The 57,671-nt window shown below is 44.3% G+C and carries 45 protein-coding genes (2 of these 45 only partly in view); 18 read left to right on the top strand and 27 right to left on the bottom strand.

Translation table 11 applies throughout. The features are described from left to right. From HYN43_RS22510 to HYN43_RS22495, 4 genes are all read right to left on the bottom strand, one after another. A protein-coding gene (locus tag HYN43_RS22510) for a SusC/RagA family TonB-linked outer membrane protein (protein WP_119406179.1) crosses the window boundary here: on the bottom strand, window positions 1-323 show its start. Its footprint begins 3,214 nt before the window's first position; the window shows 323 of its 3,537 coding nt (coding positions 1-323); it begins with the start codon at window positions 321-323; the stop codon falls past the left edge of the window. Between the two features lie 117 nt (window positions 324-440). Then, window positions 441-1,397, bottom strand: a complete 957-nt coding sequence (locus tag HYN43_RS22505; protein WP_119406178.1) for a FecR family protein — start codon at window positions 1,395-1,397, stop codon at window positions 441-443. Window positions 1,398-1,469: 72 nt separating this feature from the next. Then, entirely contained in the window at window positions 1,470-2,078 is a 609-nt protein-coding gene (locus HYN43_RS22500) for an RNA polymerase sigma factor (protein WP_119406177.1), read from the bottom strand. A 68-nt stretch (window positions 2,079-2,146) separates the two neighbouring features. After that, a complete protein-coding gene (locus HYN43_RS22495; RefSeq protein ID WP_119406176.1) occupies window positions 2,147-2,404 on the bottom strand; it encodes a hypothetical protein in 258 nt (85 codons plus the stop codon). Window positions 2,405-2,569: 165 nt separating this feature from the next. Here HYN43_RS22495 and HYN43_RS22490 point away from each other — a divergent pair, with 165 nt between their 5' ends. Then, window positions 2,570-3,874, top strand: coding sequence for a leucine-rich repeat-containing protein kinase family protein (locus tag HYN43_RS22490; RefSeq protein WP_119409076.1), 1,305 nt, complete (start codon window positions 2,570-2,572; stop codon window positions 3,872-3,874). Between the two features lie 508 nt (window positions 3,875-4,382). Here the strand turns inward: HYN43_RS22490 and HYN43_RS22485 are convergent. Continuing rightward, window positions 4,383-5,090, bottom strand: coding sequence for a hypothetical protein (locus tag HYN43_RS22485; protein ID WP_119406175.1), 708 nt, complete (start codon window positions 5,088-5,090; stop codon window positions 4,383-4,385). A gap of 1,085 nt (window positions 5,091-6,175) precedes the next feature. Here HYN43_RS22485 and HYN43_RS22480 point away from each other — a divergent pair. Further along, window positions 6,176-6,868, top strand: a complete 693-nt coding sequence (locus HYN43_RS22480; RefSeq protein WP_119406174.1) for a ferritin-like domain-containing protein — start codon at window positions 6,176-6,178, stop codon at window positions 6,866-6,868. A 12-nt stretch (window positions 6,869-6,880) separates the two neighbouring features. After that, window positions 6,881-7,726: a ferritin-like domain-containing protein gene (locus HYN43_RS22475; protein WP_119406173.1), complete on the top strand. Its 846-nt coding sequence runs from the start codon at window positions 6,881-6,883 to the stop codon at window positions 7,724-7,726. Between the two features lie 69 nt (window positions 7,727-7,795). Here the strand turns inward: HYN43_RS22475 and HYN43_RS22470 are convergent, their stop codons facing one another. Both HYN43_RS22470 and HYN43_RS22465 read right to left on the bottom strand, forming a co-directional pair. Next, window positions 7,796-8,242, bottom strand: coding sequence for a thioredoxin family protein (locus HYN43_RS22470; RefSeq protein WP_119406172.1), 447 nt, complete (start codon window positions 8,240-8,242; stop codon window positions 7,796-7,798). A gap of 85 nt (window positions 8,243-8,327) precedes the next feature. Next, window positions 8,328-9,974 carry a DUF6600 domain-containing protein gene (locus HYN43_RS22465; RefSeq protein WP_119406171.1) on the bottom strand — a complete coding sequence of 549 codons (1,647 nt, stop codon included), beginning with the start codon at window positions 9,972-9,974 and terminating at the stop codon, window positions 8,328-8,330. 205 nt (window positions 9,975-10,179) lie between these two features. On the opposite strand from HYN43_RS22465, the gene HYN43_RS22460 reads away from it, so the two are divergent. Next, on the top strand, window positions 10,180-11,142 hold the full coding sequence (locus HYN43_RS22460) for an isopenicillin N synthase family dioxygenase (protein WP_119406170.1): 963 nt from the start codon (window positions 10,180-10,182) through the stop codon (window positions 11,140-11,142). 78 nt (window positions 11,143-11,220) lie between these two features. Here the strand turns inward: HYN43_RS22460 and HYN43_RS22455 are convergent, their stop codons facing one another. Then, window positions 11,221-12,459 (bottom strand): MFS transporter, encoded by a 1,239-nt coding sequence (locus HYN43_RS22455; protein WP_119406169.1) that lies wholly within the window; start codon window positions 12,457-12,459, stop codon window positions 11,221-11,223. A gap of 144 nt (window positions 12,460-12,603) precedes the next feature. On the opposite strand from HYN43_RS22455, the gene HYN43_RS22450 reads away from it, so the two are divergent. Further along, window positions 12,604-13,494, top strand: coding sequence for a LysR substrate-binding domain-containing protein (locus HYN43_RS22450; RefSeq protein WP_119409075.1), 891 nt, complete (start codon window positions 12,604-12,606; stop codon window positions 13,492-13,494). A 228-nt stretch (window positions 13,495-13,722) separates the two neighbouring features. Here HYN43_RS22450 and HYN43_RS22445 read toward each other — a convergent pair whose 3' ends face one another. Next, window positions 13,723-14,205 (bottom strand): hypothetical protein, encoded by a 483-nt coding sequence (locus HYN43_RS22445; protein ID WP_119406168.1) that lies wholly within the window; start codon window positions 14,203-14,205, stop codon window positions 13,723-13,725. Then, entirely contained in the window at window positions 14,202-15,539 is a 1,338-nt protein-coding gene (gene tilS / locus HYN43_RS22440) for a tRNA lysidine(34) synthetase TilS (RefSeq protein ID WP_119406167.1), read from the bottom strand. Before tilS ends, HYN43_RS22445 begins: the two co-directional genes overlap by 4 nt. Window positions 15,540-15,589: 50 nt before the next feature. On the opposite strand from tilS, the gene HYN43_RS22435 reads away from it, so the two are divergent. The 6 genes from HYN43_RS22435 (at window position 15,590) to HYN43_RS22410 (ending at window position 23,462) form a co-directional block, all read left to right on the top strand. Then, a complete protein-coding gene (locus HYN43_RS22435) occupies window positions 15,590-18,169 on the top strand; it encodes an OstA-like protein (RefSeq protein WP_162996586.1) in 2,580 nt (859 codons plus the stop codon). A gap of 271 nt (window positions 18,170-18,440) precedes the next feature. After that, window positions 18,441-18,686 (top strand): hypothetical protein, encoded by a 246-nt coding sequence (locus HYN43_RS22430; RefSeq protein WP_119406165.1) that lies wholly within the window; start codon window positions 18,441-18,443, stop codon window positions 18,684-18,686. 368 nt (window positions 18,687-19,054) lie between these two features. Next, a complete protein-coding gene (locus tag HYN43_RS22425) occupies window positions 19,055-20,140 on the top strand; it encodes a Gfo/Idh/MocA family protein (protein ID WP_119406164.1) in 1,086 nt (361 codons plus the stop codon). 2 nt (window positions 20,141-20,142) lie between these two features. Next, window positions 20,143-20,871, top strand: a complete 729-nt coding sequence (locus HYN43_RS22420) for a glucosamine-6-phosphate deaminase (protein ID WP_119406163.1) — start codon at window positions 20,143-20,145, stop codon at window positions 20,869-20,871. A gap of 85 nt (window positions 20,872-20,956) precedes the next feature. After that, window positions 20,957-22,672 carry a GMC oxidoreductase gene (locus HYN43_RS22415; protein WP_119409074.1) on the top strand — a complete coding sequence of 572 codons (1,716 nt, stop codon included), beginning with the start codon at window positions 20,957-20,959 and terminating at the stop codon, window positions 22,670-22,672. 28 nt (window positions 22,673-22,700) lie between these two features. Then, window positions 22,701-23,462, top strand: coding sequence for a 3-keto-disaccharide hydrolase (locus tag HYN43_RS22410; protein ID WP_119406162.1), 762 nt, complete (start codon window positions 22,701-22,703; stop codon window positions 23,460-23,462). 181 nt (window positions 23,463-23,643) lie between these two features. Here HYN43_RS22410 and HYN43_RS22405 read toward each other — a convergent pair whose 3' ends face one another. The 15 genes from HYN43_RS22405 to HYN43_RS22335 all read right to left on the bottom strand — a co-directional run bounded on the left by HYN43_RS22405 (window position 23,644) and on the right by HYN43_RS22335 (window position 40,646). After that, window positions 23,644-24,108, bottom strand: a complete 465-nt coding sequence (locus HYN43_RS22405) for a phosphatidylglycerophosphatase A family protein (RefSeq protein ID WP_119406161.1) — start codon at window positions 24,106-24,108, stop codon at window positions 23,644-23,646. A gap of 209 nt (window positions 24,109-24,317) precedes the next feature. Further along, on the bottom strand, window positions 24,318-25,139 hold the full coding sequence (locus HYN43_RS22400) for a TerC family protein (RefSeq protein WP_119406160.1): 822 nt from the start codon (window positions 25,137-25,139) through the stop codon (window positions 24,318-24,320). Between the two features lie 9 nt (window positions 25,140-25,148). Continuing rightward, window positions 25,149-26,111, bottom strand: coding sequence for a hypothetical protein (locus HYN43_RS22395; protein WP_119406159.1), 963 nt, complete (start codon window positions 26,109-26,111; stop codon window positions 25,149-25,151). Window positions 26,112-26,325: 214 nt separating this feature from the next. Continuing rightward, window positions 26,326-27,498, bottom strand: a complete 1,173-nt coding sequence (locus HYN43_RS22390; RefSeq protein WP_119406158.1) for a toxic anion resistance protein — start codon at window positions 27,496-27,498, stop codon at window positions 26,326-26,328. Window positions 27,499-27,561: 63 nt separating this feature from the next. Continuing rightward, window positions 27,562-28,176, bottom strand: coding sequence for a TerD family protein (locus HYN43_RS22385; protein WP_119406157.1), 615 nt, complete (start codon window positions 28,174-28,176; stop codon window positions 27,562-27,564). A gap of 5 nt (window positions 28,177-28,181) precedes the next feature. Continuing rightward, window positions 28,182-28,736 carry a TerD family protein gene (locus HYN43_RS22380; RefSeq protein ID WP_119406156.1) on the bottom strand — a complete coding sequence of 185 codons (555 nt, stop codon included), beginning with the start codon at window positions 28,734-28,736 and terminating at the stop codon, window positions 28,182-28,184. Next, window positions 28,726-29,571 carry a phosphoribosyltransferase family protein gene (locus HYN43_RS22375; protein WP_119406155.1) on the bottom strand — a complete coding sequence of 282 codons (846 nt, stop codon included), beginning with the start codon at window positions 29,569-29,571 and terminating at the stop codon, window positions 28,726-28,728. Before HYN43_RS22375 ends, HYN43_RS22380 begins: the two co-directional genes overlap by 11 nt. Further along, complete coding sequence (locus HYN43_RS22370) at window positions 29,568-30,263, bottom strand: HAD family hydrolase (RefSeq protein ID WP_119406154.1); 696 nt, start codon at window positions 30,261-30,263, stop codon at window positions 29,568-29,570. The genes HYN43_RS22375 and HYN43_RS22370 overlap by 4 nt, the downstream gene beginning before the upstream one ends. Window positions 30,264-30,439: 176 nt before the next feature. After that, on the bottom strand, window positions 30,440-31,111 hold the full coding sequence (locus HYN43_RS22365) for a TerD family protein (protein WP_119406153.1): 672 nt from the start codon (window positions 31,109-31,111) through the stop codon (window positions 30,440-30,442). 4 nt (window positions 31,112-31,115) lie between these two features. Then, a complete protein-coding gene (locus tag HYN43_RS22360; RefSeq protein ID WP_119406152.1) occupies window positions 31,116-31,691 on the bottom strand; it encodes a TerD family protein in 576 nt (191 codons plus the stop codon). Window positions 31,692-32,647: 956 nt separating this feature from the next. Then, window positions 32,648-34,348: a CocE/NonD family hydrolase gene (locus tag HYN43_RS22355; protein ID WP_119406151.1), complete on the bottom strand. Its 1,701-nt coding sequence runs from the start codon at window positions 34,346-34,348 to the stop codon at window positions 32,648-32,650. Between the two features lie 28 nt (window positions 34,349-34,376). Continuing rightward, window positions 34,377-35,078, bottom strand: a complete 702-nt coding sequence (locus tag HYN43_RS22350) for a LytR/AlgR family response regulator transcription factor (protein WP_119406150.1) — start codon at window positions 35,076-35,078, stop codon at window positions 34,377-34,379. After that, on the bottom strand, window positions 35,075-36,130 hold the full coding sequence (locus HYN43_RS22345) for a sensor histidine kinase (RefSeq protein WP_162996585.1): 1,056 nt from the start codon (window positions 36,128-36,130) through the stop codon (window positions 35,075-35,077). The genes HYN43_RS22350 and HYN43_RS22345 overlap by 4 nt, the downstream gene beginning before the upstream one ends. Before the next feature lie 398 nt (window positions 36,131-36,528). Continuing rightward, the gene (locus HYN43_RS22340) at window positions 36,529-40,086 is read right to left on the bottom strand and encodes a sensor histidine kinase (protein ID WP_119406148.1); all 3,558 of its coding nucleotides are present in this window, start codon (window positions 40,084-40,086) and stop codon (window positions 36,529-36,531) included. 77 nt (window positions 40,087-40,163) lie between these two features. Continuing rightward, a complete protein-coding gene (locus HYN43_RS22335) occupies window positions 40,164-40,646 on the bottom strand; it encodes a DUF1801 domain-containing protein (protein WP_119406147.1) in 483 nt (160 codons plus the stop codon). A gap of 83 nt (window positions 40,647-40,729) precedes the next feature. On the opposite strand from HYN43_RS22335, the gene HYN43_RS22330 reads away from it, so the two are divergent. Together HYN43_RS22330 and HYN43_RS22325 are read left to right on the top strand one after the other, a co-directional pair. After that, a complete protein-coding gene (locus tag HYN43_RS22330; protein WP_119406146.1) occupies window positions 40,730-43,696 on the top strand; it encodes a hypothetical protein in 2,967 nt (988 codons plus the stop codon). Continuing rightward, window positions 43,693-46,566 (top strand): carboxypeptidase-like regulatory domain-containing protein, encoded by a 2,874-nt coding sequence (locus tag HYN43_RS22325; RefSeq protein ID WP_119406145.1) that lies wholly within the window; start codon window positions 43,693-43,695, stop codon window positions 46,564-46,566. Before HYN43_RS22330 ends, HYN43_RS22325 begins: the two co-directional genes overlap by 4 nt. A gap of 428 nt (window positions 46,567-46,994) precedes the next feature. Here the strand turns inward: HYN43_RS22325 and HYN43_RS22320 are convergent, their stop codons facing one another. Further along, window positions 46,995-49,271: an efflux RND transporter permease subunit gene (locus HYN43_RS22320; RefSeq protein WP_245446985.1), complete on the bottom strand. Its 2,277-nt coding sequence runs from the start codon at window positions 49,269-49,271 to the stop codon at window positions 46,995-46,997. A 294-nt stretch (window positions 49,272-49,565) separates the two neighbouring features. Between HYN43_RS22320 and HYN43_RS22315 the strand changes: the two genes are divergently transcribed. Continuing rightward, a complete protein-coding gene (locus tag HYN43_RS22315; protein ID WP_119406143.1) occupies window positions 49,566-49,934 on the top strand; it encodes a diacylglycerol kinase in 369 nt (122 codons plus the stop codon). After that, the gene (gene recO, locus HYN43_RS22310) at window positions 49,924-50,649 is read left to right on the top strand and encodes a DNA repair protein RecO (protein WP_119406142.1); all 726 of its coding nucleotides are present in this window, start codon (window positions 49,924-49,926) and stop codon (window positions 50,647-50,649) included. Before HYN43_RS22315 ends, recO begins: the two co-directional genes overlap by 11 nt. Before the next feature lie 196 nt (window positions 50,650-50,845). Here the strand turns inward: recO and HYN43_RS22305 are convergent, their stop codons facing one another. Next, on the bottom strand, window positions 50,846-51,526 hold the full coding sequence (locus HYN43_RS22305; protein WP_119409073.1) for a metal-dependent hydrolase: 681 nt from the start codon (window positions 51,524-51,526) through the stop codon (window positions 50,846-50,848). Window positions 51,527-51,816: 290 nt separating this feature from the next. Here HYN43_RS22305 and HYN43_RS22300 point away from each other — a divergent pair, with 290 nt between their 5' ends. From HYN43_RS22300 to HYN43_RS22290, 3 genes are all read left to right on the top strand, one after another. Continuing rightward, window positions 51,817-54,201, top strand: coding sequence for a glycoside hydrolase family 3 C-terminal domain-containing protein (locus HYN43_RS22300; protein ID WP_119406141.1), 2,385 nt, complete (start codon window positions 51,817-51,819; stop codon window positions 54,199-54,201). Window positions 54,202-54,271: 70 nt separating this feature from the next. After that, window positions 54,272-56,611 (top strand): glycoside hydrolase family 3 protein, encoded by a 2,340-nt coding sequence (locus HYN43_RS22295; protein ID WP_205589805.1) that lies wholly within the window; start codon window positions 54,272-54,274, stop codon window positions 56,609-56,611. 470 nt (window positions 56,612-57,081) lie between these two features. Next, window positions 57,082-57,671, top strand: the 5' end (the start) of a protein-coding gene (locus HYN43_RS22290) for a carboxylesterase/lipase family protein (protein WP_119406140.1). The gene runs 949 nt beyond the window's last position; only the first 590 of its 1,539 coding nucleotides appear in the window; the start codon lies at window positions 57,082-57,084; its stop codon lies beyond the right edge, outside the window.

Below are 57,671 nucleotides of genomic sequence, written 5' to 3'. Positions count from 1 at the left end.
TCTTTAAAACCGATTGATGATTTACCTAAAAGCACTTTTAAGATATCGGCCAAACGCTCGTGGTAAAAGCTTTGGTTTTTAACCCCGATATTGGCCTGGGCAATGGTTTTAGGGTCGTAAGCAAATTCGATATTACCGGCTGCTTCAATCTTTTTTATTGAAGTTAACAGGGTTTCGTTTGAAAGGGATACGCTGAGGCGTCTTTCAAAAATCTGTCCGGTGCTTGGAGCGGCAATCAGTACACCGGCGCCCGCAATAATGATGGTGTAAATCAGAAAAGTGATACGCATAGCTTTACTTAAGCAACGTAAGTTTTTTTTCATACTTTTGAGTTCTTAGTGAATTGTAAACAGAGAAACTAAGGGCATAAGCATATAGGGCTCAATCTATTGTGCTTTGCAATCTAATGGCCGGGTCTGCTGCAGACCGGGCTTTTTTATTTAATAAATACTTACTTCATTGTTTTGCCTCCTGCAACTGTTTTTATGGATTGAACATATTAGCCTCAAGGTTTCATCAACCGTATGCTGCCTGCTGATGATGATATTGTATTTGTAGGTATCTGTCTGCTTGTTTTTGCTGCTTACTTTAACCCCGTAAATGTTATTCACGGTCATGGCCAGTTCACGGAAGGATGCATTGCTTAGTGCCGAGCGACCTTCTATCCAGCCCCTGCTTTTTTCGCCGTTATAGGCGCTTAACAGGTATGTATGATCGGTTACCGAATAAATCGCCCTTTGATTAGGTGTTAATACAGCTGTTTTACCTTGTTTATCGCGTACTTCCACATGGCCCGTGCGCAGGGTTACGGCAACATAGCTTAGCTGCCGGTAAGCTTTAACATTAAATGATGTACCCAGCACCCTGGTGGTTACGCTGCTGGTATGCACTAAAAACGGATGTGTGGCATCGTGCTTCACTTCAAAAAAAGCCTCGCCCTCGTCCAGGTAAACACTGCGGGTGATGGCTTTATTAAAACCTTCGGCTATCCTGATGCGCGACATGGCATTGAGCCAAACGGTTGTTCCGTCGGGCAGTTCCAGTTTTTTAACCTCGCCAATTTTGGTGCTGTAAGTGGCAAATACCGGGGCTTGTTGTTGTTGCTGCGTGCTGATAGCCCTGCGCATAAGCAGGCCTGCACCAACCAACATAATTACGGCTGCCGCGGCGGCATACCTGAAAATGTTCAGGCGCTTTATTTTTGCAGATTTAGGGGTGATTTGCTTTTTTACAAACCCATAGATCTCGCTTTTTAACTGCTGCTCTTTTTCGGCAGAAAGCAATACGTTGGCATTGTGGTATGATTGATACCATTCGTCAACAAATTTCCGTTCCTCTTCGGTAACGTTGTTTTTAAGGTAGCGGTCAATTAATTTTTTAAGCTCCTGCGGCTCCATTCAGTTTTGTGCTGTTTATTGGGATGTTGCACAAAACCGCTTTTACTACTTCTATTTTAAATCAACTTTACGTTAACTTTTTGTAAACAGGATAACGAGGCAAATAAAGCAGTTGAGATACCTGTCGGGGTATTCCATTTTAAGGCGGCGCTTCAGGCGTTTAAGCGCTTCGGTAATATTGTTGGATACGGTTTGCTCGGCCAGGTTAAGATTTTCGGCAATTTCGCGTACCGAATAACTGTCGCTGCGCAGCAAAAAAGCACGTTTCATATTTGCGGGCATCTCCTCCACCTCTTCGCTCACAATTTTTTCCAGGTCGAAGTAGGATGAGAGGTTATCTTCGCTATGAATCAGATTGCCCATGCGCTCCAACGCGTTCTCCATTGCGCTTTGCCTGATGTTTTCTGAGCGGAAATGGTGAAGCACTTTACGTTTAACCGCCCCGTGTAAAAACTGTTCGAGACTGGTATTTACCTGGAGTTGGTTACGTTTTTGCCAAACATCAATCAGTAAGGTTTGCACAATATCCTTCGCGGCTTCCTCATCATCCAGCCTTGTTTTTGCAGCAATAAAAAGCGATTTCCAATAGCGGTTGAACAATACATCGAAAGCGTTTAAATCGTCTTCCTTCAGCATTTCCAACAGCTCGGCATCGGCGGCAGGGTTGTCAAATTGTTGCATCGGCCAAAAATAAACAACCTACGTAAAGTAAAAGTTAAATAAATTGGCAATTGAACCAATTAAAACGATTAACCTTGAACAACAAGCAGCGGCGCAATGAGGGCATCGCCGGTTTCATTAATCATCACCGAGCAATCCCGTACCGAAATATGGTGTTTAAACTGGCCAATAGGTTCAATCCAATCTTTTGAGGTAAATACCGGTGCTTCAATCTGAACAGATTCAACCAGGATCTCTTCACCATCAAGCACCAGGCGCCAGCATTGGTTCTGGCCATCGCTGTTGGTGTTGTAGCGGATATGTGCTAACTGCACTTTTTTAAGCATAGCTGTAAGAGGTTTGGGCGATAAACGCAAGAGAAGATAAGGGTAGTATCGGCATAAAGAAACCTATCGTATTTGTTACCTGTATCTTTAAATTCGAAGCGTATTCTAAGCCCATTTGAGCACCGTTAAATGTTTGGCTTTTTTTGTTACTTTGTTTACATCCCCATGCAAACACTACAGCAATTACAAAACGGAGAATTAAAAGGTGCAACAACCCTTAAACTCGCTGAACAACTCTTGCATTTTCCCGAAGAAATTTTTGAACTGGCTGATACTTTAGAATACCTCGACCTGTCATTCAACAGCCTAAGTTCATTACCTCCGGATTTTGGCCGTCTGCAAAAGCTAAAAATCTTTTTCTGCTCCGAAAATCAATTCACCGTTTTGCCCGAAGTTTTAGCCGATTGCCCGCTGTTGGATATCGTTGGCTTCAAATCAAACCTGATAGAAACCGTACCCGCTAAAGCTATCAACCCTAATTTACGCTGGCTCATCCTCACCAATAACAAGGTGAATGAATTACCCGCCGAAATAGGTAATTGCCACCGAATGCAGAAACTGATGCTTGCCGGTAACCGCTTAAAAACATTACCGCCATCATTGAGCAACTGCCAAAACCTGGAGTTATTACGGATAGCGGCCAACCAATTGGACGAACTGCCTCAATGGCTACTCTCGATGCCCAAACTGTCGTGGCTGGCTTTTTCGGGTAATAATTTTAACCATAAGCATGCGGTTAAATCAATTGAGAAAATTGATTGGAGCGAGTTTGAAATGAAGCACCTGCTTGGCGAAGGCGCATCCGGCATTATATCGCAGGCTGCCTGGAATAACCACGGTGTTGTAAAAGATGTAGCGGTGAAAATTTTTAAAGGCGCCGTTACCAGCGACGGCCTGCCGCAGGATGAGATGGATGCCTGTATTGTTGCCGGCAACCACGAAGGTCTGGTAAAATTAATAGGCGAGATAGCCAACCATCCCGACAATAAAAAAGGTTTGGTGATGGAGCTGATCCCTAAAAGTTTTTTCAATTTGGGTTTACCCCCAAGTTTAGCCAGCTGCACCCGCGATGTTTTTAAGCCGGAAATGAGGCTGTCGGTTAATCAGGTGTTAAAAATAGTTTCAACTATAGCCTCCGTTGCCGAACATTTGCATAGCAATGGCATTATGCATAGCGATCTGTATGCGCACAACACACTGATTGACGGTGAAGGAAATACCCTGTTTGGTGATTTTGGAGCAGCAAGCTTTTATGATAAAACCGAAAAAGCAGTTGCCGAAAAACTTGAACGTATAGAAGTGCGGGCCTTTGGTTGTTTTCTTGACGACCTTATAGGCCTTTGTTTAGAAAAAGATCATCCCGAAATACACGTGCTCTCAACAATGAGAGACAGCTGCATCACCTATACTATTGGGCAGCGCCCAAAATTTGGAGACTTAACTATTTGGTTGGCAAAACTGATAAAATAGCCTAAGATTAGGCTTCGTTATTAAAAACGTTTTACCAATTTTTTCAAAGAGGGGCGTTTTTGCGCCAAAAGAGCAAAGGAAAAGCCGGAAGCTTTTTTAATTTTTTAGAAATTTTTGAACGAAAAATGATAATTTTTGCCAATCTGTCGATTCATTCCATCCATTCGTCGCTTTTTTTTTGATTTTAATAATCCATGTATTAGCTTTGCAGCTATTTCAATACAAGGTTACCACCTTGATTTGTGATAAGGTTTAGGTTTAAAGCCTCCAAGCAGCGAGTGCAAGGAGGCTTTTATTTTTTTAGCCTTATTACTAACGTATCTCCTTAATTTTTAGTGTTTAAACGGGTAATTTAATTTGGAGATTAGAGGTTGGAGAATGGAGATTAGTTGGTGAGAGGAAAAATATCTATGTCCGCTTTTTTTTCTGAACCGAAATTTTCCGAATTGAAGAATTGCCTCAGTTAGTTCAGTCCGCGCCTGTATTAGATTTGGAAGTTCAATCGATATTAAGATTCTTTAGCTGCTTGTTTTTTTAACCTAAAATGTCCTTTGGCATCAACAGTCCAAAAATCGTCGTCAATTTCCTTGTCAAAGTTTCCCTCCTCATCAACCTGTACTTCGTAATAATAATTGAGCTTTAATGTCAAATCTTTGTATATGGTTGTATTTAGCGCACCTCCAAAATGGCTATTCCCCGCCGGATCATCGGCTTTAATATGCATTGCATCTATTACATGTAACTTATAAGTTAACGTTACAAGCGTTTCTTCTGTTATCACAACAAAAAAGTTTGGCTTCATAGCAATTAAAAGCCAGTTCGATTTATAGGTTGAGTCCGTCAAATCAAAAGTTGAAGGAATATCATCACCATCAATTATACTTCCGCCAATTTGCCTTTCTCTTAAATTTAACTTAAGCCCCATCAACTTTTTATCCTTAAAAATCGAAAGATCAATCGGACCTGGATCAGACGATGGATTTTTAGTATCGAAAGGGAATTTAGGAATCGGCAGGTTTCGTAAAAGCTTAACCAGTTTGGCGCTATCAGTTAAATCGCTTCCTTTTTTTGGCTGTTTAGCTGTGGGGGAGGATGTTGAAATGCGGGGAACTTTGTTATTGATTGTTGAGCCATTGGTGCAGCTGCCATTTAAGATAAGAGAGACAACTAAAACGATAATGCTTTTTAAAAATGGCTTCAGTTGGTTTGGGGGCATATTTTTCAAATGATATTGCTTTTAAATTATAATTATCCCTACTAAAAAAGTTGTTTTCTTAGGTAGATATAGGCAGTATAGTTACGAAATATTTGCAATGAGGTTTTGTTTTGCATTGAAAAATGTGATTCAATACCTGTCATGTTTATTGTTAGTTAATTAATGTGCTGTTGTTAACCTGCGTGAAAAATATGTACCAATTGTGGAAGACATTTCCACAATCTGGACTCACTATAGTTAAAAAAAAACACGCTTTTGTTGGTTTGAAGGGCATCTTTCTCAAATGGCACTGCATTTGAATTATAGTTAATACCCTTACTAAAAAGGGTTGTTTTCATAGGTAGATGTAGGGCCGGTTCAACTGCGAGAGTTGACCGGCCTTTTTATTTATCTGTGTTATGTTTCTTAATGATTAAGATCTTTTGTCTGTTTTTTAATCAATGGGAAAATATTTCCCATGCCATGGTGTCATTTCTACGCATTGGCGTGTGTGTTGAGATTAAAAACCTGCCAATTAGGCAATTAAGCGCCGTTTTTAATAATGGCATGTAGTTTGAATATGGTTTAATACCCTTCTCAAAGGGTTGTTTTTCATAGGTAGATGTAGGGCCGGAATAACTGCGAGAGTTGTCCGGCCTTTTTTATTAAACTGATTTAAAAAATATTGATTAACTGAAACCTAATAAATTTAAATCCCCATAAGTAAATATTGCCCCGCTTGGGGAATTGTTTCCAAAGGAAAATATTTTACTATTATTTAAAACGGCTTAATCGCTGCTTTTAGGGCATTTTTGGCAATTGGCATAGGGTTTGGCTTAGTAATCATGTCCTTACTAAAAAGGACTGTTTTTCATAGGTAGATGTAGGGCCGAAACACTGCGAGAGTTTTTCGGCCTTTTTTATTATACCTTCCCAGGTTTTCTGTATCGTTTCTCTTCGTTTTTAGCTGTTGAATTAACCTATAATTAAACACTCTAATTCGGAGTAGATTAATTGTCAACTAATTGCAATCTGCAAGGTTTCTATAGGCGTATATCATCTACAAAGCAAAACGAAATTATCAATCAAAAAAATCGAAATTTACTATGAAAACATCTGAACAAGACAGCATAGGTGGAGCTAACATGGCCCGGAGGTCATTTTTACGCTATGCGGGCTTAGGGGTAGCCTCGGCGGGGCTTTTGGCCACAGCAGCATGCCACAAAGATCATAAGGTTGTTATTGGTGGTGGAATTGACATTGGCGCCAAAGGCGATCTTGCAATTTTAAACTACGCTTACGCTTTAGAGCAGCTTGAGGCCGCATTTTATATCCAGGTGGTTGCATCGCCCTATGCGGGAATGACCAGCGACGAAAAGGCGCTTTTCACCAGCATCCGCGATCACGAGGTGGTTCACCGCGAATTTTTCAAAAAAGCCCTTGGCGGTAATGCTATCCCGGCCTTAACGGTTGATTTCAGCACTATTGATTTTACAAAAAAAGCTGCTGTTTTGGGTGCTGCAAAAGCATTTGAAGATACCGGTGTTAAAGCTTATGATGGTGCCGGTTACCTTATTCAGGATGCGGGTTACTTAACCATTGCAGGCAAAATTGTATCGGTTGAGGCAAGGCACGCCGCCCTAATCAGCAATATGCTGGTTGCCGGTTCATTTGCCGCCGATGACCAGGTTGACAGCAACGGCTTAAACAAATCGGCCACTATTGCCGAAGTATTGCCAATTGCCAATACCTACCTTAAAACCAAAGTGAGTGCATCTAATTACAGTTACGTAGCTTAAACCCACACTGCCATGAATTTATTTAATATAGTAGAAGAATTAGAAAAAATTGATCCGGAACTGAATGACAGGCTTAACCCGCGCCGTGCAGCCATCAAAAATATAACCAGCTTTGGCTCAAAAGTAGCCCTGGCTGCAGTACCCTTTGCCTTGGGTACAATGCTTAAAAAAGCTTATGGTGCAGAAGCCTCAACATCGGTTGTTGATGTGTTGAACTATGCCTTAACCCTCGAATATCTGGAATCATCGTTTTATAACCAGGGTGCAGCATCGGCCGGGCTAATTCCGGCTTCCGCCTCGGCTTATATCAATACCGTAAAGGATGATGAAAACCAACACGTGGCTTTCCTGAAAACAGCAATCACCGCATCAGGAGGTACACCGGTTGCCTCGCCAAAATTTGATTTTACTGCCGGTGGTGGTACAGGCAATGGTCCGTTTAAAGGTCTGTTTAGCAACTATAGCTTGTTTTTAAAAGTAGCGCTGGCATTTGAGGATACAGGCGTGCGCGCTTACAAAGGCCAGGCTCCAAATCTGTTAGGTAATAAAGATATCCTTACAGCTGCTTTATCTATCCACGCGGTTGAAGCCCGCCACGCATCGGCTATCCGCCAGTTGCTGGGTGTTTCACCATGGATTACCAGTACAGCCACTGTAGGTAATGATACCGGCGTGCCGCAGGTAAACGGTAACTATGCAGGCGAAGAAACTATTGTTCAGGGAGGCGTTGATCTGACTACGCTGCCAAGTGCAACCGGTTCAACCACTTCAGTAGCCGTAGCCACAGCAGCCTTTGACGAGCCTTTATCTAAAGATCAGGTATTAGCTTTATTAGTTGGTACTTTTATATACAGCTAAGAGTTTGTTTATAAAATGAAAAACCGGCTATCGATAAGGGAGCCGGTTTTTTTTTTGCGCATATCAAAACTACTTGTTTAATGCATATTGCCCAAACTTAATTAAGTCATTAGGCCTGATATAACCTACGGTGCCTGATATAGCCTTGCCTTTACTGTCAAAAATAATCATGGTAGGGTAGGCCTGTAAACCCCATGCTGCGGCAAGCGCGGGGCCCTGGCCTTTTTCCATATCAATGGCCACATTTACAAAATTATCGTTATAAAAATCGGCAACCTTATTGTTTTTAAAGGTGGTTGCCTTAAGCATTTTGCAGGGGCCGCACCAGCTGGCATAGGCATCAACAAAAATGTATTTTTTTTGCTTTGCCGCCTGTTTTAAAGCTTCGGTCCACGAGTTTTCGATAAAATTGATTTGGGTTGATGATTTGCTTAACGTTTCCTGGGCTTTTGCTGTGGGGCTACTTACCAGTGTTATCAGAAACATTAGGGAAAGGATATACAGGATTTTTTTCATTCGTTTAATTAGGGCTAACATAAAAACAGCACGTATATAATGCTTTATACGTGCTGTTTATTATGTCGGTTATAAATTTATTTTGTTAGTTAGCAGGGCGACGCTGTTGTTCCTGCTGGCGTTGCTGCTGTTGCTGCTGACGTTGCTGCTGCATTTGTTGCTGGCGCTGTTGTTGTTCCTGTTGACGTTGCTGCTGCATTTGTTGCTGACGTTGCTGTTGTTCCTGTTGGCGTTGCTGCATTTGTTGTTCACGTTGTGCCTGCTGCTCTTGCTGCCGTTGCTGTTGCATTTGCTGCTGACGCTGTTGTTGTTCCTGTTGCCTTTGCTGCAATTGCTGCTGACGCTGGGCTTGTTGCTCCTGCTGGCGTTGTTGCGCTTGTTGCTGGCGTTGAGCCTGCTGTTCCTGTTGACGTTGCTGCTGTTGTTGCTGACGCTGAACTTGTTGCTCTTGCTCGCGCTGTTGCTGTTGTTGCTGGCGTTGAGCCTGCTGTTCCTGCTGGCGTTGTTGCAACTGCTGCTGACGCTGGGCTTGTTGCTCCTGCTGGCGTTGTTGCGCTTGTTGCTGACGCTGTTGTAGTTGTTGCTGGCGGTTAGCCTGCTCGTCGGCAGGTTTGCCTGCCTGCCTTTGCTGCTCGCGTTGTTGCTGGGCTTGCTGGCGCTGTTGCAATTGTTGCTGACGGCTGGCCTGTTGATCTTGCTGACGTTTTTGCTGCTCCTGCTGGCGCTGCTGCAACTGTTGCTGGCGGTTAGCCGGCTGCCCCTGCCCGCGATTATCGGCAGGGTTTGGCCTTGCCGCAGGTCTGTCGTGGTTAACCTGTACCAGTTTATTATCAGGTTTTTCGTTGCGGGCAACTTCTCTTAATCGTGCGGCGTTATTGCGGTTAACAGCCTCATTGCCGCGGCCTCTGTTAGCTATACCTGCGTTAGGGTTTTGCTGCCTGTAGGCTGCCGCGTTCACTACCCTTGCCGGCCTGGCATCGGGCGCTTTACGCACTTCCGGGCGGTAAATGTTTACGGTATTATTAACCACCCGGCCGCCGCCATTAGGGCGATTAACATTGGTTATGTTATAAACACGCACATTCCTGTTGTTAGTTACCTGCCTTATTTCGGTTACCCTCGGGCCGGTAATATAAGTGCGGTTATTATTAACATAGGTGTTGTTGATAATGGTGGTGCGGTTAATAATGTTAACAACCCGCGGGCGTGGTGTATAGTAATTATAAATTTGCGGACTGTTAATATAAGCCTGCGGTGCGCAAACCCAATAATTATCAGGCACGCGGTAGCTGTTGCCTAATGAAATACTGATGCTGATGCCCGGCTGCAAAGGTGCCCAGCCATAATAGCCGCCGCCATGCCTCCAGCTTACCCAGGCCGGTGCCCATTCATTACCCGGAATCCATTCCCAACCATAGTAATCATCATAACGCCAGCGACCGTAGTGAAACGGTGCCCAGCCCCATTTATAATCAGATACCCAGGTGTTACCGTAATCGGTTACTACCCAGTGGCCACGGGTGGCATAAGGCCTGAAATTGTCTTCGGCATCAGGTACCCAAACGTTGCCGTACTGCGGGTCACTTACCCAGGTGCCGTAAGGGTCAAGTTCGTCGTAAAATTCCTGGTCGGATACGTATCCGCCTTCCTGCGCTTTACTTTTATCTGGTGCGGCAAGCATTATTAAAAATGCTATTAAGCTTATACCGCATATTTTATTTATAAATTTCATGGTACTAATGTTTATAAATGCCCCTGTCACGTTGCGTGTTTAATAGTATGACAGGCAGAAGTATAAAACGTTTAAATCAAAAATTGTTTTATACCGTTGATACAAAGTACATGAGCCCCAGCTATAGCTATAAAATATTATTGTTACCTTGTGTATCGCACTAAAAATTAGATAATTTTGCTACCTGTTTTATAAACTACAAACTATGAGTACTGTAAACATCCCTCGCCTCGATCTTAATACCTATATAAACGGCACTGCCGACGAACGCAAACAATTCTCTGACGATATTGGCAAAGCTTTTAACGAAACAGGTTTTGTTACCATAACCAATCACGGTTTAAGCAAGGAGTTGATAGATAAACTTTATGAAGATGTAAAAGCGCTTTTTGCCTTGCCCGAAGATGTAAAGCAAAAATACGAGATCCCCGGCCTGGCAGGCCAGCGCGGATACACCGGCAAAAGCAAGGAAACCGCCAAAGGTTTTAAAACTCCAGATTTGAAGGAGTTTTGGCAAATAGGCCAAACCGTTACCGACGATGATGCCCTCAAAACCCAATACCCCGAAAATGTTGAGGTAACTGAACTGCCCGACTTTAACCCCACCACCATCGAGGTTTATAAAAAATTGGAAGCCGCAGGTAAGCATTTGCTACGCGCCATTGCCGTTTACCTTGAACTACCTGAAAATTATTTTGATGATAAAGTGCATAACGGTAACTCCATCCTCCGTAACCTGCACTATTTTCCAATAACTAATCCCGATGCTGTACCTGATGACGCGGTACGTGCAGGTGCGCATGAAGATATCAACCTGATTACCTTGTTGATAGGTGCCAGTGCCGATGGCCTTGAACTGTTAACCCGCGATAATACCTGGTTCCCGGTAAAAGCCTTTGGCGAGGATTTGGTGGTTAACGTAGGCGATATGCTTCAGCGCTTAACCAATAATAAACTAAAATCAACCACGCACCGGGTGGTGAATCCTCCGCGCGAGCTGATGGGATTCTCCCGTTATTCGGTTCCGTTTTTCCTGCATCCAAAATCAGATATGGATCTGACCAGCCTGGAATCGTGTATTGATGAGCAACATCCTAAATTGTATACCGATATTACTGCGGGCGAGTATCTGGACGAACGCCTGAGGGAAATTGGTTTGAAGATGTAACGATAAAACACAGTTATTAAATAGAAAAGCCCTCTCAAAACGAAAGGGCTTTTTCTTTTTTTAGGCAGATTAAATATTTTACTTAGCCAAAGCTGTCTTTCCGTCAACGCTCTCGCCGGCTGCCTGTCGCCGTTTATACAAAACAAACAAAGCGGTAGCCAATACACCTATAATTCCCTCAATACAAACCGCCCTGCGCGGGCCGAGCTCGCCGGCCAGCCATCCGGCCATTAAGCTGCCCACAGGAATCATTCCCTGGTAAGCCATTACATAATAGCTGATAGCCCTTGCCCGCATAGCCGGGATAGCATGAGTTTGAATGTAAGTGTTGATAGCAGATGTTTGCGCCATCATGCCTACACCTGTAAATACCATAAATACCAGGGCGAAAGGAAGTTTACCAGCATAAGCTACCATCAACACACTGATCCCAAAAATGAGGCTTGCGGTACTCATAATCTTCACCAGGTTTTTATTGGTTTTAAGATTAGCCAGGTACACCGCACTAACCACCGAACCTAACCCGGCAGCGCTTTCAAACCAGCTGAAGGTTTTGGCATCGCCGTTAAAAATATCTTTGGCAAAAATAGGCATTAGGGTATTGAAAGGGATCACGAACAGGCTGCTTGCGGCGAGCATCAGGATCATGCTGCTTAAATCAGGGTCGCCGGATACGTATTTAAAACCTTCCTGCAACTCGGTCCAGATGCTTTTTTCTGAGCGTACCGGTACAATGGTGTTCAGCTTCATCATAAATAAACAGGTAAGTACCGGGATGTAGCTGATGAAGTTGCCGAAAAAGCAAACGTCTTCGCCAAATGCGCTCAGTACGATACCGGCTATGGCCGGGCCTGCAATACGGGCCAGGTTGGTCATGGTTGAGTTGAGGGCGATGGCATTGGGCAAATCGCTTTTATCATCAACCATATCAACCATTAACGATTGACGGCAGGTAATATCAAAGGCGTTCACAATGCCTTGCAGCAGGCTTAAACCAATAATGGCCGGGATATTATAGATTTTGAACAGGATCATAAAAGCCAGCGCGCCAGCCTGCAACATGGATGTTACCTGGGTAATAACCAGTATGCGGTAGCGGTTATGCCTATCTACAATACTACCGGCGTAAGGGGCTAATATTAACGATGGGATAAGGCTTACAAAACTAACCACACCCAATAAAAGGGCCGAACCTGTAAGGCGGTAAACCAGCCATGCCACTGCTGTTTTTTGCATCCATGTGCCTATAAGAGAAATTGACTGACCGTAAAAAAACAGCTTGAAATTACGGTACTTTAATGAGCGGAAAACATTCATCGTACTAAAACCTAACAAAAGCAAATTCAGGGGAGTACTTAATGCAAGAACTATTGATTTGTTTTATGCTGCAAATATCGCCCATAAACATATATTTGTAAAATAGATTATTTTAATGAAATTGATTGATAAAAACGATTGATTGTGGAGCTGCGTCAACTACAGTATTTTGTGAAGGCTGCCGAAACGATGAACTTTACCGAGGCCGCCGCCGCGGTGTTTATTACCCAAAGCACCTTATCGCAACAAATTAAACAGCTGGAAGAAGAGTTGGGCATGCTGCTGTTTGACAGGATAGGCAAACATGTACGTATTACCGAGGCCGGACATATATTTTTAACCCACGCCCGTAAAATATTGAATGATGTGCAACGGAGCAAACAAGCCATCAGCGAATTACAAAACGCAACGACCGGCGAACTTAATCTTGGGGTTTCCTACGCTTTTACTTCCTTGTTGTTGCCTGCTTTAGCACCGTTCAGCACTAAATATCCCGGTATCAAAATTTTTATCACTTATGGCAATCCGGAAGAACTGGAAAAGAAACTGCGCCTGGCTGAACTGGATATGATCCTGGCTTTTCATAACGAAAGTGATGATGAAGACCTGGAAATGCAGGAGCTATTCAGTTCGAGCGTAGTGATGGTGGTAGCGAAAATTAATCCGCTGGCCAAACTGGATAAAATAAGTTTGGAAGAGTTGGCTAAACAGGACCTGATATTGCCAGGCAAAGGTTTCAGCTCGCGCGAGTTTATCAACGAGCTTTTTAACCGTAAAAAGATTGTACCCAATATCAAGATTGAACTGAATGATGTGCATTCACTATTGGCTTTGGTTGAGAATGGCCATTGGGCAACTATTCTGAATGAAAAGGCACTTATTGGTTGGAATAAGGTGGTCGCTGTACCTATCGAATCGAAAGAGATCAAGCGGCAATCATATATTCTTTGGCAAAAAGGTGTTTATCGTAAAAGGGCGGCTATTTTGTTTATTGAGGAGTTGATGCGGGTGATGGAGATAACGGATGGGCAGTAAAGCCGATAATTAACCAAAATGTCATTTCGATAGAGCGGAGGGGGGATAAGCGCGTAAGAGCGAAAGAGAAATCCTGTACGCCATGCAAGGCGGAAATGCAAGTCCGCTTAATAGGGCGTACAAGATTTCTCCTCTCGCCACCGCTTGAGGCCCCCGCATGTTCGTCGAAACGACAGGCGTTATAACTAATAACCAAGGGTTCGTATCTTCACGAACGCCAAACCGCAACTACTTCTTCATCTCTTCCCTAATCGCTCTCAAAAACTCATTAGGATGTTTCGAGCCGATGATGTAAAGCAAGCCGTCCCTATCGGTAAGGTGAATAGCCTCATTGCCCGAAGTAAAAAAGCGGATGGTGCCTTTAGTGTGCAGGTTATAAACAGGGTTGTTGAAAAGATAGCGGCTGTAAGTTCCTTTTTCAGCTTTTACAATACCGTTCAAATCGATTTTTACCAGTTTGGTTGTCCATAAACCATCCAACATTACGCTTTTATTTTCTACCCTGGTACGGAAATGCAGCAGGAAACCCATGATGATGGAGATGATGATAATAGAAAACCCAACAACCACCAGCAAATCGCCATTGCGCTCGCGTTCATCAGTAAAAAAATAAGCTGCAAAACAAAACATGGCCAAAACCAGGCGAATGGTTAAGGGGATAAACTCCCTGCCAAGGTATTGCTTTTCGGTAAAAACGGATTTATCGCTCATGTTAGTTTAAACAGTTCGAAGATAGTAACTTTTTTAGTGTTATCATTTACTTTATACCTTTCGTCGGGCCGGTAACCGCCAATCCACATAATTTCGCCGTTGCCGTTCACCAAAACGGGAATTTTGTCTTTTTGGTGTAGGGGCACTTTCTGGTTGATGAAAAAATCACTCAGTTTTTTGCGGCCTTTCATCCCCAGCGGAAAAAAATGATCGCCTTCCTGCCAACTACGGATGGTTAAGGGGTAGACCAGCTTATCGGCATCAATTGAGGTTGCAAATGGGTTATCTTTAATGATAAGCGCGCTGTCATCATGCAATAAAGTTAATTTATAAGCTCCCCAATTTACATGGAGGGCATCATGGTTTATAACAACTTCGGTTAAAGAAACTGTGTTTTTAGGTTTGAGGATGATATCCTCCCTATCCAACAACAAGCTATGCGAGCCGGATTCAAACACCCGCCCCGGATGTTTATCAAGTGAGGCTATCAGGTCGTCGATAATCGTTTCGTTAAAACCATATTCATTTAGCAATTTAAAAAGCAACAGGCGTTTTGGATTCAGCGCTTTTACTTTGTCGATAGAACAATAAATAGCATTGTCCTTGTGCAGCAGCAGCGTTTCCCTTAACTCATCAAGCTTTAGCTCGAGTAACAATTCCAAATCGCGAAAATGCTGCAGGCTGTTTTCGAAAGTTTTTTCGAGCGAAGGATTCAACTCTTTCAACTTCGGCACCACCTCCAGCCTGATCTTATTACGGGCATATTTTGCCGAGGAGTTCGAGCTGTCTTCAACAAAACTTAAACCTTCGGCGGTAACAATGGTCTGTACCTCATCGCGCGTAAGGAACAGAAGCGGGCGTACAAGTTTGCCATTTTTAGGCAAAATGCCGTGGAGCCCAGCAATTCCGGTGCCGCGTGTAAGGTTTAACAATATTGTTTCGATAGTATCGTTCTGGTGGTGAGCAAGCGCAACGACCTCATAGCCTGATTGCTGGCAAACAGTATCAAACCATTGGTAACGCAGATCGCGGGCAGCCATCTGGATCGAGATTTTGTTTTGGGCAGCGTACTGTTCTGTATTGAAATTGATGGTGTGAAAAGGTACATCCAACCGGGCGGCCAGCGATTGCGAAAATTGCTGATCGCGTAAGGCTTCATCGCCCCGCAACTGAAAATTGCAATGAGCGATGGCGAAATTGTACCCGGCGGCTTTAAGTAAATGGGCCATTAAAACCGAATCGATGCCGCCACTTACCGCTGCCAGGATAGGAGTGGAGCGGGTAAATAAAGCGTTTTGTTCAATAAAATTAACAAACTGATTAACTGGCAGCATTCATCAAAATTATTAATTTAATAACCCCGACAAAAAACTAATTTTGCCACGTGAGGAAATACGTTTTATGCTTTTTGTTTTTGGTGCTGGCAACTGCGGCCATGGCCCAAAAAAAATCAATTGTAAACCTGATACAATCTGAAAAAAGTACCGCCACAAAAATAAACGGCAAGCAGTTGGTAAAGGTGTACAAAGGCACTTTTAAGCAGGATTATTCATTGCTGCGTTCGGATAGCGCCTATTTTTATCCTGATCTTAACTCGTTTGATGCTTTTGGCAACGTAAACATTAACCAGGGCGATACGCTGAACATATTTTCGGATAAGCTGAACTATAATGGTAATACCAAAATTGCCATCCTTACCGATAACGTAAAAATGGTTGACCGCGATGCCACCCTCACCACCAACTACCTTACCTATAATACAGCCAGCAGGGTAGGCACCTATACAGGCGGCGGCAAACTAATCAATAAAGACAACGTACTAACCAGTAAAAACGGCTATTACTTTGCCTACAGTCGCGATTCATACTTCAGATACGATGTAGTTTTAACAACTGTAGACGCGCTCATCAAAACAGATACCCTGCGTTACAACACCGGCTCAAGGATAGCTTATTTTTATGGCCCTACCAATATTTACGGCACCAAGGATAAAGATACCCTCTACACCGAAAACGGGTTATATAATACCGTTACCGAGCAGGCTTACTTCGGCAAAAAAAACTCGTACAGGCAGGGCACCAAATCATTAAAGGGCGACAGCTTGTTTTATGATAAACTGAAAGGTTATGGCAGGGCGGTAAAAAATATCACGTTTGAAGACAGGGAGCAAAAAGTAACTATTAAAGGCGATCTGGCTACCTACTACCGCGCCGATGAAAAAACTATAGTTACCGAAAATGCTTACGTAGTACTGATTTCGGAGCAGAAGGATACCACCCAGACTGATTCGGCGGCGAAAACTGTGCCTCCGGGGCAAAAAAATGCCAAGGCATCCAATAACAACATCACCGATCTTAATAAAGTAGCCGGTGCCATAAAGCCTGGTAACAATCATAAAGCTCCGGCCAATACCATACCAGTTACACAACCATTCGCTATCAGCAAAAAGGATAGCGCAAATGTTGATATGGCGGGCAAGCTGACGCTGGATGCTTTAAAGGATAATAAGGGAACGGTTGATACCGTGCTGAAAACGGCGGCAGATCAGCTGAAGAAAAACCCTAAACTGGTTGATTCGGCATTAAAATCTGCTCCTGCGCTAAAACTGAGCAATAAGGATAAAGCCAATATTAAAAACATAACCAGCCTGGCCGGTGTGGCTGATGCTATAAAGCCTGATAAAAATAAAAAGGGAACATTCGTTAAGCCGCCTGCAAAAGCGCCTATAGTAGCCGTTAAAGATACCGGCCGGATTAAGCGCGATTCGATATACATGACTGCCGATACCATCGAAACGCAGATCATGACCTATAAAAACCTTAAAGCTTACCAGGAACGCCAGCGCACCCAACACGATACCACGCTTAAACAACGTAAAATAGCCGCCGAGAAAAAAAACTCGAAGTTTTTGGAAGCAAGGTACCTTGGCATCCCTAAAGATACAAGTTACTTTCACCGCGACTTTTTTGGCAAGCCCAAGCCGGTTAATGATTCGCTGCAACGAAAAAAGGATGCTATTGCCGCCGCCCGGAAAGCAAAGCAAGACAGTGTTTATCGTGTGCAACTGGCACGCGACCCGGTTTACAGGCAATATCCTGTTAACCTGAAGGATACTGCCCGGGTGAGGATTTTGATAGCCCACCACCATGCCAAAATTTTTAAATCGGACCTGCAGGCCAAATCCGATTCGATTTTTTATGCCAATAGTGATTCGACCATGCGCATGTATGTAAACCCCATTATCTGGACACAGGGTTCGCAGCTCTCGGGCGATACCGTTTACCTGCAAATGCGCAAAAAGAAGATGGATAATATCGAGCTGTTCCCGTCGGCATTTATTGTAAATATCGACAAGGACGATTCGGTGCATTTTAACCAGGTATCGGGCAAAAGAATGCGGGGGTATTTTAAGGATGATAAGCTGGATAAGATGTATGCAGTAGGTAATGCCGAAACTATATTTTTTCAGCGCGACAGCGGCAAGGTATCGGGCATGCAACGGTCATTAAGCAGCCGCATCCGTGTGGCGTTTAAAGACAAACAGGCTACGGATATCTTCTTTTTAACCAAACCCGAAAACCGGTACATCCCGATAGATAAGGTAAAAGAAGACGATAAGATACTGAAAGGCTTTTTATGGAAACCAAAGGAGCGACCGGCATCCAAAGAAGATATTATAAAAAAACGAAGTAAAAAGAAAGCTGCAACCACAAAACCGCAACCCAAAACAGCGCCTGCAAAACCCGGAGCAGGCAAGCCCGGCATCAGCACTAAAACCGATAGCCTTAAGGTGCCCGGAATAAAAAACATGCAGGATAGCACGCTAAAAGTAGATACCGGAGCGAATAATGCCATAAAATTGAAAAAAGACACGATAATTAAAAAAAGTGCTCCAAATGCCCCTCAAAACACCCCAAAAAAGGACAGTATTGTTAATAAAGGCCCATCTGTGAAGAAAAACTGAACAATTTGAATAAAAAATAGCATTTTTTTTGTTAAAAAATTAGACTACTAAATCTATAGTGCTTATATTTGGTCAATTGTTATTATCGATCTAACCAATTAGTTCTTTATGATAAATAATGAGGTCAGTCAACTTAAATTAAAAAAGAGACAGCCGGCGGGCTCTCTCTTTTTTTTCGGCCTTAGCTAAAGCGTGTTTACACATGTATTTAATTTATCGTTAAAGTAAACCATCCTGCCCCCGGCGGTGTTATCCCAATAAACACATCGCCATGAAAGATCAAAATGATACCATACCTGCAGCCAAAGACGGGAAATACGAATTCCTGATCAACTACTCCGAGCGCGAGCTTACCTGCAAGGTTGAAAAAGAACAAAACAAACTCCACGTTTTTATCGACAATAACATCAACGCCGAACTTGAGATCCAACCCGATGGTTCTTTAACACAAGCCAGCGGCAATGCCCTGCCCGATTCGACTATCGAGTTTATTAAGAAGCATGTGTTGGAGGGGTAAATTGTTGGTGCTAATTTTAGGAAGAGTTTCGATAGGTGAATCTATCGTACCTGAGAAATATATGAGCTCGCAATCTCTCCGCCGTCGTGCCGTATTTATTTCGGCATCCCACAGGACAGGTAGACGATTTGCTTAGCATGGCCGCTCGGCGTGTGGGGTGCTGAAACAAGTTCAGCATGACAGTGATTTCAATTATGCTGTATTGAATGAGATCGTGCAGTATCACAATGATTTATTCACTTCATCCCCTCATCTTCCAAAACTTTTCAATTTTAAAATATTATTCATTAATCTTGAATAGTATTCTGAACCCGCTAAATCCTGTGCGCTGCCCCAATTATCGGCGCTAATTATATACAATACTTTATATGAAACGAACCAAAGTTGCCATACTGGGTGCCGGTTTTATAACCGAGATCCACATGGAATCGTACCATCGCTTTATCCCCGAAGCCGAAGTGGTAGCCTGCTACGCCCGCAAAGCCGAAAAAGCGAAGGCCTTTGCCGAAAAATACCACATCCCCCAATGGTTTGACGATATTGATAAATTAATTACCGAATCGGACTGCGAAGTAGTGGATATCTGCCTGCCCAACTACCTCCATGCCGAAGCTACAATCAAAGCTGCCAAAGCAGGTAAGCATATCATTATTGAAAAGCCGTTGGCAGTAACGTTGGAAGAGGCAGACGAAATGATAGCCGTTTGCAAAGCCAACAACGTAAAGCTGATGTATGCCGAAGAACTTTGCTTCGCACCAAAGTATGAGCGGGCAAGGCATCTGGTTAGGGAAGGTGCAGTAGGCGAAATCTACATGTTAAAGCAGGGCGAAAAGCATTCAGGCCCGCATTCGGATTGGTTTTACGATATCGATTTTTCGGGCGGCGGGGTTATTATGGATATGGGCTGCCATGCGTTGGGTTGGTTTAGATGGATGCTGAATAATGCCAAACCCAAAAATGTTTACGCCAGCATGAGCACCGTGCTGCATAAAGAGCGCACCAAAGGCGAAGATAACTCGGTAATTATTGTAGAATTTGAAAACGGCGTAACTGCCGTAGCCGAAAACAGCTGGGCCAAGCACGGCGGTATGGACGACCGCTGCGAAATTCATGGCACCGGCGGCGTAATTTATGCCGATTTGTTTATGGGGAACGCAGCGGTAACCTATAGCAAAAACGGCTACGGCTATGCCATGGAAAAAACAGATACCACCCAGGGCTGGAGTTATACCATTTTTGAAGAAGCCTTTAACCAGGGCTACCCGCACGAACTGAAGCACTTTATTGATTGCGTACAGAACGATAAAACCCCACTGGTAACCGGTGAGGATGGCCGTGCTGTGCTCGAATTGATTTATGCTGCCTATGCATCTGCCGGGGCAGGCAAAAAAATTGAATTACCTTTTAGCGCCAAAATTGATAAACCTGTAAATCTTTGGCTCAATAATAAATAACAATGAAAATACACACCTATCCCGATTACAATACCATGTCAAAAGCGGTGGCCGACATGGTGGTTACCCTTGTAAATCAAAAACCCGATGCGCTGATCTGTTTCCCATCCGGCGAATCGCCTACCGGCATGTTTGATTATCTTATTCAATATGCTACCCACAGCCAGGTTGATTTTAGCCAGACCAATTTTGTTGGCCTTGATGAATGGGTTGGGCTTGATAAGCATAACGATGGCAGCTGTACCTATTATTTAGAAAAACACTTTTTTAAACCGCTCAATATCCCGCCCGATAAAGTAAAATTTTTTGACGCTACCGCGGATGATCTGGATGCCGAATGCGCGGCGATGAATAAACATATCGAAAAGTTGGGCGGCCTGGATATGATGATAGTAGGTGTAGGCCTAAACGGACATATAGGGTTAAACGAGCCGGGTGCCGATTTTCATTCTTATGCACACCACTCGCCATTGGCGCAGATCACCATTGATGTAGCGCAGAAATATTTTACCAATGATACTGCTGTGCTTACCGAGGGCATCACGCTTGGCTTGCGTCATTTGGTCGAATCGGCGGTACCTGTGTTGATTGCTGGTGGTGCAAAAAAAGCAGCGATCATAGCCCAAGCGCTCGAAGGTGTTGTTACCGATGAGGTACCGGCTTCAATATTTAAAACCCTGCCCAACGCACAGGTGTTTTTAGATAACGCTGCGGCCGCGCAGCTTAATTAAAATCTATTGCCGTTTGTCCCGAACTCAGGTTAGTTAAAACCTATTTGTTGTTAAACAGTTTATTTAATCATAACCAATTATGCTGATGCCCGATCAATCCGAAAACAAAGCCGAACAGCTTACTTATGATGCCATAGTAATAGGCTCGGGCATCAGCGGCGGCTGGGCTGCCAAAGAGCTGTGTGAACAAGGCCTGAAAACCCTGGTTTTAGAGCGTGGCCGCGATGTGCAGCATATTAAAGATTATCCAACCGCCACCATGGATCCATGGGAGTTTAAGCACCGGGGCGCTATGACTAAGACATTTCTGGATGAAAATCCACTGATTAGCAAGGCGGCCGGTTATGGCGAGGATGATCACCACTTTTTTGTAAAGGATAAAGATCATCCCTATATCCAGGAAAAACCATTCGATTGGATTCGCGGATACCAGGTTGGCGGCAAATCACTTACCTGGGGCAGGGCCTGCCAGCGCTGGAGCAAATACGAGTTTGAAAACCCCGCCCGTTTTGGTTATGGTATTGAATGGCCTATTGGTTATGATGATGTAGCGCCATGGTACTCGCACGTTGAAAAATTTATAGGCGTTTGCGGCAATAAGGATGGGATAGAGGCCATGCCCGATGGCGAGTTTTTGCCGCCCTTTGATATGAACGCCGTGCAGGAACACATCAGCAAAAAAATAAAAGAAAACTACCCCGACAGGCATTTGGTGCATGCTCGCTGGGCGCATATAACCAAGCCGGAGCAAATCCATATTGATCAGGGCAGGGTGAAGTGCATGGCCCGAAATTTATGTATGCGGGGCTGCCCATTCGGCGGATATTTCAGTTCGGTAAGTTCAACGCTGCCATGGGCTAAAAAAACGGGCAACCTTACGGTAAGGCCCTTTTCGGTAGTGCATTCGGTTATTTATGATGAAAAGCTGGGTAAGGCGAGCGGCGTAAAAGTTATTGATACCAATACCAAACAGGAGATCATTTTTAAAGCAAAAGTGATTTTTATGAACGCCTCGGCTTTGAATACTAACCTGATCCTGCTTAATTCAATATCCAATCGTTTTCCTAATGGTTTGGGGAATGATAATGGGTTGTTAGGCAAATACATCGCTTTTCAAAATTATCGGGCCTCGGTAACAGCAGATATGGACGGGTACCTGGATAGATACTACTTTGGCCGTAATCCTACAGAATTGATCCTCGCAAACTATCGCAACCTCCACAAACAGGAAACAGACTATAAAGGCGGCTTTACCACCTTTATGGGCGCATATCGCAACCAACACCGGGCCGAAACAGAACAAGGTGAAGTAGGCGGTGCATACAAGGATTCGTTGACCGAACCGGGTAGCTGGAGTGCCTACATGTACCTGCAGGGCGAAACCATCCCGAAGGAAAGCAATCATGTGCGGTTAAGTAAAGATCAAAAAGACCAATGGGGCATACCTTTACTCATTACTTCGGTTGAGTATGATGATAACGATGAGCGCATGATCCAGGATTTTTTAACCCAGACTGCTGATATGTTTGAAAAGGCGGGCTGTAAAAATATCCAAAAGCACGAAAACAAACAAGCGCCCGGGTTGGATATCCACGAAATGGGTGGTGTACGTATGGGCAAGGACCCAAAAACATCGCTGCTAAACAATTGGAACCAGCTACATTTATGTAAAAATGTTTTTGTTACCGATGGAGCCTGCATGACCACTACCGGCAATCAAAGCCCATCAATATTATACATGGCACTTACCGCCCGGGCGGCTACGTATGCAGTGGGCGAAATAAAAAAAGGAAATTTATAAACACTACCAAAAACTAAATATAAAACCAATGAACAAACCACTTTTAGCCCTGCTTGCGGGCGGCATAGTATTAAGCGCCTGCCATTCATCAACTCCTAAAAACTATAATAAGGAGGATACTACAGCCAATACTGCTGCTGCTGCCACTGCCACTAAAGATACCGGCTTCGTTACCCTGTTTGATGGCAAAACCACTAAAGGCTGGCATGCCTACGGTAAAACAGCTCCCGGTGCGGCATGGAAAGCTGAAGATGGCACCCTGCACCTCGACGCCTCACAAAAAGGCGATTGGCAAAGCAAAAACGGCGGCGATATGGTAAGCGATGAAGAATATAGTAATTTCGACCTGAAACTGGAGTGGAAAATCTCGAAAGCAGGTAACAGCGGCATTTTGTTTTTGGTTAAAGAGGATACGGCTAAATATAAATACAGCTATTTTACCGGGCCGGAATGCCAGGTTGTTGATAACAAAGAGAACGAAGATGGTAAACTAATCAAACACCGCGCTGGAGACCTGTATGATCTGATCTCGATATCAAAAGAAGTAGTTAAACCTGCCGGCGCATGGAACCAGGTGGAGATAGTGTGTAACAACGGCAAACTCGATTTTACTATAAATGGCGAACATGTGTTATCAACAACCCTGTGGGATGATAACTGGAAAAAGCTGGTAGCTGGCAGTAAGTTTAAAGAATGGCCGGATTTCGGCACGTTTAAAACCGGGCATATTGTGCTGCAGGATCACGGCGCTGATGTGTGGTATAGGAATATTGAGGTGAAGAAGTTGTAAGCTCTTTTGTTTTCTTCACCACGTCATTGCGAGGTACGAAGCAATCCCCAATTAGCAGAGCGACTAAGCAAGTCTCCTTGTATAGTTCGGGATTGCTTCGTACCTCGCAATGACGTTGGGGTAATGTTCAAGGACTTACGAAGTTTTTAAAACTTCGTAAGTCTGTTATGCTCAGTAAGCCTTACCTCCCAAACTTTATCCAAACAAAATACCCAACCCAAAGCAGGATATTAGAGTAAACCCCCGCCAGCACATCATCCATCATCACGCCCAGTCCGCCGCCCAGATCTTCCATTTTGCGTACGCCAAGTGGCTTAACAATATCAAAAAAGCGGAATAATACCAAACCAGCCAGCAGGAAATAGAAATTAGGAGGAATAAAGAGCATAGCGATGAGCATCCCTGCCACCTCGTCGATCACTACGCGCGAGCTATCTTCACCCCATTCAGGCTCAACCTTGTTGCCTGCGTATACGCCGAGGGCGGTAATAAATATGGTAATGGCCAGCAAATACCAGGGGTTTTGCAGCGCCGGGCTTTGCCAAAGCAGCCAGATAAATCCGCAGGTTACAATAGCCGCATAAGTACCCCCGCCTTTTAAAAAGCCGATGCCAAATATGGAGGCTATGGTTTTGTTTAAGAACATGATTTAATTAATATCTTCTAAAATTCCCTCCCCCGGGAGGGGTGTGATGGCTTGTGTAGTGGCAGGGAGGGGTTTCTTCATCATGCCTGTTCGTTGGCATGGTGAAGAAACCCCTCCCTACACCCTCCCAGGGGAGAGAATCGCACAAGCCTTGGCTTTTATTTCTGTGTTTTTAACTGCCTACTGCAAACTAAAAACCGCCAACTGAACTACTGTTTATCCAAAACATCCTCTGCTGCTTCTGCAACTTCAGGCTCAATTGTATGCCTTTTTGGGAAGTTGAACAGCAACGAGGTTAATACCGGGATAATGAATATAGCTACAGTAAATACTGATGTAAAAATATCCGCGCTTTCGCCTTCCATCAGTTTGGAGAAACCGGCTTCCGGGTAGAAGTGTACGTATAGTGATGATGCCAGTTTGATACCCAATACACCGATAACGATAAACGCCACAGTTTCCAGGAACGTGAATTTTTCCATCAGCTTCACAAAAGCCTGCGCCACAAAACGCATGGCCAGGATGCCGATGAATACGCCGATATAGATCAGCATTTTATGATCGGTAAAAGCTACTGCCGCAAACACGTTATCGATAGAGAAAGCAAGGTCCATGAGTTCTACCAGTGCAATGGTTGCCCAAAGCTGCCCGATAACACCAACGGTTGATTTGTAAAGCCAGTTTTGCGTTTTATCAACGCTTTCATCTTCACCATCTCCGCTGGCTTCCTTTATTTTGCCTTTAAAGTAGTTAAAGCAAAGGTAAATAAGGTACAAACCGCCAAGTGGTTTTAACCACCAAACAGATACCAGCCAGGCTGCCAAAAACAAGCACACGCCACGTAGCACATAAGCACCGATGATACCGTAACGCAAAGCTTTTTTGCGCTGGTGCGGTGGCAGATCGAGCACCATGGTGGCCAATACGGCAGCATTATCTACAGAAAGCAGGCTTTCGATAACTATCAGGTTTAAAATGATCAAAACGCCGGCCTTCAGGTCGGGGCCAAGCAGGTAGTGTAAAAACTCCATAAAAATTATTTATATGATATCGGTGTTAAGCATTGATTTTAATATGTTGGCCTGTACGTCAATTTCGCTGATGTTTTGCAGAAAATTGATGTCGTTAAGCTTTTTATAATTCTCGGCCAGCAGGCTTTTAATTTCGGCCGGCATGTGCGCTTTCATGGCTACCACATCGCTTTGCAGTTTGTTGGTTTTATCCTGCAGTTCGTGCATCAGCCGCTCCTTGCGCGATAGGTTGTTGGTACGGTCAATCCCGTCCAGTTTATCTACATCGCAAAATATGAATAAATTATTGGCAGGCGAAAATAAAAAATGCCTGTCTTCATCCAGCAGTTTATAAACTTCAAGCACCAGGTTACTTGCCTTTAATCCGCAATAAAACTCCGTACGGAACTCATGTTTGTTCAGGATCCCCATCAATTTACGCTGAATGGTGGCATAGGTATTATGATAGGTATCGTTGTAATTATATTGAATCAGCTCAGAATAAAGCTCGGGACTGATATTGAAAAAAAAATCAGGCGCATACCGTAAACTGAATGCGTTGATGTTTTTAGAAAACGGATAATCGGCCGAGTTATCCGAAAGTACCTGGTAAAGTTTACGCAGCGACAGGTTGATCTTTAAAGCCTGGCGTTGCTGATCGATTTTGAAACTTTGCTCGCTAAGCTGGTTATCATCCATCTTATCGATCATCTCACGGGTGAGATCGATCTCATCAAAAACCAAACTTACGTTGGCCTCATTGTTCTTTTTAATCTTCCTTAACAGATCGACCAGGCTGGCCGTAAACTGCAGATGAAAAAGCTCAAGCTTGTTGATATCCAGCTCGGGGTTGGTTTCAAAAAGCTTGTGGATAACCTGGGTACGCAGGTAGATCTTATAGATCAGTTCATCCTCAAAAAAAACCGAAAGCAGCTGAAGCTTGCTCAGCATCCTGTTAGATTCGTTAAGAATATTTAACCTGTTTTCATCCATCAACGTGCGGTACCCAATTATTTAACTGTAAAAATACAAATTTATGGGATTGAATGTTTGAGGGGTAGGAGAGAAGTACATGTACAAAAAACGTCATTGCGAGGAACGAAGCAATCGCGAACTGTACAGAGCGGACCTGCTTCCGTGCGATTGCTTCGTTCCTCGCAATGACGAGTCTTTTAGCCCTCTCCTTCAGGGGAGGGTTGGGTGGGGCTTAACTCACATTCGTTACCGTTTTCTTCAACTCTGTTTCCAGGTTTTGAAGTTCGGTATTTAGTGTGCGGCGGTTGGCGGTGCCTTCGTCGTGGATGCGTTTTACCTCGGTAAGGGTTTCGATGAGTGATGAAGTAGTGCGTTTAAGCGTATCCAATGATACTACGGTTTTTTCATTTTCGCGGGCTACTTCAATACTGTTTTGTTTCAGCATTTCGGCATTCTTTTGCAAAATGGTGTTGGTAGTATCCGAAATCTTTTTCTGCATCTCCACGTTTTCCTTTTGGCGGTGCAGGGCAACGGCAATGGTTAACTGGTTTTTCCAAACCGGGATGGTGGTTGATACGATGGACTGCGCTTTCTCGGCAATAGTAGTATTGTTATTTTGCACCACGCGGATCTGTGCCAGCGATTGCAGCATAATAAAGCGAACTACTTTCAAATCGGCCAGGCGTTTATCCAAACGGGTAACAAAATCGCGCAGATCGGCAATTTCATAATCCTGGTAGCCTGTTGGGTTACCGTCCATTACGGCCAGTTTTTCGTTAAGTTCGTTGTATTTGATCTGGCCTGCAATAATCAGGTCTTCCATTTGCTTAATGTAGGTAACATTGCTATCAAACATGGTTTGCAGCGAGCTGTTATCCTTCAGCGAGTTTACCCTGCCGGCTTTAATTTTATTGGTGATCTTATCAATATTGTTCACCACGGTATCATACTTCTGGAAAAGCTTTTTGGCATCAACCACCAGCTTTTTCATAAAAGGGATATGCGATATGAATGATGAGAAGGCGTTTTGATTAAGCTCATCAACATCAATATAATTCAGCTCGGTAAGCAGCTCATTGATCAAACCACCAACCTCGCCCGAGTTATAGGTACGTACCGAGGTAAGGAAGTTGTTACTGTATTTCTCCATCGAGCCCTGCAGTTCAACCCCATAGTTCAGTATTGAGTTAACATCGGCAGGGTTAATGTCCTTGCTCATGTCGTTATACTTTTGCAGATCCTGTGCAGGAATAACGTCAAGGTTTACATTACCTTGTTTATCTACCTTCATAGGTACATTGCTGCCTTGCGGTGCCGCCGCCGCCGCCGGGATCTCCAAATTGGATGGAGTAATAAGCGGTGGTATATTTAGATTTAAATCATCATTAAGCGGTGTGTTTTCCATTGTCGTAATTGATTAATAATTGTGATGACAAATAGCGCCCGGGTAAACGGGCGTTGGTATTACCTATAAATAAGTTGCTGTTACGGTTTTAACAGTTTCTTCCAACTTGCGGTCGCGGGTTGGTTCGCCAATGGCGTTAAATTTCCATTCGCCGTTCTTTTTGTAAAACACGCCCATTACCATGGATACATGACCCGCAAAATCTTTGCTGTGCGCAATATCATAAGTGGCGAAAATTTCATTGACACTTTTGGGCGTACCTTCATAAATGCGGATAGATGCAAACGGAATAGTGCCAAAATCCTGCCCGCGGAAGCTGTTCAATACAAAAGCCACATAGCTAACCGTTGGGCTAAGGGTAGCAAAATCAACTGTAATTACCTCATTATCTAAACCATCGTTACCGGCCATATCGCCTGTAAGGTCATCACCGCTGTGTTTTACCGCACGATCTTTAGAGCGCAGGTTGCCAAAATAAACTACATCAATAAGTTTCTTGCCTTCGTCATATAAAATACAGCTGGCATCAAGGTCAACCGCTTCTTTGGTTGAACCGAAACCAAACAGGCCCTTTTTTTCAATAGCGCCCCAGTTTATACCAACGCATACGTTTTGCAGCTTGCTGCCATTGCTTTTTTCAAGGCTGATGCGCTGCCCTTTTTGAAGATTGATTGCCATACTTATTAGTTGTATTTGGTTAAATAATCCTGCAAACCGCCTTTCATGCCCGCGCCTACAGCTTCAAATTTCCAGTTGTTATCTTTTTTGTAGATACGGCCAAACTCAACGGCGGTTTCTATCGAAAAATCTTCTTCCAGTTCGTATTTAAGGATATCAGTATTAGTCGCGGCATCAAAAATGCGTACGAAAGAGTTGCGCACCTGCCCAAAATTCTGGCGGCGGGTTTCAGCTTCGTGAATGGTTACCACGATGCAGATCTCGGTTACGCGCGGGTCGATCTTCGACAAATCTACTATGATCTGCTCATCATCACCATCGCCGGCGCCGGTAAGGTTATCGCCGGTATGCTCAACAGCGCCATCCGGAGATTTGGGGTTGTTGTAGAAAACGAAAAACTCGTCGGCAGGTAATTTCTTGTTATCGCCTAAAATAAATACCGAAGCATCAAGATCAAATGCCGAACCGGTTGATGAATTATTGGTGTCCCAGCCAAGGCCTACAGTAAATTTAGGAGCATTAATTGCCTCCCGCTGGCCTTTTTGCAAGTTAATTGCCATGTTTAATTAATTTATGGTTGTGTGTTAATAGGTTCTGTTTAATAAAGTTAAGGTTATCGGCATAGGCATCAATGGTATGATAGCCATTGCCCAAAGCCATATCATATAGCAAGTTTATGAATTTGCTGCTTTGATCCTGTATAAAAATGCAAAAACTTTCGTGCTCGTAGTTCAGTATGTATTTTACTATACGGGTGTTAACGCAAAAATTATCGGCCTTGATGATATCATTAAGGTGGAAGATATTTTTTACATGGTGATAGTTCAGGAAATTCTCAATGTTGGGATGAATGTTTTTGTTCACCAGTTCGGAAAAGTACAGCATGTAAATATCGTTCTGTAAGCCATATTCAGCCACCATTTTCATAATCATGCGTTCGTGGCTGCCTGTAATTTTGATATCATCCAAAAACAGCAAGGTTTTGCCCGTCAAAAAATCCTTATCAATGTGAAACGAATCGTTACCAATCAGTTTCAGCCTTTGCTCGGCGTTCAGCGCGCCATAGTCTTCTTTGTAAGTTATGGTACGGTGTACTTTTGTTTCCTGCACCACGGGGTAACCACGTTCGGCCAGCCAGCGGTTAAGGCCACAAACAAAGTGATTTTTCATGGCGAAGGTAGCCGTAGGAATAAACGAGTATGGGCTTGATATTACCACCATTTGCTGCCCTACAGGCTGTTTGCTTAGCTGCTCTCGGATAAATCCCTCAGCCAGATCTGCACCAAACGAGCGCGATACATTGCCATCGCCAAATTTAAAGCGACTGTAATCGTCGGCATCGAAGCCAAAATGCGTTGCGCTGTTAATGTGGTGTAATGAATACGTTGCTTTCATAAGCTTAGCAGGCTTAGTATTGATGTATTGTTTGAGTTGATCAGGTGGCTTTTCAACCCCGCAGCATTGGCCCCTTCAATATCGGCCTTTGGGTTATCACCTATGTGGATAATGTTTTCGGGCTTTATTTGTTTGGTTTTATTGCAATCCTTAACGTTTTGTATCATCAGGTTAAATAAGGTTTGGTTAGGTTTCGACATGCCTTCCTCGTCCGAATACAGCTGGAAACTGAAAAAATCATGCAGGCCTAAGTTAACCATTACTTTTCTTAAAGTTTTGCCCTTAATAAAACCTGTATTGCTTAAAATACTAAGGGTGCAGTCGCCTTTTTGTTTTAGAGCATGCAAAACATCAATTGTTACAGGTGAGTAAACTACCGGCAGGTAATAGAACAGCAGTTTTTCCATATCAAGGTACAGCTTATCCACATCAACACCGGTAAGCGGGTACTGGTTATCATTGATCATGGCAATCACCATCAGGTACATTTCGTCGGCATCGATGTTTTTACCCGTGCGCTCGTTCACGGCATTACACATCAAATCAACCTGGCGAAAAACCCTTGCAACATCATCAATACTTTTACCCGCGGGATTAAAATCGCGGTGGAAAATTTTAGTGCGTTCGACCTTGAAAAATGGGTTTGATTTGATCAGTGTGAGCCACAGATCAAATGAATAGTGGTGGAGCATGTAATTTTTGGTAGATGTGATATTTTCTGAGCAATAATTAACCACCACGTCATTGCGAGGTACGAAGCAATCCCCAATTAGTAGAGCAGCTATGCAAGTCCGCCCTGTATAGTTTGGTATTGCTTCGTATCTCGCAATGACGTGGTTGAGTATTTTTTGACTTGGTGAGGCGTTTATTAATACGATTTCAATATCTCCACAAAAGTATCCGTCATATGCGGCTCGCCTATTGCCCTGAATTTCCAGGTACCATCCTTACGGTACACCTCGGCAAAGGTCATCGAACACATACCATTGTAAGTTGAATCGCCCGAAAGGCTAAACTTCGCTATCTCTTTACCATGGTTATCAACCGCACGGATAAAGGCGTTTTCGATCATGCCAAAGTGCTGGTTGTTTTTGCGGCCCTGATAAATAGTTACCAGGAACAGGATGCGATCATATTTAGGGTCGAGGGCATCAAGCTTTACAATGATCTGCTCATCATCGCCATCGCCCGCGCCGGTGCGGTTATCGCCGGTGAGCCAGATATTGCCCGATGGATGGCGCTGTGAATTAAAGTAAACCACATCGCCCTCAAACATATTGATGGTGCGACCATTTGATGCTTGTTTAGCATAACCGCGGTTAGCCACCTTGCCGTTTTTATCTAACAAAAAAGCGATGGCATCCAGATCATACTCGGCCTCCTCGGCACCGCCGCTAAACAGTTTGCCTAAAAAGCCGCCGCCGTGGGTTTTACGTACATCCCAGCCTAAACCAATAGTAACCGACGAAAGATCAAAGCTTTCGCCTTTGTCGTTTTTACGAAGATCAATGGTTTGACCTTTTACCAGATTGATTGCCATTGCCTTATTTAATTATTTGTCCTTTAAAATATTTACCTAAAAAGAAGGCCAGGTCTTCTTTGTAACCCACGCCCGATGCCTCAAATTTCCAGGCACCACCGCGTTTGTACAGCCTGCCAAATTCGATAGCTGTTTCGATAGAAAAATCTTCGCCCAGTTCATACTTACAAACTTCAGATCCTGTTTGATCGTCCAGGATCCGGATGTATGAATCACGTACCTGCCCGAAGTTTTGACGGCGGGCCTGTGCTTCGTGAATGGTAACCACAAACAGGATCTCCTGGATGCGGGCGTCAACTCTGGTTAAATCAACCATGATGGACTCATCATCGCCACCTGCGCTGTTGCCGCCGGTTGGGTCATCGCCGGTATGATGTACCGATTGCTCGGGCGAATCGACGTTATTATAGAACACAAAAAATTCATCCTGCGGAACCAACCTGTTGGCATCGATCATGATGGCCGATACATCCAGATCGAAATCATAACCTGTACCTTCGTTAGGGTTCCAGCCCAAACCAACTGTCATTTTTGAAAGGCCGATATCTATCTTTTGCCCTTTTTGTAAATTAATAGCCATTGTAGTAATGTTATTTTTGATAAACCTGTATCACCTTTTGGGTTTTTGCGCGGCGTTGCAGGTATGGCCGGGTATAAACCGGATGTTAAACATTTAATCTAAGTTAGATGTTTTATTGAGAGTAGTATTGTAAAATTGTTTACACGATATTGAGACTACTGTTGTGGCGGGATGTTACAGGTTTTGAGGTAGAATATCTTTGTGATTGTTTAAGCTCGTGAAGGCGCAAAGCCGCAAAGTTTTTTGAGGTGGATAGTTTGAGAGTTTTAAGTTCGCAAAGGGGCAAAGCCGCAAAGTACTAATCTCTGTTCTCCAATCACTAATCTCTTAATTTTAAGCTCGCAAAGGCGCAAAGCCGCAAAGTTTTTTGAGGTGGATAGTTTGAGAGTTTTAAGCACGCAAAGAGGCTGAGACGCAAAGTACTAATCTCTGTTCTCCAATCACTAATCTCTTAATTTTAAGCTCGCAAAGGCGCAAAGCCGCAAAGTTTTTTGAGGTGGATAGTTTGAGAGTTTTAAGCACGCAAAGAGGCTGAGACGCAAAGTACTAATCTCTGTTCTCCAATCACTAATCTCTTAATTTTAAGCTCGCAAAGGCGCAAAGCCGCAAAGTTTTTTGAGTTGGATAGTTTGAGAGTTTTAAGCACGCAAAGAGGCTGAAACGCAAAGTACTAATCTCTGTTCTCCAATCACTAATCTCTTAATTTTAAGCTCGCAAAGGCGCAAAGTTGCAAAGTTTTTTGAGGTGGATAGTTTGAGAGTTTTAAGCACGCAAAGAGGCTGAGACGCAAAGTACTAATCTCTGTTCTCCAATCACTAATCTCTTAATTTTAAACTCGCAAAGGCGCAAAGTTTTTTTGAGGTAGATAGTTGAGAATTTAAGCACGCAAAGTACTAATCTCTGTTCTCCAATCACTAATCTCTGAATCGCCCCTTTGCGAGTGATACCCCCTATAATTACTTTAATACCGGAATATTGATATAGCTACTGTTAAGCCATTTGATATGCAAAGGAATTTTAGCATCCTTTATACTTTCGTCGCTCACGGGTTTACCGGTGCCGTAATTGATCTGCTCGAAAGGGCTTTTGTTGACATTGAGTACGATAACAATTCTGCTGCCTTTGTTTAACCGCCGGGCGGTAATGTAGGTATTGCTGAAAGGTATGGTTTCTGTTTTTCCCGGAGTTAACAGCCTGCGTTTTTCTGTACTTGTGGCGTAGCTGGCCCGGCCCATAAAGTACGACAGGAAAAAATATTTGCCATCGGGCATTTGCTCAAACAGCACCACATGGTAATCCATGTCTTTTTTGTTGATAATAGTTTTCAGCAGACCCGAAAATGCACCGCTGATGGTTAGGGGTTTGGTTAGCACGTCGCTTTTAAAAACCAATCCGCTGGTGTTGATGCTATCATAAATCAACTGGTTTTCGAAATAGTAGCTGCTGATGTCGTTCCGGTTGGCAAAATCAATTTTTTGTGGCATGGATGTTTGCTTTTTAGGTTTGATAGCTGCGAGATGATTGTTATTTAGATAAAACTTTAGGGTGTCATTGCTCATTTGTTTTAATGAGGGCACATGCTGCCATTGGTTGCTGCCCATCACCTCAAAATTGAACCTGTTTTTAAGGATAGCCGGTTTGGGTTTATTTTTAAAGATGTAATCAAACCACTGGTAAATAATTTCGTGGATGTTTATCCTGGCTGCATCATCAATCCGGTAGCCATTATATACCGTATCCGGGTGACTTTGCGAACCGAAGTGGCCATAAGGGCCAATCAACACATATTGATCGGCTTTGGGGTTATATTTGGCCAGCTCGCGGTAGTAGTACATTCCGCCAATCTGCCCGCCGTCATAATAGCCGGTGGTAGATAGGATGGGGATGTTGATGTGTGCAAAATCGCTTTTATAGGGGATCATATCCTGCCAGTACTTATCGTAAGCCGGATGTGTCACCCAGTGCTGAAACATAGTATTTGTGCCTCTGCCTGTTAAGCTGTCGAGGCTGTGGTAGGGCAGGCCCTGGTTATACCAGTTCCAATACAATTGATTCCATTGGGGGCCGTTGTAATCTTTTTCGTCAAGGAATTTATTGTTGGCGATATAGTACGTCCACGAAAATACAAAGCTCATCTGTACATTGTTGGTCATGGGTACATCAAGGCCGGGTGCTACCGCCGCCGAGGGCACAATGGTTTTTAATGCCGGATGCAGTTTTTTGGTGGCTGCCCATTGGGTAAAGCCATTATAGCTACCGCCATACATACCCACCCGACCATCGCTCCATGGTTGTTTGCTTATCCAGTCTATCACATCATAAGCGTCGCGGCCATCGGTTTCGTAGGCTAAAATATCACCGGCGCTGTTCCACTTGCCGCGGGAGTAGGCCATAACGCCAATGTAGCCACGATCGGCAGCTTCCTGTATTTTTAACGTATCGGTACGGCGGGCGTAAATGGTAAACTGGAAAATGGTTGGAAGTTTTTGGGTTGCACCTTTTTTGCGGGCTACAATTACGGTAACAGATGCCCCATCCCGGGTTTTTAATAATATGCTGTCGCGGATGTAGGTTCCTGTGCTGGGTTTGTTTTGTGCCGATGCCGGCTTGCCAAAAATAAGGCATAGCAATAGCAGGGAGAATATTTTTCTCATCATTTTTAAGGATTAATACGTGTGTATGATTTTATTTAGTGGCCACCCAAAGTTTAAATTTTACCGATTGTCTTTCCGAAACTTCGAGCACATTGCCCGTGCTTAGTGTTATAGTTAAACGGTTGCCAGCCGGCGCATTAACCGCGTTAACAAACTTCCTGTTAATGATCTGTGCCCGGTTAATCCTGAAAAACATTTCGGCATTTAATTTATCCTCCAACTGGTTGAGCGAGCTTTTTAGAAACACGTTTTTATCACCATAAAAAATGCGGGCATAATTATCCATCGATTCGATGAGGTGAACCGAACTCCATTGCACCAGGTGGTATTGCTGCCTGTCTTTCACAAAAATCTGTCCGGCGTTATCTGCGTTGTTAAGCTTTTGCCTGGCCTGCATTATGGCCTTTTCAAAACGCTCCTCACGGATGGGTTTTACCAGGTAATCGAGCGCGCTGATGTCAAAAGCTTTTACCGCATACTGATCATAAGCGGTGGTAAATATTACCGGCGGCACATGGTCCATCGTTTCAAGCAAATCAAAGCCCGATCTTTCTGGCATCTGGATATCTAAAAACAGCAGATCGGGCATCCGGGCGATCATCAGGTTTTGCGCTTCGTCGGCATTAGCAGCTTCGGATATGATCTCAAAATCGGGATAGCCGGTAAGCAAACGCCTTATCTCGCTACGTGCGGCGCGCTCATCATCAACAATCATCACTTTTATCTTTTTCATACCAGTGGGATTTTGATGGTTGCGGTTACTGTGTTTTTAGCCTCGCCAATGGTAAAACCGGCTTTGCCTTTGTAATGTAACTGCAGGCGTTCATTTAAATTTTGGATGCCTAAGCCATGTTCGCCTTGGGGCATTAAACAGCCAGTGTTGCTCACCACTATCATTAAGCAACTATTACCGGCAACAATGGCTATGCTGATAAGGCCGCCCTGTTTTCGTTGGGCTATGCCGTGTTTAATGGCATTTTCAACAAGCGTTTGGATACTTAAACGTGGAATAAGGACTGTTTGAAATTCATCGGGCGGGCCAATAGTATAGCTAAGGCGTTCTTCCAATCGCAGTTTTTCAAGTTCGAGGTAGTCCTTTACCAGTTCAAGCTCTTCATTTATGGTGATGAGTTGCCTGTCGCCTTTGTAAAGTGAGTTGCGCAGCAAATCAGCCAGCAGATCGACAGCTCTCCTGGCCGATTTGGGATCATCAATAATTAAAGCCTTGATGTTATTTAACGAATTGAACAGAAAATGCGGGTTAAGCTGGGCCGAAAGGTTATTAAGCTGCATTTCGCGGGCGGTTAAGGCCAGCCGCGAGTTTTCCTTTACAGCATTAATTTCGCGGCGCGAGTAATGGTATAAATGATAAGCCAGCAGCCAGATAGCCATTAACCGGATGCCGGCCATAAATACGGGCAACCAATTGGAACTAAAAGTATCTGAAAACGACAGCATGTAATGAGGGAAGTACAATACCCTTAGATAATATACTTTAAGTATAGTTACCCCCAGATAAATCAGGCCCAGTATTAATACGGATGGTATAAGCCTTATTATTAAAGGATAAAAATCCAGATTTTTCCAGCCCCGCTTTGATACGATATTGCGATAGCTGTGCGTAATCAGGATGTAAATAATTACATCGGTAACAAACATCAGCCCCGCAAACAACCAATCGAAACGGTACCCGTTATAACCCGCCAGGCCCCAGTAAACCGCCGCAAGCGACCAGCCAATGAGCTGGCATTTCCAGTATAATGATATGGTTATCTGCTGTTTCAATTTTTTTGTTACTGAATTATTAATCAAAGCAACAAAAACTATTGTGCAGTTAAAAGATAAAGTACATGAGTGCCGGTATTTAGGGGATGAGTGCAGAATTTACTCACCCCGACATCGCTGCGCTCGTCACCCCTCTACGCTGTGCGTAAAACATCTCTAAAATAAAAAAAATGTCATTTCGATAGAGCGAGGGAGGATGGAGCGCAAGGGCGAAAGAGAAATCTTGTACACCATGCATAGGGCCGGGAATGGAGGATTAGCATGGCGTACAAGATTTCTCCTCCCCGTACGCTCTATCCCCGCCAATTCGTCGAAATGACATTCGTTTTTATTTTAATCTGGGCATTAAAAAAGATGTGAACCTTAGCCAGTGAATAAAAAGTTGAACACCACAAAACTTATCCAACCGGCAATGTAATAGTGAACACCGTATACTCACCCTCTTTACTCTCAATATCAATTTTACCCCCATGCCCTTTCACCACAATATCATAACTGAGTGATAAGCCCAATCCTGTTCCTTGTCCGGTTGGTTTGGTAGTAAAAAACGGTTGCATTATTTTTTCCTTGATGCTATCGGGTATGCCCATCCCGTTATCGCGCACAGAAATAACAGCCCCCCGGCCCCCTGAAGGGGGAGTAACAATAGTGGTTTCAACAATAACTTCGGGTTTGTAGTCATCGCCTGCCGTTTTTTGCTTTTGATGAACAGCGTAAAACGCATTGTTAAACAGGTTAAGCAACACCCGGCCTATATCCTGCTGTATCATGTTTACCGGTGGTAAACCTTCATCAAAATTGGTAACCAGCGCAGCGTTGAAAGTTTTGTCTTTGGCGCGAAGCCCGTTGTAGGCCAGTTTAAAATATTCGCCGGTTAGGTTGTTGATGTTTACAGGTTCTTTGCTGCCGGTACCTGCCCGCGAGTGTTGCAGCATGTTTTTCACAATGCCATCGGCCCGTTTACCGTGGTGGTGTATTTTTTCGAGGTTTAGCTTAATATCAGCAGCAATGGCCTGCGCCTCTTCCGGGTCGCCGTTGGCCAGTTCGGTTTCCATTTCATCAAGAAGCTCAATACTCACCTCCGAAAAATTGTTTACAAAATTGAGCGGGTTTTGAATCTCGTGCGCAATACCGGCAGTAAGTTCGCCCAGCGAAGCCAGTTTTTCTGATTGGATAAGTTGCTGCTGGGTGGTTTTAAGGTTATCAACCGCTTCGGCCAGCCTGTCACGTTGGGTAATAATTTCTTCCTGCTGCTCGCTTAGCTCTTTATTGGCTTTACTCAGTTCGTTGGTGCGGAGTTTTACTTTTTCTTCCAGCGAAATATTTTCATTTTTAAGCTGGCGAGATCGGTAAGAAATAAACGCATACACCGCCGAGCCAAAAGCCACTATATATATTAACCAGGCCCACCAGCGCAGGTACCAGGCCGTGGCAATGATGATAGTGATGCTATCGCCGGTATTATTCCAAACACCCGAACTGTTGGCCGCCTTTACGTGAAATATGTAGGTGCCTGCCGCAAGATTGTTATAGGTTACCGAGCGGTTGGTTCCTGCCTGTACCCAATCTTTATCATAGCCATCCAGTTTGTAGGCATAAATGTTTTGTTCAGGGTTATCGTATTGCAATGCTATGTAGCTAAACTGCACACGGTTTTGGTTGTATGCAAATTGGAGTGTTTTGTGGCCGTAGGCTAACACTTTATTAACTGCTGTATCGCTGGCGGCAGGATTACTGTAAGTAATCTCTTCAATATGAACCACCGGCAAAAACGGACTATCATCAAGGCTTTTGGGATTAAACCAGCTGATGCCATTATTTAGAGGGACAACAAGTTCTCCGCCGGGCAATTTGCCAAATTGGTTTATACCCCTGAAAACATCATTGCCCGGCAGTATATTAGCCATAGCAAAGTTTTTGATCTGCATGGTTTTCGGATCAAGCCTGGATAGCCCACGTTCCGACAAAACCCACAGGCGGCCATAATTATCTTCGCTGATGCCGATAACCGAATTAAACAACAGCCCATTGCGCTCGTTAAAGTGCCTGATGAACTTACCCGACCGGCGATCAAATTGAAAAATACCATCAAGGTAAGTTCCTATCCAAAAACTGCCGTCTTTGGTTTCACAAATACTGTTTACACAAGTGGCGTTACGGATATCGTTATTGAAATACGAAATAAACCGTTTGTTTTTCCTGTCAAAGCGGCTCAGGCCTCCAAAATTACTGCCTATCCAAAGGGTGCTGTCTCTGTCTTCATAAAAAACAATAGCGCGGCTGTCGTCAAAATAATATTTGTTTTTCGGGGTTATTGTTTCGAGCGTGTTGCGGTATGGGTACCGGGTAAACTTTTTAGTTGCCGGGTTAAAGGAGCAAATGCCTTTTTCATTATTGCTTGCCACCCATACTATGCCGGTATGATCCTGGTAAATGATATTTATAAAGCCGGTATTTAGCGTAGTGCTGTCGACAGGGTTACTTTTATAGGTTATTTTTTTTTGGGTGACGGTGTTGAACACAATAAGCCCGTCATCGCTGGCAACATACAGCATATTATCCTTGCCCATAACTATCCCGCCAGCGTACCGCTCATCATTTTCCAACGAAAACACTTTTTGATATTGATTGGCCTGAACCGATCCTTTAAAAATACCCAACCGTGTGCTCAACCAGGCCGAGCCATCTTTTAATAGCTGAAGCCCGGCAACGCGGCCCGGATAGCCGTTTACTTTTTGCCCGGTTTTACAAATTGTAAACGCACTTTTTTGTTTGTTATGCCTCGCTGCGCCAGCGTTACCGTAACCTAACCAAAGCTCGCCGGTATGATCAACTGTTTTGGTTGAGATTAAGGAACTGCCGATACCACCGGGATCGTCGGGATTTACACTATATCGCGTAAAAACGGCTGTTTTAGGGTCAAAAGACATTAAGCCATAAGGGAATGTTGCCCACAAAATGCCGTCTTTGGTTTCCCTTATGGCCATTAAGTTGTTTTTATCGGTTTGCGTTAAGGTATCAACAGGAACGTAGTTGCTGAATTTGCCGTTTTGCCTGTTAAACATTGAAAGGCCTTGCATGGTGCCTATCCAAAGCTGTTTGTTGGCGTCTTCGTAAATACTGAAAATACCGGCGTTTAAAAGGCTGTCTTTAGCCGGGCCGGGCCGGAAGTGTTTTATAGCTCCGGTTTTGGTATCGAAGCGGGAAAATTTGAGGTCGATATTATTGCCGTGGAAAGTATTCATGTACAAAATTCCAGGCTCTGATGGTGCTTCATAAACCGGATTTATCCCCATTTGCTTAGCAGTATCTGTGGTGTTGAAATATGGGGTTAGGCTTTTCCCTTTGCCGTTATAACGAAAAAGACCGTTGTTTGTCGGAATCCAGATATCGCCATTGGCGGTTTTATAAGTAGCATAACCATAAGTTGCAGATAAATGATAAATACCTTTATGCCAGCGATCAAACTTTTCGTATTGTCCGGTAACAATATCAAATTTTACAACGCTTTGTCTGCCGTCGGTAGCGTTGTACCGGCCCCAAACATTGCCGTACCGGTCGGTTGAAGTTATTATAAACTGGGCATATTGATCAGGATATGGATATTGGCTGAAAGTATCAGTTTGCCTGTTATACTTAAACAGCCCGTTAACCAACGTGCTCACCCAAAGGTTTTTTTTATCATCTTCAACAATACTGAAAACAAGGGTTGCCACCTGGCGGTTGAGCTTTTGCGATCCGAGCCGGTAAATTTTGTACCGGTAGCCATCATATCGTACCAGTCCGTTTTGCGTAGAGAACCACATATATCCCTCGCTATCTTCCTTAATGGTATTTACGTTTGATTCGGGTAGTCCTTTTTTAATGTCAAACCTGTCGAAATATAAACGAGCCGTTTGCGCACGGATATTTACGTATACAAGGCAACACAAAATCAGCAGGATGATCTTTTTCATTAAGGAATAAGTTAACAGGTATAAAGTAAACGTTTTATGCCGTAAAATAAAAAGGAGGCATTAAATATAAACGGAGCTTACTTTTTAGGTGCTTTTAGCTTCTTCTCCCGCTTGTTATCACTCACCATTTTAACAATGGTTTTGCTATTGGTTATCTGTTTGGCATCTTTAACCTTGGCCAGCGAGTTTTCCCAGGCTTCCTCAACCAGTGTTTTCACTTCATCCTGCGGAAACGATCCTACATCGGTTACCTGTAAATAGCGGTATTGTTTACCCTCGCCAATTAGCAGCTTTTTGGGGTCATGAAGTTCCGATCCCCAGTAAAAACCAAAGTGTGTGTTATAACCAACCCTGTACACGGCGAACGAACAGAAAATATGCCCCATCTTTTCGGTAGGCGACCAGCCCACCGCCAGCGCGTTGTAGTTATCATAAATAAGTTCGTTGGCCTGCGGGTACAAGTCCCACACAAAATCGCGTAGCCATAAAGCCCTTTCCCGCACTTCGGATGGGAAGGCTTTCATAAAAAAAAGCAAATCGGTAACCTCTTCTTTCGGCATAATATAAATGTACAGTGTTTTATTTTCAGTTAATAATAATTAACTTTATTTCACCCAATTATAAACCTAAATACATTCACCTGTTGAAAAGCAAAATTGTTATTATTAAGCCTGTATTTGCCTGTGCTGCAAAATGCAGACGCAGGGCTATGGCCGGTCTGCTCGCTTTTACGCTGATTTTATTGTTTAATCAGCGTAGCTATGCGCAGGTTGACGGCCCGGCCTCGCACCTGCTGGCGATAAAAGCTGCTGCCGACAGTAGTTCGCGCCAAAACCCGGCCGAAAAAATTTATCTCCAGCTTGATAAAAATACCTATACCCCAGGCGATACCTTATGGTTTAAAGCCTATATTTTTAACGCGCCAACGCTTGGCCTTTCGGCAAAAAGCGGCGTGATGTATGTAAGTATTGTTACCGATAGTAACCTTGTTGTGAAACGCCTGCGCCTGCCGGTTGAAAACGGATTGAGCTGTGGTAATATCAGCCTGAAAGAATTACCGGCCGGCAGTTATCATCTGGTTGCTTATACCACCTGGATGCAAAACTTTAATACCGATAACTTTTTTCGCAAACAATTTACCATTGCCGATGATGCGGGCAGCAACTGGCTGGCCAATTATACCTGTTCGGCCGTGGTTACAGACGGGCAGGAACAGGGCCGGGTAAAATTGATATTAAGCAACATTTATAAAACGCCGGTAGCTGCAAAGCCGGTACAGTTAATGGTGATGAAAGGTAAGCGAAAGTTATACCGGCAAACCATACAAACCGACGAAAAAGGCCTGATAGATATTACGTTTAAACTACCGGCAAAACCCGGCGATCTGCGGATTATTGCCGCCGACGAAAGCGGCAACAGGGTAAATATCCCCCTAAACTTTAGCCGCCCGCAGGATGCCGATGTACAGTTTATGCCCGAAGGCGGCGAACTTATTGCAGGCTTACCAGCCCGTATTGGCTTTAAGGCCATCGGCCTGGATGGCCGGGGCGTTGATGTTAAGGGTGAAGTGCTTGACCATAACCAACAACCGGTAGCCGCTTTTGTAAGCCGGCATTTAGGCATGGGGAGTTTTAACATGTTGATAAGTAACGGCGAAAACTATACTGCGAGGGTTACTTTGCCCGGCGGAGCAATACGTAATTTTCCATTGCCCGATGTGAAAAGTGAAGGTATAGTATTAAACGTAAATAACATCGACACCGAAGATTCGATAAAAGTATCGGTAAGCGCTACTGAAAAAATAACTGCCCGGGGCGACGATTATTTGCTGATTGCCCGGGCACGCGAAGTGGTTTGCTATGGCGCCGTGGTTAGTTTTAAAAACGGTGCGTTTATTCATCAAAAAATAAGTAAAAAGCTGTTCCCTTCGGGTATTATTCATTTTGTGTTGCTGGATCTGAAAAGGAGGCCATTAAATGAAAGACTTATTTTTATTAACCGGCATGATGATCTGCATATCAGCCTCAGCACTGATAAGGAAACCTTTGCCACACGCGATAGCGTTGCACTTCATCTTAACGTGAAAGATGCCTTAGGTAACCCCGTGGCAGGTAATTTTTCATTGGCTGTTACTGATGATGCTTTGGTACATCCCGATAGCCTTGCCGGCGAAAATATCATTACCCGCATTTTGCTCACATCCGAGCTTAAGGGCGATATTGAACAGCCGGGTTATTATCTCAATGCCCGTAATGCCCAAAGCGGCCAGGCGCTTGATGAACTGCTGCTTACACAGGGTTGGGTAAGTTACGCCTGGCCCGGCGAAAAAAGCCGCCCGGTTTATGAGCCGGAAACTGAGGCTGCTATAAGGGGCAGGGTGCTTAATGCTTTTAATAAACCTGTTAAAGCCACCAAAGTGGCCATGCTGTCAAAATCGCCGGTGCTGGCCGCCGAGGCTATTACTGATAATGCAGGGCGTTTTATGTTTAATAAACTCCCGGTTACCGATACGCCTGCATATATGCTTAAAACGGTTAAAAATTTTAATGTTAGCATTGTGATGGACGATGCACCGCAGCCGGTTTTTGCAATGACGGCAACTGCACCCACAACTCAGTGGTATTTAAGCAGCGATACCAGTCTGTTTAACAGTGTGAAAAACAACCGCGCCCGCCAGAATTTGCTGAACGATTTGCCACCCGAAACGCATGCCCTGAAAGAAGTAAAAATTGTTGCCAAAAAAATAATAAAAGGCTCACAAAATTTGAACGGCCCCGGCGAAGCCGACTATATTTTTGATGAAGCCGATATGGAAAAAGCCGGTAAGCAAACCTGGTTAAGCTTTTTGCAGGAGCATATACCCGGTTTTAGGTTGGGCATAATTACTAAACCCAGCGATTTTAACAGACTTGAATTATACCATTATGGGGCATTGCGAAACACGCTGATGGAAATGGATAAAGCCGGAGCCGGGGCTGCTGCTGCAAATACCCCGATACCTATATTAGAAGCCATTCCACCGAATATCGTATGGTATATGGTTGGCCGGCAGCCAATTAAGCTGATTGTTGATGGGGTTGCGTTTGGAACCGTTTTTATAAATCCTTATATCGACCACCGCATCAGCTTTAACGATCTTAAAAACTATCTGCAAACGCATGATGCCGAGGATATTAAAGGCATGGAGGTAATCACTTCGGGCAAGTATGCTGATAATTATTTCCGGCGGTTTGTATCTGCCGACTGGAAGTCAACCCTTTCATCAGGCGATTTTACATTTATAGAGTTAACTACCAGAACCGGACAGGGGCCAATTCTTCAAAGTACACCGGGGCGATACCTGTATAAGCCGATGGCTCTGAGCCTGCCTGCCCGTTTTTATAGTCCGCGTTACGCTGTTAAAGACAAAGCAAAACATCCGGCCGACCTGCGATCGACCATGTATTGGGAGCCCAATATCAATACCACAGCAGATGGTAAAGCCTCCCTGTCGTTTTATACCGGCGATAAGCCATCAACCTACACCTATATAATAGAAGGTACCAATATTGACGGTAGCCTTGGATACCGTTATGGCAAAATAAAAGTTAATGATCACGTAAGCCCATGAAAAATATATTTAACCGCCGTTTTTTCAGGAGGCCGGTATTGATTTTTACATTCATTACCGCCTGTATTGGTTATACCCATGCCCAGCAAACTGCACCTGCAGCCAGGTTACTGCAGGCAAAGCAATATGCTGATAGCCTGATTCGCCAAAACCCGGCCGAACGGATCTACCTGCATACCGATAAAAGTACCTATACTCCCGCCGATACCTTGTGGTTTAAAGCTTACCTGTTTAATGCACACAGCTTAACGCCATCTGTAAAAAGTGGTATTATGTACGTTACCATTATTACCGATAGTAACAAGGTGGTTAAGCAGCAACGCCTGCCGGTTGAAAACGGGCTTACCTGGGGCAATATCAGCCTGGATGATCTGCCCGCCGGCAACTACGTGCTTACGGCTTACACCCAATGGATGCAGAATTTTAGTAAAGACGGATTTTTTTACAGGCAGTTCACCATTGCCGATGATGCCCGGAGCAACTGGATGGCCAATTACAGCAGCACCAGTACCATGGTTGAGGGTAAGGAGCAGGCACACGTTAAATTACAGCTAAGCGATACCTATAAAAAAGCGGTTATTGAACGGCCGGTGCAGTTACTTGTAATGAAGGGTAAACGGCGCCTTTACCGCTCAAACCTTCAAACCGATGAAAAGGGTTTAATCGACATTACATTTAACCTGCCTGCAAAGCCCGGCGATATCAGGATCATAGCCAACGACGCAGCCGGAAACCGGGTAGATATTCCTTTAAATTTTAACCGCCCGCAGGATGCCGATATACAGTTTATGCCCGAGGGCGGAACATTGATTGATGGTTTACCGGCCCGCATTGGTTTTAAAGCCATTGGTTTGGATGGACGGGGAATTGAGATAAGCGGTACGGTGTTTAACGAAAATCATCAGCCGGTAACCGATTTTAAATCATCGCATTTAGGGATGGGAAGCTTTGAAATAACCCCTAAAGCAGATGAAAACTATACAGCCAAAATTACCTTGCCGGGCGGGCAGATTAAAGACTATGCCTTACCCAAAGCGAAAAGCAATGGTATTGTTTTAAGGGTAAGCGATAAGCCGGCCGCCGATTCGATAGTTATTTCGTTGCAGGCCACAGATAATATCAGGAAAGATGGTGAAAGTTATTTTTTAATAGGCAAGTCATTCGGGGTGATCTGTTATGGCAGCATTGTGAACTTTAAGCAAAGCGGAAGTATTAATGGCAGGGTTAGCAAAAAACTGTTCCCATCCGGCATAGCCCATTTTATGTTGCTGGATATGAAAAACCGGCCCCTGAATGAGCGGCTTGTTTTCATCAACCTGAATGATAACCTGCATGTAAACATCGGCACCAGTAAAATAACCTACGCCGCGCGCGATAGCGTAGCGCTTAATATTAATGTAACCGATGCCGCTGGAAAACCCGTGCAGGCTAATTTTTCGCTTGCCGTTACAGACGATGCCCAGGTGCACCCGGATAGTTTGAATAACGAAAACATTATTACGCGGATGCTGCTCACCTCCGAGCTGAAAGGTTATGTAGAACAACCTAACTATTATCTAAACGCAAATGATTACAACAGCCACCTGGCGCTTGATAACCTGCTGCTTACACAGGGCTGGGTAAGTTATGATTGGGATAAGCCCAAAGGTACACCTCTTTATGCCGCCGAAACCGAGCTGGCCATTAAGGGCAAAGTATTGAATGTGTTTAACAAACCGGTAAAAAAAACAAGGGTACAACTGTTTTCCAAATCGCCCCTGATGGCTTCTGATACACTCACCGATGCCAGCGGCAGTTTTACATTTCGTAACCTGCCGTTAACAGATACGCCGGCTTATTTTATAAAAACGGCCAAAAATTTTAATGTGGGTATTGTGATGGATGATGCGCCTACACCCACACTTTCGGCCCCGGCGGCGGCTACCTTCATTCCGTGGTATGTAAGCAATGATACTACGCTGTTTAACAGTTTAAAAACCAACCGCATTAAGCAAAACCTGGCCAATGATCTGCCGGCCGATATGCACACACTAAGGGAGGTGAAAATAAAGGCTAAAAAAATAGTGAAGGGATCAAAAAACCTCAATGGCGCCGGTAATGCCGATTATGTTTTTGACGAAGGCGATTTGCTGAAAGCCGGCAAGAAAACCTGGGTGCAATTTTTAACCGAGAATGTTAAAAGTTTCAGGGAGGGTACCATCATTAAGCAATTTGTGGTGCGCTTTTCGGTGCAGGGCAAAACAAAAGTCGACCTTCAGTTTGGCACATGGCGCTTACCACCAAGCGATTTTTTTAGCTGGTATTTTGTGGATAATAAGCCCATTTTTTTTGTGGTTGACGGAATAGCTTTGGGCGATGTGTTTAAAAGCAACTTTAATGACGATCCTGATTTTACCATGTTAAAAAACTATCTCGAGGGGAATAATGCCGAAGATATTAAAGGCATAGAAATTAATACAGGTTCAAAATATAGCGATCAATATTTCGGCAGTTATGTGCCTTCGGATTGGAAGCCTTACGCGCATGTTAGCGATTTTACTTTTATGGAGATAACCACCCGCGGCGGCTATGGCCCCAATATTGACAAAACGCCCGGTGGTTTTCTGTATAAACCTTTGGCGTTAAGCTTTCCATCGCAATTTTATAGCCCTAAATACTTAGTAAACAACGCACCTAAGGTGAAAACTGATCTCAGATCAACCATATATTGGCAGCCAAACGTGGTTACCGGGGCCGATGGCAAGGCCGTGATAAATTTTTATACCGCCGATATGCCTTCATCGTACACCATTATGCTAAATGGCACGGATATGACCGGCGGGTTTGGTTTTAAACAAGGGGGTGTAAAAGTTGGTACCCCGGCCCCCTAATTTAACCAGGATATCTCAATAAAAGGATGTCATTTCGATAGAGCAGGGGAGGCCAGCAGCGCAGGAGCGAAAGAGAAATCTCCTACGCCCTGCTATCGAACTATGCGTATTGCAGGGTGTAGAAGATTTCTCCTTACCCGCCCGCACAGGCCACCGCTTGTTCGTCGAAATGACAAGTACATTTTTTTTTGAAAAAAAAGCGCTTTAATCAAAACAAAGTATTACGGTAAGCATTGCCCTCTAACCTCTAACCTCTAACCTCTAACCTCTAACCTCTAACCTCTAACCTCTAACCTCTAACCTCTAACCTCTAACCTCTAACCTCTAACCTCTAACCTCTAACCTCTAACCTCTAACCTCTAACCTCTAACCTCTAACCTCTAACCTCTAACCTCTAACCTCTAACCTCTAACCTCTAACCTCTAAAATCAAGCTTCATCAATATCCGGCCCCTTAAGTTTATCGCGGTTAACACCCCCTTCCAGCGAAAGTAAAAATGCGGGTAACAATGTAAGGTTGCTGATCATAGCCACCAAAAGGGTTATTGACAAAAGGATGCCCAAAGCTGCAGTGCCGCCAAATTTTGATACCGCGAAAATGCCGAAACCAAAAAACAGCACCGTGGCGATAAAGATCATGCTCACGCCCGTTTCACGGATGGTATCTGAAACAATTTGCGAGATGGTTTTTTTGCTGTGACGCAATTCGTGCCGGTAACGGGTGATGAAATAAATGGTTTGATCGGACGAGATCCCCATCGCTATGCTGAATATCAATATGGTTGAAGGCTTAAGCGGAACCCCGAAAAAGCCCATAATACCGGCGGTGATAATTAAGGGTACCAGGTTGGGCACCAATGAAATGGCTATCATTTTTATGCCGCGGAACAAAATCCACATCACTGCTGCAACTAATAAAATAGCCCAGGCCAGGCTTTCGTACAGGTTTTTAAGCAGGTAGTTGGTGCCTTTTATAAATATGATGCTCGAGCCGGTAAGCTCTACATGAAATTTTTTCGGATTGAAGATCGAGTCGATGCGGGGTTGCAATTCGGCCAGTACGGTGTTCATTTTTTTTGAGCCGGCATCAACCATTTCAAAGGTAACGCGGGTAACGCGGTGGGTACTGTCGAGGTAACTTTTAAGCATGCTGCCGCCACCTTTGCCCGAGTTGGCAGCATAGTTCAATATAAAGTTTTGCTCCAGGCCATCGGGCAGGCGGTAGTATTCAGGATTGCCGCCATAAAAAGCCTGTGTGCTGAATTTTAAAACCTGGATCAGCGATACTGAGCGGCTGAATTGCGGATATGATGAAATGAGTTTTTCCAGTTTTTCTACCTTGCGAATGGTACCCAGGTTCATCACCCCGTTTTTGCGTTTGGTATCGATGCTCACCTCCAGCGGCAACACGCCTTTAAAGTTGGATTCAAAAAATTTCAAATCGTGTAGGGTGTTGTTGCTTTGGGGTAAATCATCAACCACATAACCATTGATATTTATTTTCGACATACCGAAGGCTGCGATTAGGATCAACACAACGGTTGCGGCGTAAATAGCTTTGCGTTTGGTGTGTACCAGTTTATCCAGTGCGGCCAGCAGGGCATCCATCAGTTTACTGTCTTTAATACCGGTTTGACTTGCCTTAGGCGCGGGCAAAAAGCTGAAGATGATGGGAACCAGGATAAGGCTTAAAGCAAAGGTGAGCAAAATGCCTATGGAAGCTACCAGGCCAAACTGGGTTAATAACTCGCTGTTGGTAAAGCACAGCACACCAAAGCCGATAGCGGTGGTAACGTTGGCGATAAAGGTAGTGATGCCGGCACGCTCAACGGCAACTTCGAGGGCGGCCATTTTGTTGCCGCTGATGCCATACTCGTGAAAATATTTATTGAGGATAAATACACAGTTGGGAATACCGATTACCACAATAAGCGGTGGAATAATACCGGTGAGGATGGTCATTTCATAATGCATCAGCTGCAATACACCCAAACTGAATATCACGCCCAAAATCACGATCATAATAGGGAAAATGACCGGGAACAACGAGCGAAAAAACAGCAGTAAAATAACCGCCGTAATAATTACCGAAAGGCCCAGGAACAGCGAAAATTCATGAGCCACCAAATCGCCAACTACGGTACGGATTAAAGGCAAACCCGAGTAGTGAACCTTGATGCTATGCTTTTTTTCGAAGGCCTGGCCAAGCTGGTCTATTTTTTTAATGATGGGTACGCGGTAGGGGGTATTGATGATCTTATCATCAAAAGTGATCATCATGAGGGTGCTTTGCCCGTCGTTGCTTACTATCAAACCTTTATAAAAAGGCATGGATGTAAGTTGCTGTTTAATGCTATCAATCGCGGCGGTGGTTTGCAGGGGCCGGGTAACTAATGGTTTTAATACAAACTTATGTTGCAGTGTATCTTTTTGCAGGTTATAAATATTGGCGGCAGATACTACGGCTTTAATGCCTTTTACCTTTTTCAGCTCCTCGCCAATGCCATACCAGTCGTTAAAAACATCTTTGGTAAAAATATCCGGCGATTTGATGCCGATAACCATCGAAGACGCATCCTGCCCAAAAGTTTTCTTAAATTCTGCATAGCGGATAAAGGCCGAATCGGTAACGGGAAGTACTTTGCCGCCATTAAACGTGATCTTTACTTTTGACGCCTCGAAGCCCATAAAGGCACTCAGCGCCAAAACGCAAATAAAAATTATGAGTCGGTTTTTAAGAATTGCAGATGCTATATGTTTCCAGAACATTATTATCGTGATATGTACAAGAGAGGCGCAAAAGTACTAAAAATGCGCTATCTGCCTATTAATGATGTTGATAATGTGACAATGAGATAGCCTTATGATAATAATGCAGCTTTTTGCCGCTTGCCCAGCTGTCAGAAGTCTCCCACTTCGGATGCCTATGCCCGGAGTTATAAACTTCGAACAGCGGGAACACCTAACCTATATTAACCGCTAAACTTTGTATTTTTGAATATGAAAAGGTTGGTACGCAGTTTTGGTTTCGCATTTAAAGGGCTGCGTTATGCAACCAAAACACAGCCCAATTTCCAGATCCATCTGGCTGCCGGTACAACCGCAGTGGCGCTTGGTTTGTGTTTAAAAATTTCTGCTGATGAATGGCTTTGGGTGATGGCCTGCATCGCAATTGTACTCATCACCGAACTCTTAAACACCTCGCTCGAAACCCTTACCGATCTTGTTTCGCCAACATATCACGAAAAGGCCGGGCACACCAAAGATGTGGGTGCAGCTGCTGTAGTTATAGCTGCCCTGTTTGCCATCATAACCGGGGCCATCATCTTTTTGCCTAAAATTATTAACCTGTTCTGGCATGCTGCATAAAACCAGGGGCATCGTATTTAAAGCTACAGATTACGGCGAAAGCAGTGTGATTGTGCAGATTTTTACCGAAAAGTTCGGTCTGCAATCGTACATCATCAATGGTGCTAAAAAGCCAAAGGCTAAAATAGGTCGCAATATGCTGCAGCCGTTAGCCTTGCTCGATCTGGTGGTTTATCACAAAAATACCGGCAGTGTACAGCGTATATCCGAACTTAAAAACGCGCCGGTGTTACTTACCATACCATATGATGTGATTAAAAGCTGCGTGGCTATTTTTTTAAATGAGGTGCTGTACAAAGCTGTAAAACAACAATCGCCGGATGAAAACCTGTTTAATTTTATTTTTAGCGGGATTGAATTGCTCGACCATCAAACCGAAGGCGTTGCCAACTTTCACCTTGTGTTTTTAATCCGTTTAAGCCGCTACCTCGGGTTTTATCCGGATAGGTATATGGCCGGGGATACCGATTATTTTGATATTAAAAACGGGCAGTTTACCCGCTACAAGCCCGATAGTGTGTCGTACCTCTCGCCCCCGCATACACAAAATTTTGCCATGCTGCTTGATTGCAGTTTTGAAAATATGCACCTGCTTAAGTTGAGTAACGATGAGCGCCGCTACCAGGTGCAAAAACTACTGGAGTATTATGCCATGCACATCGAAGGATTCGGCAATATCAAATCAAACGATGTGCTGGAGGAAGTGTTGGGGTGATTTTGTATTTGGGATTTCGGATTTTCGATTTCGGATTTGGGAATGATGTCTAAGCATTCTCGTTCCCTCGGGGTCTCTCGAAGAGGACCCTGAGGTTCTGCGACTTTTCTACCACGCATGCATAGCAAATTTGCATGGCGTATACCTCACGGTCCTCTCCGAGAGACCCTGAGGGGACGGGAAAATATTAAGGGAGCTACAAATCAATAGTATCACCTATCCCCGGCAAATACAACGTTAAGCCCGCATCTGCAAAATCCCGGATGGCCTGTTCATGATCTATCTTTATAAACCCAAAAGTATCGTAATGAACCCCCAATACTTTTTTGGCTCCGGCATACCTTGCGGCCTCGATGGCATCTTCAACACCCATGGTTAGTCCGTCGCCGATGGGCAATACGGCAAAATCAAGCTCAGCAAATTTGGCAATCAACTGCATATCCAGGGTTAAACCGGTATCGCCGCTATAGTAAAAATTGCCGTCGGGAGTTTTAAATACATACCCGCTGGCTACGCCACCGTAACTGCCATCAGGTAAACTGCTGGAGTGTACTGCGGTTACGCATTTAACGGTTCCGAAATCAAAACTGAATTTTCCACCCGGGTTAATGGGATGGGTATTGGTAAGGCCCTGTTTATTAAACCAATCATATATTTCCCAGTTGCCCAGCACCATTGCCCCCGTGCGTTTAGCAATCTGTACCACATCAAAAACATGATCGAAATGGCCATGCGAAACAAAAATATAATCCGCAGCTATTTCATCAATGTTTACTGCTTTGGCCAGTTCGTTTGGCGTAATAAAGGGATCGAACAATAAATGTTTGCCGCCGGCAAATACCGAAAAGCAGGAATGTCCGTAGTAATTGAGCTTCATAATTGCGGGTTTTGATGATGGGTTGATAGTTAACCAAAAGTATTTGTTTTGCCGCGCATTGCTAAGTAACCCGTTACTTATCAGCACCTTTATACATAAAAATTACAATAGGTGCCTATCCATCGTCTCATTTCGGTTCTCCATCTTCAATCTTTTGCCATTCATCGATAAAACTTGCATTTGTAAAAGTTAATATTTAGTATTGTGTAATAATGACACAAAGAAAAATTTCACTTCTTTGTCATTGAGCTACTACCAATTAGTACTTATAAACCAATTAAATTTTTAACATGAGAATAAGCTACAAGTGCCATGCTGTTTTTGCATGTGTTTTAGTTGCCGGCGGAGCCATCAGTTCTGCACGGGCGCAAACTAAAAAGCCTTTGTTACAATTAACCGCCACCAATATTAAACAGGTGGTTGCCGCCATGACCCTCGAAGAAAAATCAAAACTGGTAGTAGGGATGGGTTTTAAAATGCCGGGTGTGCCGCCGCCGTCAAAAGATAAAAAGAAAGAATCCGTTGATATCGGTGGTTTTAAATTACCCCCGTCTGATCCGGATGCTTATAATATTCCGGAAAAAGTGCCCGGAGCCGCCGGGCGTACGCACGCTATTCCGCGTTTAGGCATTCCGTCTATCACTGTATCTGATGGGCCTGCCGGTTTACGGATCGAGCCCATTCGCAACGGCGATAAATCAAAAACCTATTATGCAACTGCTTTCCCCGTGGCAACGCTTTTAGCTTCCACCTGGGATACCCAACTTGTAAATAAAGTAGGCGTTGCATTTGGCAACGAGGTGCGTGAGTATGGTGTTGATATATTGCTTGCCCCAGGCCTCAATATTCATCGTAACCCGTTGGGCGGCCGTAATTTTGAATATTATTCTGAAGATCCGCTGGTGGCAGGCAGCATGACCGCCGCTATTGTTAACGGCATCGAATCAAACGGGGTTGGTACTTCCATTAAACACTACGCAGCCAATAACCAGGAAACCAGCCGAAACTCTATCAATACCATTGTTAGCGAGCGTGCCATGCGCGAGTTATACCTGAAAGGTTTTGAAATAGCCGTAAAAAAATCACAGCCATGGACGGTGATGTCATCATACAATAAACTCAACGGCACCTATACCTCCGAGCGGCGCGACCTGCTCACCACCATCCTGAAAAAAGAATGGGGCTTTAAAGGTTTTGTAATGACCGATTGGTTTGGCGGTAAAGATGCCGTAGCCCAAATGAAGGCCGGTAATGATTTGCTGATGCCCGGTAATCCAACACAATCCGAAGCAATTGTGGCCGCCGTAAAAAACGGCACGTTGGATGCTAAACAGCTTGATGCCAATGTAGAGCGGATGCTGAATGTAATTGTACAATCGCCCACGTTTAAAAAATATAAATATTCGGATGCGCCCGATCTGGCTGCACACGCCGCAGTTGCGCGCGAGGCCGCCGCACAGGGCATGATCCTGCTTAAAAACGAGGATAAGGCCGTGCCATTTGCCGCAGGTAAAAGGATAGCTGTTTTTGGCAATACATCGTACGATATTATTGCCGGCGGTACAGGTAGCGGCGACGTAAACAAGGCTTATACCATATCATTAATGCAGGGTTTGGCCAATGCAGGTTTTAAATTGCAGGAAAAATTATCCGACAGCTATAAAGCATACCTGGTGGATATGAAGGCCAAGCAGCCCAAACCTAAAAATTTTTTCGATCACCCAGCTCCCATTCCCGAAATGGATGTGAATGCTATTTTAGCTGATGAAGCCAACGGTGCAGATGAAGCGCTGATTACTATTGGACGCAATGCCGGCGAGGGCGCCGACCGTAAACTGCCCGGCGATTACTATTTAAACGATGCCGAAAAAGGATTGATTAACGGTGTAGCCGATGCATTTCATGCCAAAGGCAAAAAAGTGATTGTTGTATTGAACATAGGCGGCGTAATTGATGTTACGGCATGGCGTGATAAGGTTGACGGCATTTTATTGGCCTGGCAGCCCGGCCTTGAAGCCGGTAATGCTATTGCCGATGTATTGAGCGGTAAAGTAAATCCATCGGGAAAACTGGCCACTACTTTCCCGACCGATTATAAGGATGTACCATCGGCTAATAATTTTCCCGGCACTCCTGAGGGTAAACCTAACCAGGTTATTTATGAAGAAGGCATTTATGTGGGCTACCGCTATTACGATGCCGCTAAAATTACACCTGCTTATGAGTTTGGTTACGGCTTATCGTACACCAATTTTAAATTCAGCGGCCTGAAGCTAAGTTCCAAAACATTTAAAAATATGATCACCGCCACAGTAACGGTTAAAAACACCGGCGATGTGGCGGGTAAGGAAGTGGTGCAGCTATACCTCTCGGCACCTAAAAAAGATTTGGATAAACCCGAAGATGAGCTGAAAGCGTTTGGAAAAACTAAACTGCTGGCCCCCGGCGAATCGCAAACATTTACATTCACCTTAAAAGCCTCAGATCTGGCTTCGTTTTATACCGAGAGGGAAGCCTGGATAGCCGACGAAGGCAGCTACAAAGTGAAGATAGGATCATCATCGCGCAAAATTGAAGAAACAGCATCATTCAATTTAGCTAAAGATATCACTGTTGAAAAGGTAAACAAAGCCTTGGTACCCGAACAAACAATAAACCAGCTAAAACTAAACTAAAACCAACCAGCCCCTTGCAAAAGAAATTTTGCAGGGGTATTTTTTTGCAAACCAGTTTACTCTAAATATAATGGCTAATCAACTAAAAATTATGGCTTTGCTGGCCCTGTTACCGGCAGCCGTGGCCTCGGCACAAACCAAATGGACTGAGAAAAAATCGGGCGATATTGTTTTTGTTTCCAATGCAGGTGGGCAAAGCCTGGGCTACAGCAGTACATCGGGTGTGAAAATATTAACTGTGGATGGCCTTGCGTTTAAAGACCTGAACAAAAACGGCAAGCTGGATAAGTATGAAGACTGGCGCCTGCCGGTTGATGTGCGTGCCAAAGATCTTGCCTCGAAAATGAGCGTAGAGCAAATTGCCGGGCTGATGCTGTACAGCCGCCATCAGCCTATCCCGGCCGCTGCGGGCGGACCTTTTGCGGGCACCTACAATGGCAAAGTGTTTGCCGAAAGCGGCGCTAAGGCATCCGATCTGTCCGATCAGCAGAAACAATTTTTAGCTAAGGATAATGTAAGGCACGTACTGGTAACATCGGTACAAAGCCCTGAGATTGCCGCGCAATGGAATAATAATGCACAGGCTTTTGTTGAAGGACAGGGCTTGGGTATTCCCAATAATAACAGCTCTGACCCACGGCATGGTACCGTAGCCACCGCCGAATACAATGCAGGTGCAGGCGGCGCTATTTCGATGTGGCCGGGTTCGCTGGGTTTTGCGGCAACTTTTGATCCCGAAGTGGTAAAAAACTTTGGCCATATAGCCGCGCAGGAATACCGGGCTTTGGGGATCTCGACAGCGCTTTCGCCGCAGGTTGATATCGCGACAGATCCGCGCTGGTCGAGGGTGAGCGGTACTTTTGGTGAGGACCCGCAGCTGGCCGCTGATATGGCGCGTGCTTATATTGATGGTTTCCAAACCTCGGCTGCCGATAAGGAAATAGCCGGCGGCTGGGGCTACAACAGCGTTAACGCTATGGTAAAGCACTGGCCGGGCGGCGGTGCAGGCGAGGGCGGCCGTGATGCGCATTATGCCTTTGGTAAATATGCTGTGTATCCGGGCAATAACTTTAAACAGCACATGATCCCTTTTACCGAGGGAGCTTTTAAACTGAACGGCAAAACCGGGATGGCGGCGGCTGTGATGCCTTATTATACCATCTCCTTTAACCAGGATATTAAAAACCACGAGAATGTGGCCAATAACTACAACTCGTACATTATTAATGACCTGCTCCGTAAAAAATATAAATACGATGGCGTGGTTTGTACCGATTGGCTGGTTACCGGCGATGAGACTACGTTGGATTCATTCCTGTCGGGCAAATCATGGGGTGTTGAGGGTTTAACCATTGCGCAACGCCACTATAAAGTATTGATGGCCGGGGTAGACCAGTTTGGCGGCAATAACGAAGTTGCGCCGGTTGTTGAGGCTTACCAGATTGGTGTGAAAGAACATGGCGAAGCCTTTATGCGCTCAAGGTTCGAACAATCGGCTGTGCGATTACTGCGTAATATTTTCAGAACAGGATTGTTTGAGAACCCATACCTCGACCCCGAAACCTCCAAACAAATAGTTGGTAAGCCGGAGTTTATGGATGCCGGTTACCAGGCGCAGCTAAAATCAATAGTGATGCTGAAAAACAAGGCTAATATATTGCCTTTGCAAAGCGGCAAAACGGTGTACGTGCCTAAAAAATTCACTCCGGCTGGTCGTAATTTTTTAGGGATGGAAACGCCCGAAAAATTGGAATATCCTGTAAATATTGAAACGGTAAAAAAATATTTTAAAGTAACAGATAATCCCGATGAGGCAGATTACGCCCTGGTATTCATTGCCAGCCCCAACAGCGGCGGTGGTTATGATGGCAAAGATGCCAAAAACGGGGGTAATGGCTATGTGCCGGTAAGCCTGCAATACGGCGAGTATACTGCAGCTACTGCCCGGGCTACCAGTATTGCCGGAGGCGATCCGCTGGAAAAATTTACCAATCGTAGCTATAAAGATAAATCGGGCAAGGCCATTAACATTACCGATTTGGCTATGGTTACCGATACTTATGCCAAAATGAAAGGCAAACCGGTTATTGTATCGGTTAATATGAACAACCCCATGGTGTTTGGCGAGCTTGAAAAACAGGCCAATGCCATTATTGTTGATTTCGGGGTGCAGGGCCAGGCTTCGCTTGATATTATGACAGGCAAGGCCGAACCATCGGCACTATTGCCGCTGCAAATGCCTGTTGATATGCAAACGGTAGAAGCCCAGTTTGAAGATGTGCCGCACGATTTAAAATGTTATGTGGATGAGCAGGGCAATAAGTACGATTTTGGCTTCGGCTTGAATTGGAAGGGAGTGATAAAGGATGCGCGTGTGGATAAGTATGTGAAGGGTGTGGCGAAGCCGTAAATGCTACTATTCGTCATCCCGAACTTGTTTCGGGATCCCACAGGACAGGTAGACGCCTTTCTGAGCAAGGCGTTTACATAGCGGGAGGGTTGTTGAAACAAGTTACTCATAACACAATTGGGTATCATGCTGAGTAAATAAAAGCCGCAGCTTCTGAAGGAGATATGACATATGCCCAGTCGTCATGCCGAATTTATTTCGGCATTCCACAGGACAGGTAGCCCGCTTTGCTTAGCATGGTTGCTTAGCGAGTGGGATGTTGAAACAAGTTCAACATGACCGTTATTTTTAATTATGTCATGGGTAGCCCGTCTAAGCATGGTGGGCAGGGCCTCTGCGCGCGACTCTTCGACAGGCTCAGCGGACAGGGCCGCCCATTCCTCGTCATATTCTTCTCCAGAAGCCTCAGTTTTACTTATTCAGCATGACGATTTTTTTATAGATTTATAAACCTCATAAACCATCAACCAATGAAACACCTACTGCCGCTGTTATTGCTACTACCACTACTCCGCACCTCTGCTATCGCACAAAATAAGAGCCTCGATATAATAAAAACCAACACCGGTGAAATATCAGGCTTTACCAACCCTTCCGGCGATGTACATATTTACAAAGGCATCCCCTTCGCCGCCCCGCCGCTTGGCGATCTGCGCTGGAAGGAACCGCAACCGGTACAACCCTGGCAAGGCGTTAAAAAATGCACCGAATTTGCGGCCAGCCCCATGCAGGGTAAACCCGATGAATTTGGCGTTTATACCCGCGAGTTTTTAATCCCATATGAGCCCATCAGCGAAGACTGCCTGTACCTGAATGTGTGGACGGGTGCAAAATCATCAGTAGAAAAAAGACCGGTGCTGGTTTATATCTATGGGGGAGGCTTTGTAAGCGGAGGCGCGGGTGTGCCTATTTATGATGGTGAGGCAATGGCCAAAAAAGGGATCATATTTATTACGATCAATTATAGGGTTGGCATTTTCGGTTTCTTCGCGCATCCGGAGTTAACCAAAGAATCGCCCCATCATGCCTCGGGTAATTATGGTTTGATGGATCAGCTGGC

The organism is Mucilaginibacter celer, from assembly GCF_003576455.2.
Lineage (GTDB): Bacteria > Bacteroidota > Bacteroidia > Sphingobacteriales > Sphingobacteriaceae > Mucilaginibacter > Mucilaginibacter celer.
The sequence above is the reverse complement of the archived record's forward strand: the minus strand, read 5'-3'. Positions and strand labels throughout refer to the sequence as shown.

What these genes read in the sequence shown, in the direction of transcription:
- HYN43_RS22505 (WP_119406178.1), bottom strand. Translation starts at nt 1,397, where the DNA reads ATGGAGCCGCAGGAGCTTAAAAAATTAATTGACCGCTACCTTAAAAAC.
- HYN43_RS22500 (WP_119406177.1), bottom strand. Translation starts at nt 2,078, where the DNA reads ATGCAACAATTTGACAACCCTGCCGCCGATGCCGAGCTGTTGGAAATG.
- HYN43_RS22495 (WP_119406176.1), bottom strand. Translation starts at nt 2,404, where the DNA reads ATGCTTAAAAAAGTGCAGTTAGCACATATCCGCTACAACACCAACAGC.
- HYN43_RS22490 (WP_119409076.1), top strand. Translation starts at nt 2,570, where the DNA reads ATGCAAACACTACAGCAATTACAAAACGGAGAATTAAAAGGTGCAACA.
- HYN43_RS22485 (WP_119406175.1), bottom strand. Translation starts at nt 5,090, where the DNA reads ATGCCCCCAAACCAACTGAAGCCATTTTTAAAAAGCATTATCGTTTTA.
- HYN43_RS22480 (WP_119406174.1), top strand. Translation starts at nt 6,176, where the DNA reads ATGAAAACATCTGAACAAGACAGCATAGGTGGAGCTAACATGGCCCGG.
- HYN43_RS22475 (WP_119406173.1), top strand. Translation starts at nt 6,881, where the DNA reads ATGAATTTATTTAATATAGTAGAAGAATTAGAAAAAATTGATCCGGAA.
- HYN43_RS22470 (WP_119406172.1), bottom strand. Translation starts at nt 8,242, where the DNA reads ATGAAAAAAATCCTGTATATCCTTTCCCTAATGTTTCTGATAACACTG.
- HYN43_RS22465 (WP_119406171.1), bottom strand. Translation starts at nt 9,974, where the DNA reads ATGAAATTTATAAATAAAATATGCGGTATAAGCTTAATAGCATTTTTA.
- HYN43_RS22460 (WP_119406170.1), top strand. Translation starts at nt 10,180, where the DNA reads ATGAGTACTGTAAACATCCCTCGCCTCGATCTTAATACCTATATAAAC.
- HYN43_RS22455 (WP_119406169.1), bottom strand. Translation starts at nt 12,459, where the DNA reads ATGAATGTTTTCCGCTCATTAAAGTACCGTAATTTCAAGCTGTTTTTT.
- HYN43_RS22445 (WP_119406168.1), bottom strand. Translation starts at nt 14,205, where the DNA reads ATGAGCGATAAATCCGTTTTTACCGAAAAGCAATACCTTGGCAGGGAG.
- tilS (WP_119406167.1), bottom strand. Translation starts at nt 15,539, where the DNA reads ATGCTGCCAGTTAATCAGTTTGTTAATTTTATTGAACAAAACGCTTTA.
- HYN43_RS22430 (WP_119406165.1), top strand. Translation starts at nt 18,441, where the DNA reads ATGAAAGATCAAAATGATACCATACCTGCAGCCAAAGACGGGAAATAC.
- HYN43_RS22425 (WP_119406164.1), top strand. Translation starts at nt 19,055, where the DNA reads ATGAAACGAACCAAAGTTGCCATACTGGGTGCCGGTTTTATAACCGAG.
- HYN43_RS22420 (WP_119406163.1), top strand. Translation starts at nt 20,143, where the DNA reads ATGAAAATACACACCTATCCCGATTACAATACCATGTCAAAAGCGGTG.
- HYN43_RS22415 (WP_119409074.1), top strand. Translation starts at nt 20,957, where the DNA reads ATGCCCGATCAATCCGAAAACAAAGCCGAACAGCTTACTTATGATGCC.
- HYN43_RS22410 (WP_119406162.1), top strand. Translation starts at nt 22,701, where the DNA reads ATGAACAAACCACTTTTAGCCCTGCTTGCGGGCGGCATAGTATTAAGC.
- HYN43_RS22405 (WP_119406161.1), bottom strand. Translation starts at nt 24,108, where the DNA reads ATGTTCTTAAACAAAACCATAGCCTCCATATTTGGCATCGGCTTTTTA.
- HYN43_RS22400 (WP_119406160.1), bottom strand. Translation starts at nt 25,139, where the DNA reads ATGGAGTTTTTACACTACCTGCTTGGCCCCGACCTGAAGGCCGGCGTT.
- HYN43_RS22395 (WP_119406159.1), bottom strand. Translation starts at nt 26,111, where the DNA reads ATGGATGAAAACAGGTTAAATATTCTTAACGAATCTAACAGGATGCTG.
- HYN43_RS22390 (WP_119406158.1), bottom strand. Translation starts at nt 27,498, where the DNA reads ATGGAAAACACACCGCTTAATGATGATTTAAATCTAAATATACCACCG.
- HYN43_RS22385 (WP_119406157.1), bottom strand. Translation starts at nt 28,176, where the DNA reads ATGGCAATCAATCTTCAAAAAGGGCAGCGCATCAGCCTTGAAAAAAGC.
- HYN43_RS22380 (WP_119406156.1), bottom strand. Translation starts at nt 28,736, where the DNA reads ATGGCAATTAACTTGCAAAAAGGCCAGCGGGAGGCAATTAATGCTCCT.
- HYN43_RS22375 (WP_119406155.1), bottom strand. Translation starts at nt 29,571, where the DNA reads ATGAAAGCAACGTATTCATTACACCACATTAACAGCGCAACGCATTTT.
- HYN43_RS22370 (WP_119406154.1), bottom strand. Translation starts at nt 30,263, where the DNA reads ATGCTCCACCACTATTCATTTGATCTGTGGCTCACACTGATCAAATCA.
- HYN43_RS22365 (WP_119406153.1), bottom strand. Translation starts at nt 31,111, where the DNA reads ATGGCAATCAATCTGGTAAAAGGTCAAACCATTGATCTTCGTAAAAAC.
- HYN43_RS22360 (WP_119406152.1), bottom strand. Translation starts at nt 31,691, where the DNA reads ATGGCTATTAATTTACAAAAAGGGCAAAAGATAGATATCGGCCTTTCA.
- HYN43_RS22355 (WP_119406151.1), bottom strand. Translation starts at nt 34,348, where the DNA reads ATGATGAGAAAAATATTCTCCCTGCTATTGCTATGCCTTATTTTTGGC.
- HYN43_RS22350 (WP_119406150.1), bottom strand. Translation starts at nt 35,078, where the DNA reads ATGAAAAAGATAAAAGTGATGATTGTTGATGATGAGCGCGCCGCACGT.
- HYN43_RS22340 (WP_119406148.1), bottom strand. Translation starts at nt 40,086, where the DNA reads ATGAAAAAGATCATCCTGCTGATTTTGTGTTGCCTTGTATACGTAAAT.
- HYN43_RS22335 (WP_119406147.1), bottom strand. Translation starts at nt 40,646, where the DNA reads ATGCCGAAAGAAGAGGTTACCGATTTGCTTTTTTTTATGAAAGCCTTC.
- HYN43_RS22325 (WP_119406145.1), top strand. Translation starts at nt 43,693, where the DNA reads ATGAAAAATATATTTAACCGCCGTTTTTTCAGGAGGCCGGTATTGATT.
- HYN43_RS22315 (WP_119406143.1), top strand. Translation starts at nt 49,566, where the DNA reads ATGAAAAGGTTGGTACGCAGTTTTGGTTTCGCATTTAAAGGGCTGCGT.
- recO (WP_119406142.1), top strand. Translation starts at nt 49,924, where the DNA reads ATGCTGCATAAAACCAGGGGCATCGTATTTAAAGCTACAGATTACGGC.
- HYN43_RS22305 (WP_119409073.1), bottom strand. Translation starts at nt 51,526, where the DNA reads ATGAAGCTCAATTACTACGGACATTCCTGCTTTTCGGTATTTGCCGGC.
- HYN43_RS22300 (WP_119406141.1), top strand. Translation starts at nt 51,817, where the DNA reads ATGAGAATAAGCTACAAGTGCCATGCTGTTTTTGCATGTGTTTTAGTT.
- HYN43_RS22295 (WP_205589805.1), top strand. Translation starts at nt 54,272, where the DNA reads ATGGCTAATCAACTAAAAATTATGGCTTTGCTGGCCCTGTTACCGGCA.